This window comes from Candidatus Pelagibacter communis, assembly GCF_001179965.1.
Lineage (GTDB): Bacteria > Pseudomonadota > Alphaproteobacteria > Pelagibacterales > Pelagibacteraceae > Pelagibacter.
This window is the reverse complement of the sequence record NZ_CVSH01000038.1, coordinates 1-57671: the sequence shown is the minus strand read 5'-3', so window position 1 is coordinate 57671 and position 57671 is coordinate 1. Positions and strand designations below refer to the sequence as shown.

Annotated in this window: 56 protein-coding genes, 1 tRNA gene and 1 pseudogene; 10 read left to right on the top strand and 48 right to left on the bottom strand. The window is 27.7% G+C overall.

All coding sequences use genetic code 11. The features are described from left to right. Nucleotides 1-145: 145 nt before the first annotated feature. From AMN73_RS01755 to AMN73_RS01715, 9 genes are all read right to left on the bottom strand, one after another. Nucleotides 146-880 carry an amino acid ABC transporter ATP-binding protein gene (locus AMN73_RS01755; protein WP_075534579.1) on the bottom strand — a complete coding sequence of 245 codons (735 nt, stop codon included), beginning with the start codon at nucleotides 878-880 and terminating at the stop codon, nucleotides 146-148. A gap of 1 nt (nucleotide 881) precedes the next feature. Next, on the bottom strand, nucleotides 882-2102 hold the full coding sequence (locus tag AMN73_RS01750; protein ID WP_425304119.1) for an amino acid ABC transporter permease: 1221 nt from the start codon (nucleotides 2100-2102) through the stop codon (nucleotides 882-884). Nucleotides 2103-2152: 50 nt separating this feature from the next. Then, a complete protein-coding gene (locus AMN73_RS01745) occupies nucleotides 2153-3304 on the bottom strand; it encodes an amino acid ABC transporter permease (protein WP_075534577.1) in 1152 nt (383 codons plus the stop codon). 64 nt (nucleotides 3305-3368) lie between these two features. Then, entirely contained in the window at nucleotides 3369-4406 is a 1038-nt protein-coding gene (locus AMN73_RS01740) for an amino acid ABC transporter substrate-binding protein (protein ID WP_075534576.1), read from the bottom strand. A gap of 153 nt (nucleotides 4407-4559) precedes the next feature. Next, nucleotides 4560-4636: transfer RNA gene (locus AMN73_RS01735), tRNA-Arg, on the bottom strand. 29 nt (nucleotides 4637-4665) lie between these two features. Next, on the bottom strand, nucleotides 4666-5913 hold the full coding sequence (locus tag AMN73_RS01730) for a TrkH family potassium uptake protein (RefSeq protein ID WP_306452619.1): 1248 nt from the start codon (nucleotides 5911-5913) through the stop codon (nucleotides 4666-4668). Nucleotides 5914-6078: 165 nt separating this feature from the next. Beyond that, a complete protein-coding gene (gene trkA, locus AMN73_RS01725) occupies nucleotides 6079-7452 on the bottom strand; it encodes a Trk system potassium transporter TrkA (protein ID WP_075534574.1) in 1374 nt (457 codons plus the stop codon). Further along, the gene (locus AMN73_RS01720; protein WP_075534573.1) at nucleotides 7452-8807 is read right to left on the bottom strand and encodes a sigma-54-dependent transcriptional regulator; all 1356 of its coding nucleotides are present in this window, start codon (nucleotides 8805-8807) and stop codon (nucleotides 7452-7454) included. The genes trkA and AMN73_RS01720 overlap by 1 nt, the downstream gene beginning before the upstream one ends. Further along, entirely contained in the window at nucleotides 8797-10584 is a 1788-nt protein-coding gene (locus tag AMN73_RS01715) for a sensor histidine kinase NtrY-like (protein WP_075534572.1), read from the bottom strand. Before AMN73_RS01715 ends, AMN73_RS01720 begins: the two co-directional genes overlap by 11 nt. 26 nt (nucleotides 10585-10610) lie before the next feature. Between AMN73_RS01715 and ispF the strand changes: the two genes are divergently transcribed. The 3 genes from ispF to AMN73_RS01700 are packed head-to-tail and all read left to right on the top strand — an operon-like array spanning nucleotide 10611 to nucleotide 12677. Beyond that, on the top strand, nucleotides 10611-11714 hold the full coding sequence (ispF, locus tag AMN73_RS01710; RefSeq protein WP_075534571.1) for a 2-C-methyl-D-erythritol 2,4-cyclodiphosphate synthase: 1104 nt from the start codon (nucleotides 10611-10613) through the stop codon (nucleotides 11712-11714). After that, on the top strand, nucleotides 11707-12213 hold the full coding sequence (locus tag AMN73_RS01705; protein WP_075534570.1) for a phosphatidylglycerophosphatase A family protein: 507 nt from the start codon (nucleotides 11707-11709) through the stop codon (nucleotides 12211-12213). The genes ispF and AMN73_RS01705 overlap by 8 nt, the downstream gene beginning before the upstream one ends. Then, nucleotides 12210-12677 carry a CinA family protein gene (locus AMN73_RS01700; RefSeq protein WP_179850069.1) on the top strand — a complete coding sequence of 156 codons (468 nt, stop codon included), beginning with the start codon at nucleotides 12210-12212 and terminating at the stop codon, nucleotides 12675-12677. Before AMN73_RS01705 ends, AMN73_RS01700 begins: the two co-directional genes overlap by 4 nt. Here the strand turns inward: AMN73_RS01700 and AMN73_RS01695 are convergent. From AMN73_RS01695 to tpiA, 8 genes are read right to left on the bottom strand one after another with little or no spacing between them, the layout of a single operon-like run. Then, nucleotides 12663-13112, bottom strand: a complete 450-nt coding sequence (locus tag AMN73_RS01695; RefSeq protein WP_075534568.1) for a type II toxin-antitoxin system RatA family toxin — start codon at nucleotides 13110-13112, stop codon at nucleotides 12663-12665. The genes AMN73_RS01700 and AMN73_RS01695 overlap by 15 nt on opposite strands. Continuing rightward, entirely contained in the window at nucleotides 13093-14028 is a 936-nt protein-coding gene (gene lipA / locus AMN73_RS01690; RefSeq protein WP_075534567.1) for a lipoyl synthase, read from the bottom strand. Before lipA ends, AMN73_RS01695 begins: the two co-directional genes overlap by 20 nt. Further along, nucleotides 14018-14320: an FtsB family cell division protein gene (locus tag AMN73_RS01685; protein ID WP_075534566.1), complete on the bottom strand. Its 303-nt coding sequence runs from the start codon at nucleotides 14318-14320 to the stop codon at nucleotides 14018-14020. The genes lipA and AMN73_RS01685 overlap by 11 nt, the downstream gene beginning before the upstream one ends. Next, nucleotides 14320-15576 carry a phosphopyruvate hydratase gene (gene eno, locus AMN73_RS01680; RefSeq protein WP_075534565.1) on the bottom strand — a complete coding sequence of 419 codons (1257 nt, stop codon included), beginning with the start codon at nucleotides 15574-15576 and terminating at the stop codon, nucleotides 14320-14322. The genes AMN73_RS01685 and eno overlap by 1 nt, the downstream gene beginning before the upstream one ends. Beyond that, a complete protein-coding gene (gene kdsA, locus AMN73_RS01675) occupies nucleotides 15576-16400 on the bottom strand; it encodes a 3-deoxy-8-phosphooctulonate synthase (RefSeq protein ID WP_075534564.1) in 825 nt (274 codons plus the stop codon). Before kdsA ends, eno begins: the two co-directional genes overlap by 1 nt. Then, nucleotides 16387-18012 (bottom strand): CTP synthase, encoded by a 1626-nt coding sequence (locus tag AMN73_RS01670; RefSeq protein WP_075534563.1) that lies wholly within the window; start codon nucleotides 18010-18012, stop codon nucleotides 16387-16389. The genes kdsA and AMN73_RS01670 overlap by 14 nt, the downstream gene beginning before the upstream one ends. Nucleotides 18013-18052: 40 nt before the next feature. Then, a complete protein-coding gene (gene secG, locus AMN73_RS01665; protein ID WP_075534562.1) occupies nucleotides 18053-18352 on the bottom strand; it encodes a preprotein translocase subunit SecG in 300 nt (99 codons plus the stop codon). A gap of 25 nt (nucleotides 18353-18377) precedes the next feature. Continuing rightward, entirely contained in the window at nucleotides 18378-19103 is a 726-nt protein-coding gene (gene tpiA / locus AMN73_RS01660) for a triose-phosphate isomerase (protein WP_082254570.1), read from the bottom strand. Between the two features lie 56 nt (nucleotides 19104-19159). On the opposite strand from tpiA, the gene AMN73_RS01655 reads away from it, so the two are divergent. The 7 genes from AMN73_RS01655 (at nucleotide 19160) to gltX (ending at nucleotide 26580) form a co-directional block, all read left to right on the top strand. Continuing rightward, a complete protein-coding gene (locus tag AMN73_RS01655; RefSeq protein WP_075534561.1) occupies nucleotides 19160-20590 on the top strand; it encodes a SurA N-terminal domain-containing protein in 1431 nt (476 codons plus the stop codon). Nucleotides 20591-20594: 4 nt separating this feature from the next. After that, entirely contained in the window at nucleotides 20595-22046 is a 1452-nt protein-coding gene (trpE, locus tag AMN73_RS01650; RefSeq protein WP_075534560.1) for an anthranilate synthase component I, read from the top strand. Further along, nucleotides 22046-22618, top strand: a complete 573-nt coding sequence (locus AMN73_RS01645) for an anthranilate synthase component II (protein ID WP_075534559.1) — start codon at nucleotides 22046-22048, stop codon at nucleotides 22616-22618. Before trpE ends, AMN73_RS01645 begins: the two co-directional genes overlap by 1 nt. Further along, entirely contained in the window at nucleotides 22618-23610 is a 993-nt protein-coding gene (gene trpD / locus AMN73_RS01640; protein ID WP_075534558.1) for an anthranilate phosphoribosyltransferase, read from the top strand. The genes AMN73_RS01645 and trpD overlap by 1 nt, the downstream gene beginning before the upstream one ends. Then, complete coding sequence (locus AMN73_RS01635) at nucleotides 23603-24394, top strand: indole-3-glycerol phosphate synthase TrpC (protein ID WP_075534557.1); 792 nt, start codon at nucleotides 23603-23605, stop codon at nucleotides 24392-24394. The genes trpD and AMN73_RS01635 overlap by 8 nt, the downstream gene beginning before the upstream one ends. A gap of 88 nt (nucleotides 24395-24482) precedes the next feature. After that, on the top strand, nucleotides 24483-25157 hold the full coding sequence (lexA, locus tag AMN73_RS01630; RefSeq protein WP_075534556.1) for a transcriptional repressor LexA: 675 nt from the start codon (nucleotides 24483-24485) through the stop codon (nucleotides 25155-25157). A gap of 22 nt (nucleotides 25158-25179) precedes the next feature. Beyond that, a complete protein-coding gene (gltX, locus tag AMN73_RS01625) occupies nucleotides 25180-26580 on the top strand; it encodes a glutamate--tRNA ligase (protein WP_075534555.1) in 1401 nt (466 codons plus the stop codon). On the opposite strand, the gene lpxB is transcribed toward gltX, so the two are convergent. From lpxB to AMN73_RS01475, 31 genes and pseudogenes are all read right to left on the bottom strand, one after another. After that, the gene (gene lpxB / locus AMN73_RS01620) at nucleotides 26557-27693 is read right to left on the bottom strand and encodes a lipid-A-disaccharide synthase (protein WP_075534554.1); all 1137 of its coding nucleotides are present in this window, start codon (nucleotides 27691-27693) and stop codon (nucleotides 26557-26559) included. The genes gltX and lpxB overlap by 24 nt on opposite strands. Further along, on the bottom strand, nucleotides 27690-28028 hold the full coding sequence (locus AMN73_RS04560) for an LpxI family protein (protein ID WP_256997826.1): 339 nt from the start codon (nucleotides 28026-28028) through the stop codon (nucleotides 27690-27692). The genes lpxB and AMN73_RS04560 overlap by 4 nt, the downstream gene beginning before the upstream one ends. A 132-nt stretch (nucleotides 28029-28160) precedes the next feature. Next, a pseudogene (locus tag AMN73_RS04555) lies at nucleotides 28161-28483 on the bottom strand (UDP-2,3-diacylglucosamine diphosphatase LpxI domain-containing protein); the annotation flags it as partial. A gap of 1 nt (nucleotide 28484) precedes the next feature. Further along, on the bottom strand, nucleotides 28485-29261 hold the full coding sequence (gene lpxA, locus AMN73_RS01610) for an acyl-ACP--UDP-N-acetylglucosamine O-acyltransferase (protein WP_075534553.1): 777 nt from the start codon (nucleotides 29259-29261) through the stop codon (nucleotides 28485-28487). Beyond that, entirely contained in the window at nucleotides 29258-30238 is a 981-nt protein-coding gene (lpxD, locus tag AMN73_RS01605) for a UDP-3-O-(3-hydroxymyristoyl)glucosamine N-acyltransferase (RefSeq protein WP_075534552.1), read from the bottom strand. Before lpxD ends, lpxA begins: the two co-directional genes overlap by 4 nt. 53 nt (nucleotides 30239-30291) lie before the next feature. Further along, nucleotides 30292-30741 carry a 3-hydroxyacyl-ACP dehydratase FabZ gene (gene fabZ, locus AMN73_RS01600; RefSeq protein WP_075534551.1) on the bottom strand — a complete coding sequence of 150 codons (450 nt, stop codon included), beginning with the start codon at nucleotides 30739-30741 and terminating at the stop codon, nucleotides 30292-30294. Then, nucleotides 30742-31272, bottom strand: a complete 531-nt coding sequence (locus tag AMN73_RS01595) for an OmpH/Skp family outer membrane protein (RefSeq protein WP_075534550.1) — start codon at nucleotides 31270-31272, stop codon at nucleotides 30742-30744. It lies immediately after the preceding gene. 3 nt (nucleotides 31273-31275) lie between these two features. Further along, the gene (gene bamA, locus AMN73_RS01590) at nucleotides 31276-33504 is read right to left on the bottom strand and encodes an outer membrane protein assembly factor BamA (RefSeq protein ID WP_075534549.1); all 2229 of its coding nucleotides are present in this window, start codon (nucleotides 33502-33504) and stop codon (nucleotides 31276-31278) included. Then, nucleotides 33497-34672, bottom strand: coding sequence for a 1-deoxy-D-xylulose-5-phosphate reductoisomerase (dxr, locus tag AMN73_RS01585; protein WP_075534588.1), 1176 nt, complete (start codon nucleotides 34670-34672; stop codon nucleotides 33497-33499). The genes bamA and dxr overlap by 8 nt, the downstream gene beginning before the upstream one ends. Next, on the bottom strand, nucleotides 34669-35301 hold the full coding sequence (locus AMN73_RS01580; RefSeq protein ID WP_075534548.1) for a phosphatidate cytidylyltransferase: 633 nt from the start codon (nucleotides 35299-35301) through the stop codon (nucleotides 34669-34671). The genes dxr and AMN73_RS01580 overlap by 4 nt, the downstream gene beginning before the upstream one ends. Next, nucleotides 35301-35975, bottom strand: a complete 675-nt coding sequence (gene uppS / locus AMN73_RS01575) for a polyprenyl diphosphate synthase (RefSeq protein ID WP_075534547.1) — start codon at nucleotides 35973-35975, stop codon at nucleotides 35301-35303. Before uppS ends, AMN73_RS01580 begins: the two co-directional genes overlap by 1 nt. Continuing rightward, nucleotides 35972-36523: a ribosome recycling factor gene (gene frr / locus AMN73_RS01570; protein WP_075534546.1), complete on the bottom strand. Its 552-nt coding sequence runs from the start codon at nucleotides 36521-36523 to the stop codon at nucleotides 35972-35974. Before frr ends, uppS begins: the two co-directional genes overlap by 4 nt. After that, nucleotides 36524-37375, bottom strand: a complete 852-nt coding sequence (gene tsf, locus AMN73_RS01565) for a translation elongation factor Ts (RefSeq protein WP_075534545.1) — start codon at nucleotides 37373-37375, stop codon at nucleotides 36524-36526. Nucleotide 37376: 1 nt separating this feature from the next. Then, complete coding sequence (rpsB, locus tag AMN73_RS01560) at nucleotides 37377-38153, bottom strand: 30S ribosomal protein S2 (protein WP_075534544.1); 777 nt, start codon at nucleotides 38151-38153, stop codon at nucleotides 37377-37379. Nucleotides 38154-38278: 125 nt separating this feature from the next. Continuing rightward, on the bottom strand, nucleotides 38279-41686 hold the full coding sequence (gene dnaE / locus AMN73_RS01555) for a DNA polymerase III subunit alpha (protein ID WP_075534543.1): 3408 nt from the start codon (nucleotides 41684-41686) through the stop codon (nucleotides 38279-38281). After that, nucleotides 41673-42356 carry an ABC transporter ATP-binding protein gene (locus tag AMN73_RS01550; protein ID WP_075534542.1) on the bottom strand — a complete coding sequence of 228 codons (684 nt, stop codon included), beginning with the start codon at nucleotides 42354-42356 and terminating at the stop codon, nucleotides 41673-41675. Before AMN73_RS01550 ends, dnaE begins: the two co-directional genes overlap by 14 nt. Continuing rightward, entirely contained in the window at nucleotides 42349-43581 is a 1233-nt protein-coding gene (locus AMN73_RS01545; protein ID WP_075534541.1) for an FtsX-like permease family protein, read from the bottom strand. Before AMN73_RS01545 ends, AMN73_RS01550 begins: the two co-directional genes overlap by 8 nt. 1 nt (nucleotide 43582) lies before the next feature. Continuing rightward, nucleotides 43583-44908: a proline--tRNA ligase gene (gene proS / locus AMN73_RS01540; protein ID WP_075534540.1), complete on the bottom strand. Its 1326-nt coding sequence runs from the start codon at nucleotides 44906-44908 to the stop codon at nucleotides 43583-43585. Continuing rightward, complete coding sequence (locus AMN73_RS01535) at nucleotides 44908-45153, bottom strand: DUF1467 family protein (protein ID WP_075534539.1); 246 nt, start codon at nucleotides 45151-45153, stop codon at nucleotides 44908-44910. Before AMN73_RS01535 ends, proS begins: the two co-directional genes overlap by 1 nt. After that, nucleotides 45154-46812 (bottom strand): ribonuclease J, encoded by a 1659-nt coding sequence (locus tag AMN73_RS01530; RefSeq protein WP_075534538.1) that lies wholly within the window; start codon nucleotides 46810-46812, stop codon nucleotides 45154-45156. After that, nucleotides 46809-47561 carry a type III pantothenate kinase gene (locus AMN73_RS01525; RefSeq protein WP_075534537.1) on the bottom strand — a complete coding sequence of 251 codons (753 nt, stop codon included), beginning with the start codon at nucleotides 47559-47561 and terminating at the stop codon, nucleotides 46809-46811. Before AMN73_RS01525 ends, AMN73_RS01530 begins: the two co-directional genes overlap by 4 nt. Then, complete coding sequence (locus AMN73_RS01520; protein ID WP_075534536.1) at nucleotides 47552-48079, bottom strand: biotin--[acetyl-CoA-carboxylase] ligase; 528 nt, start codon at nucleotides 48077-48079, stop codon at nucleotides 47552-47554. The genes AMN73_RS01525 and AMN73_RS01520 overlap by 10 nt, the downstream gene beginning before the upstream one ends. Then, nucleotides 48079-49497 (bottom strand): NADH-quinone oxidoreductase subunit NuoN, encoded by a 1419-nt coding sequence (gene nuoN / locus AMN73_RS01515; protein ID WP_075534535.1) that lies wholly within the window; start codon nucleotides 49495-49497, stop codon nucleotides 48079-48081. Before nuoN ends, AMN73_RS01520 begins: the two co-directional genes overlap by 1 nt. Further along, nucleotides 49494-50990, bottom strand: coding sequence for an NADH-quinone oxidoreductase subunit M (locus tag AMN73_RS01510; RefSeq protein ID WP_075534534.1), 1497 nt, complete (start codon nucleotides 50988-50990; stop codon nucleotides 49494-49496). The genes nuoN and AMN73_RS01510 overlap by 4 nt, the downstream gene beginning before the upstream one ends. Beyond that, the gene (nuoL, locus tag AMN73_RS01505) at nucleotides 50990-52903 is read right to left on the bottom strand and encodes an NADH-quinone oxidoreductase subunit L (protein ID WP_075534533.1); all 1914 of its coding nucleotides are present in this window, start codon (nucleotides 52901-52903) and stop codon (nucleotides 50990-50992) included. The genes AMN73_RS01510 and nuoL overlap by 1 nt, the downstream gene beginning before the upstream one ends. 1 nt (nucleotide 52904) lies before the next feature. Further along, nucleotides 52905-53216, bottom strand: a complete 312-nt coding sequence (nuoK, locus tag AMN73_RS01500) for an NADH-quinone oxidoreductase subunit NuoK (protein WP_075534532.1) — start codon at nucleotides 53214-53216, stop codon at nucleotides 52905-52907. Continuing rightward, complete coding sequence (locus AMN73_RS01495; protein WP_075534531.1) at nucleotides 53209-53838, bottom strand: NADH-quinone oxidoreductase subunit J; 630 nt, start codon at nucleotides 53836-53838, stop codon at nucleotides 53209-53211. The genes nuoK and AMN73_RS01495 overlap by 8 nt, the downstream gene beginning before the upstream one ends. After that, nucleotides 53838-54323, bottom strand: a complete 486-nt coding sequence (gene nuoI / locus AMN73_RS01490) for an NADH-quinone oxidoreductase subunit NuoI (protein ID WP_075534530.1) — start codon at nucleotides 54321-54323, stop codon at nucleotides 53838-53840. The genes AMN73_RS01495 and nuoI overlap by 1 nt, the downstream gene beginning before the upstream one ends. Nucleotides 54324-54325: 2 nt before the next feature. Further along, the gene (gene nuoH / locus AMN73_RS01485; protein WP_075534529.1) at nucleotides 54326-55327 is read right to left on the bottom strand and encodes an NADH-quinone oxidoreductase subunit NuoH; all 1002 of its coding nucleotides are present in this window, start codon (nucleotides 55325-55327) and stop codon (nucleotides 54326-54328) included. Then, the gene (gene nuoG / locus AMN73_RS01480) at nucleotides 55328-57355 is read right to left on the bottom strand and encodes an NADH-quinone oxidoreductase subunit NuoG (protein WP_075534587.1); all 2028 of its coding nucleotides are present in this window, start codon (nucleotides 57353-57355) and stop codon (nucleotides 55328-55330) included. Next, on the bottom strand, nucleotides 57336-57671 hold a 336-nt coding region (locus AMN73_RS01475), incomplete at its 5' end, for an NADH-ubiquinone oxidoreductase-F iron-sulfur binding region domain-containing protein (RefSeq protein ID WP_306452618.1). The genes AMN73_RS01475 and nuoG, both read right to left, overlap by 20 nt.

The window sequence follows — 57671 nt, the reverse complement described above, 5'->3', positions numbered from 1 at the left end:
CCCTCTTAAAAAGGCTAATTGAACTCTATCCTGAAACTTATTGCAAGTATAAAAAAAATTATTTTTTAGCTCTTTTTGCTATTGACTCTGGGCCTAAAACCCTGATCAAAATTTATAAATTATGGGTTTTTCTAATTTAGAAAGGTTATAAAATCTGACTTAAAAATAATTTGGTTCTATCGTTTTTTGGATTTGCAAAAAATTCTTTGGTCTCAGCTTTTTCAACAATCATTCCTTCATCCATAAAAATTACTTCATCTGCAACTTCTTTAGCAAATCCCATTTCATGAGTAACTACAATCATGGTCATACCAGCTTTTGCAAGGTTTACCATTGCATCTAAGACTTCTTTTATCATTTCTGGATCCAAAGCTGATGTAGGTTCATCAAATAGCATTATTTTTGGCTCCATGCATAATGCTCTAGCAATTGCAGCACGTTGTTGTTGGCCTCCAGATAATTGTCCAGGAAACTTTTGTGCCTGATCGCTAATTTGTACTCTATTTAAATGCTCTAGTGCTAGTTCTTCTGCTTTAGCTTTAGGCATTTTTTTAACCCAAATAGGCGCAAGTGTGCAATTATCTAATATGGATAAGTGTGGAAATAAATTAAATTGCTGAAAAACCATTCCAACTTCTGCTCTTATTGCTTCAATATTTTTTGTATTTTCTGAAAGTTCAGTTCCATCGACAGTAATTGTTCCTTCTTGATGCTCCTCTAATCTATTAATGCATCTTATCAAAGTAGATTTTCCAGACCCTGATGGACCGCATACAACAATTTTTTTATTTTTCTCAACTGATAAATCAATATTTTTTAAAACTTGAAAATCACCAAACCATTTGTTCATATTTTCAATTTTTATGATTGGATCAGACATATTATCTTTCAGTTTTATATTTATTTTCTAAATTGTAACTATATTTACTCATAGCATAACAGATAATCCAGAAAATTATAGCAGCAAATATATAACCCTCCATTGCAAATCCAAGCCATTTTGGATTTGTTTTAGCGAGTGCGAGCATACCTGCAATTTCTGCTAAACCAACTACGAAAATTAATGGTGTATCTTTTACCAAAGCTAAAAAGGTGTTCGCTATTCCTGGAATAACTAATTTTAAAGCTTGTGGTAATATTACAAAAATATGCATTTTCCAATATCCCATTCCTAAGGATTTTGCTGCATCATACTGGCCTCTTGGCAATGCTTGTAAACCACCTCTAATAACTTCAGCACAATATGCAGCCTCGAATAAAGTAATTGCGATAATTACTCTAACAAGTTTATCCATAAAGAAATCTTCTGGTAAAAACATTGGGAACATTACTGAGGACATAAATAGAACTGTAATTAAAGGAACTCCTCTCCAAAATTCGATATAACCAACGGAGATATATCTAACAGCTGGCAAATTGGATCTTCTACCAAGAGCTAAGATCATTCCAAGAGGAAAACAAAAAATTAAGCAGAAGAAAGAAACTATAAATGTTAGTGATAAGCCTCCCCAAGCCCCAGTTTCAACCCAAACTAAACCGAAAGAACCTCCTGAAATCAAATAATAAATAATTAAAAAAGCGATTATTGGATAAATTATAACGTAATATAGAGCTAAGTATTTTTTCATGTTTTCTTTGAAAAAATACCCGACAAAGCCTAGAGCAATAACTAATATAAAGGCACTATTAATTCTCCAATGAAGGTCGTTGGGATACATTCCATACATAAATCTTTTGAACCATACTTTAATGTATGTCCAGCATGCTCCAGTCCCGGTACAAGCTTCTTTAGTATCACCAGATATGTTTGCATCAAATATCATCCAACTTAAAGATGGTGGTGTAGCTTTAATGAATGCAAAAATTATTAAAAGAGTGAGTAATGCATTAAAATTATTTGTATTTATGTTTTTATTTAATTTATCTAATATAGCTATACCGCTATATTCCATTCTAATAATGCCTAATCCAATAAAACCTAAAACTAACGGTAAAAAAGTACTAAGTTTTGAAGGTAAGAAAGATAAAATATTTGTGTTAAAGAATGCATATATTAATACATCAAAAATACTTATCGCTAATAGAAAAGATCCTAAATACATATTTGTAAGAGGATTTTTGCTTTGAATTTGATTGAAACTAATACTTCTCATTATTTTTCCTTAATCTCAATTTTTTTGTTATACCAGTTCATTAGTGCGGCTATTGCAAGACTAATGGAAAGATAAGTAAGCATTGTAATTCCAACAATTTCAATTGCTTTACCTGTTTGCATTAATGCAGTTCCAGCAAATACTAGTACTAAGTCTGGATATGCGATTGCAGCTGCTAATGATGAATTTTTAGTTAAATTTAAATACTGATTGGTTGTTGGCGGAATTATAATTCTTAATGCTTGAGGCATTATAATTAGTTTTAATATTTGATTAGGTGTTAATCCTACTGAGGCCGCTGCTTCTTTTTGACCTTTGCTTATACCCTGAATTCCTGCTCTTACACACTCAGCAACAAATGTTGAAGTGTATAATGAAAGAGCTAAGACCAAAGCGATAAGTTCTGGTGGCAATCTAACACCACCTTCATAAATATAAGATGTTGTTGCAAGTTGTTTTAAAACAGGTATTTCAAAATTTAAAGTCACTCCTCCAACTAAAAAAGATAAGCCAGGTAAAATAATTAAAATTGCTAAACTTATATATATAAGAGGTAATTGTTTTCCCTCTTTTTCTTGTAGTTTTTTTGCATATATTCTTATGAATACTATTGATACGACTGCAGCAATTAGACAATACATAAATATATTTAAATTTTGCCATATCATTGCAGGAATGTAGTATCCTTTTATTGTCATATAAGTGACACCAAACCAAGGTTCAGCACCTTCTGGTAAAGGTAATGCTCTTAAAGCAGCGTAATACCAAAAAAAGATTTGTAATAATAAAGGTATATTTCTAAAAAATTCTACATACCATGCAGCAGAGTTTCTTATTAGATAATTACTAGATAGCCTTGCAACACCTATGATCACACCCAAAATTGTACAAAAAATTATTCCTAAAAATGAAACTAATAAAGTATTTAATAAAGCAACAACGTAAGCCCAAAGATAAGAGTCCTGCCCATCATAATCAAGCAGCGTAAATTGCATATCAAATGAGGCTTCTTGTTTCAAAAAACCAAAGCCAAAATCAATGCCTCGATTATCCATGTTAACTTGTGCATTAAATGTGAAAAAACCAAATACAAAGACAACAAAAAGGATTGTGAGTAATTGAGGTATAATACGTTTAATTTTATTATTCATTTTGGGGAATATAAAAAAAAGGGCTAGATAAATCTAGCCCTTTTTAAATCATATAAGATAACGATTATCTTGATGGTGGTACGTAAAGTATTCCGCCTTTAGTCCATAATTGGTTTGGACCTCTGTCAGGTAAAATACCAGTATCAGCTATATTTCTTTTATAGCTTTCACCATAGTTACCAACTTGCTTGATAATTCTTAGGTTCCACTCATTATCTAAGCCAAATGCAGCACCCATTTCACCTTCTGCGCCAACAAGTCTCTTAATTGCTGGGTTATCAGAAGTTTTCATAGAATCAGCATTTGCAGAAGTAATTCCATACTCCTCTGCTTCTATCATAGTGTTCAAAGACCATCTTACAATGTCTTCCCAAACAGAATCACCTTGTCTTACAACTGGTCCTAAAGGTTCTTTAGAAATAGTTTCTGGTAATACAATGTGTTCATCTGGGTTTTTCATCTTAGTTCTTTGAGCTGCTAAACCTGATTTATCAGTTGTATAAGTATCACATCTTCCTGCATCATAAGCTGCAACAACCTCGTCAGCTTTTTCAAAAGCTACTGGCTCGTAAGAAATTCCTCTTGAATTAAAGAAGTCTCTCATATTAAGCTCTGTTGTTGTACCAATGTTTGTACAAGCTGAGATACCGTTTTTGAATTGGCTCGTAGAAGTTATTCCTGAGCTTTTTCTAACCATGAAACCTTGACCATCGTAAAAGTTTACACCTACGAAAGTAAGACCAATGTCAGCATCTCTAGAAAGTGTCCAAGTAGTATTTCTTGATAAGATATCAATCTCACCAGATGTTAAAGCTGTAAATCTTTCTTTAGCACTTAATGGTGTAAACTTAACTTTGTTTGCATCACCTAGTACTGCAGCAGCTACCGCTCTACATACATCAACGTCAATACCAGTCCAGTTTCCAGATGCATCAGCATTTGAAAATCCTGGAAGACCTTGAGAAACACCACATCTAACAAAACCTTTCTTCTGTGTGTTTTTAAGTGTTTTTGATTTCTTTGCCATAGCTTCTGTTGTAAATGCAAAAAGCACTGCAACCATTGCTACGAAAGAAGTCAATTTTTTTATTACTTTAAACATATTCTTCCTTTTGTTTTAAGTTTATTTGTTAACAAATAATTCAAAATTACTTTTGAATAAGTAATATTTAAGCACGATCTAGAAATCTCATCAATAAAAAACTTAGATTAAAATCTCAAATTTTATAATATTTTTGATGAATATGGCTCAATATGGCGCGCCCTGAAGGATTCGAACCTCCGACCCACGGTTTAGAAAACCGTTGCTCTATCCAGCTGAGCTAAGGGCGCATTTTTATATGTTTACTTATATTATTAAATTAGTTTTTAAAGAAGAATTTTTTGCAAAGAATTAGTATTGTAATTAATTCAACCCTGCCGATAATCATAAATAAAATAAGACTATATTTTGAAATATGGTTTATTTCTTGAAAATTAAAATTTGGCAAGCCTGTCATAGTAGAATTGACTGTATTCATGAGGGTTAAAATTGATAATTTAAATGCCTCGTCAATAGAAAGGCCCATAATTGAAAGTATGCTAGAAAGAATAATAAGCGAGATTATAAAAATTATAATTGTTAAAAAGTATTTATAAAAGTCATCTAAATTCATATTTTTATCACTAAAAGCTAATTTATTTAGAAATATATTTTTAGGTTTTGAATGAGAAATAAGCTCGTTAATGGAAAATTTTATAAGAGAATATATTTTAACAAATCTTAATCCAGAGCTAGTTGAAAAAAAGGATCCTCCAACTATTATTAATAACAAAAATATAAATGCAAATTTTTGTGGAGTTTTTTCAAGAGAAATACCTACATTTGAAACACTACTTGATATGGCTAAAAAAAGATAATTAAAGTCAATATTTTTATCTGAAAAAATAAAGAAAATTGAGTAAACAAATAATAAATAAAATAACAGGTAAAGATCTTCTTGTATCGATTTTAAGCCCTTATTTTTTATTAAAAAAACATTATACAAAAAAAACAATCCAAAAAAAGATATTAACAAAGTTAAAGAAAATAAATTAATTTTTAGTTCATTATTTAGAATTGAAGAGAGATTATTAGTTGGTAAAAAACCGCCTGAAGAAATTACTGATAATGCAAGATTTAGTGAAATGAAGGACCTAAATTCAAAAATATTATATATAAAAAAAATAATTAAAGTCAGTAAAATATAGAATATAAGTATTTTAGAAAATTGTTTAAAAATTTCAGATGAGTTAAAAGATAAAAAATTTGTAATAGTTTTTTTTAAATTATCATCAAATATATCAATTAACAAAAGTATGGAAAAAAGAAAATATAACCCACCAATCCATTGTGAAGATGATCTCCATATTATAATACTTTCATCAAGATGTTTTATATTTTCAAAAATTGTAAATCCAGTAGAAGTAAAACCTGAGATTGACTCAAAATATGCGTCTATAAAAGATATGTTGTAAATACTTAGGTAGTATGGAAGTGCAATTATAACTGGTAATGTAAAATAACCCAAAATTACTGTTTGTATTTTATAATATATAGATACTTTTTTTACATCAGAGGATTTTATCAAAAAGCTCAGTAATGGTATTAAAGAGATTAAAAAAGTATAAAAATATGCATCTATATTAAGATATAAATTAAAATAATAAGAATATAAAATATTAAAAAAACATAATATAGAAATTATTGTTGTAAAAAATCTTAAGTAATAAATATTGAATTGATACATCAGTATTTAAATTGCACTGATACGAAACATGTTTTCTACTGTTTGTATTTGATCATTTTTTGCTAAAAAAACTACTGTATCATCCTTTTGAAAAATAAAGTTTGATCTTGGTATAATAATATCTTTACCTCTTAGTATAGCTCCTATTCTAATTTCTTCTGGAAGATTTGCATTTTTAAGTTCTTTATTTATTAACTCTGAAGTTTCAATAATCTCAGCTTCTATAACTTCATATTCACCATTTAGAATACTGTATGCTGTCTCTATGGTACCTTTATGAACATGTTTTAAAATACTTGAAACCGTACTCATCCTTGGATCTACAAGGTCATTTATTTTTAAAGACGATTGTAATAACGTATAATTAGGTTTATTTATTAAAGCCATTGTTCTTTTTTCTTTAGCAAATTTCTCAACAAGAACACTTACCATTAAATTATCCTCATCGTCATTTGTAAGAGCTAAAACAGTTTCGACTTCTTCAAGATTAGCTTCTGATAAAACATCTTCATCCAAACCATTACCATTAATTATAATTGTGTTGTTTAATTCATTTGCTATAAATTCAGCTCGAGTTTTATCTTTTTCTATAATTTTTATTCGAGCAGACTCAAACGATTTTTCTATATTTTTGGCTAGATTAAATCCTATATTACCTCCACCGATTATTAATATTTTATTTGAAATTTTTTCGTTATGACCAAAAGCAATTAATGTTTTTGCCATTTGAGACGAGTTTATTATTACATAAGCCTTGTCATTTATTTGCATAACATCATTTTTTTTTAAAATAACAAACTTGTTATTTCTAATGACACCTAAGATATTTGCCTCTAAATCGGGAAATTTTTTAGTCAATTCGTTGAGTTTAATACCTTGAATTGGGCAATCTGTATTTATTAATATTTCTAAAAGTCTTATCTTATTTTCTGCAAATGGAATATTATCTAGTGCGCCTGGTGCCTCTAGTTTTCTTTGCAGGGATTTTGCAATTTCAAGTTCTGGGGAAATGATCACATCGATTGGCAAATTTTCTTTACTATATATTTTCGAAAATTTGGGGTCTAAATAGTATTGTGATCTAATTCTTGCGATTTTTTTATTTATTTTAAATACTGTATAAGCAATTTGACATATTAACATATTGATTTCGTCATTTCTTGTTACTGCAATTATCATATCTGCATCTGAAGCATTTGCTTTTTCTAGAATTGATGGATAAGTAGCTTTTCCAACTATGGCGTTTACATCAAGACTATCCTTGATTTTTTCTATATCCTCGCTCGATTGATCAATAACAGTTATTGAATGTTTTTGCTCACTCAATAATTTAGCAATAGTAAAACCCACTCTTCCAGCGCCACAAATTATTATATTCATTAATTAAGGTCTTTGATATTTAGGCCTTTAAGTTTTCTATGGAGTGCTGACCTTTCCATACCAATAAACTTAGCCATTTTTGATACATTTCCACCAAATTTTTTTAACTGTGTTGTTAAATACTCTTTTTCAAAATTTTCCCTCGCCTCTTTTAATGGTATCGACAAAGTCTTTTCAGGTTTAGCTATTTCGTATGACTGAACCTTTAGCGACTCTTTTATAATGTTTGAAACCTTCTCTGATGTATCTGGAGCCAATATAGCAATTCTCTCAATCAAATTTCTTAATTCTCGCACATTGCCTGGCCATGAATAATCAATTAAGTAATGATTATCAGGATTGATATGAAATTCTTTCAAATTATAAATATTTGATATTTTTTTTGAAAAATACTCAACTAATAATGGAATATCTTGTACCCTTTTGTTTAACGGCTCTATGTCAATTTGAAAAACATTTAATCTGTGAAATAAATCTTCTCTAAAATTACCGTTGTTAATCTCCATTTTGATATCTTTGGCCGAGGAACAAATTATTCTAACATCTACCTTAATATCATGATTACCATTGATCCTTTTAAATTTTTGGTCGGTAAGAACCCTTAAAATTTTTGATTGAGTTTCCAATGGTATTTCCGATACCTCATCTATAAGTAATAAACCACCGGTAGCTTTTTCTAATGCTCCATACAAAATAGAACCATCGTTTCTTTCTTCACCAAATAATTCCTGCTCATATTTTTTTACATCTAATAAAGCACCATTCAGAATTATAAAAGGACCATTGCGTCTTTTGGATTGTTTATGAATTTTTCTAGCGATAAGTTCTTTTCCGGATCCAGTAGGACCATTTATAAATATTCTACTATCGGTAAGAGCAAGTTTTTTAATTTGTTCATTAATTTTTGTTATATTCTGGCTAGATCCAACTAAGTCAAAGGAGTGAAATAATTTTGTCTGCAATTCTTGATTTTCTTTTTTAAGATCATAATTTTCTACAGCTCTTTTGACAAAATTTAATAATCTCTCCTGATCAAAAGGTTTTTGAATAAATTCAAAAGCGCCAGATTTAAGAGATTTTATTGCCATCTCAATATTAGCATGTCCCGAGATAATTATAACTGGTATATCTTTATTCTTTTTTTTAATATGTGATAAAAGTTCAATTCCATCATTGTCACCCTTATCAAGTTTTACGTCTATAATAGCAACATCTGGTAATTTTTTATCAATCTCAATTAGTGCCTGATTATAATTAGCAGCAACTCTTGTTTTATAACCAGCATCTTTAATTAAATCGTTTAATATATTTCTTATATCAGGATTATCGTCTATAATTAAAATTTCAGTTGACATTTTTGGGTATATTTAAATTTATTTTTGCTCCATTTTTATTTGATTGAATATTAAATATTCCGTTATGATCATTTATAATTTTATTAACTATTGGTAGTCCAAGCCCAGTTCCATTTTTTTTTGTAGTAAAATATGGTTTTAAAATATCTTTTAAGTTTTTATTATCAAACCCAACGCCATTATCTGTTATTGTAATTTCTATATAATCATCTTTTTCATAAATTTCTATATCAATTTTTTTAATAATATCTGGGTTTTTTAACCTTTTTTCATTAATGCTTTCAATTGAATTTTTTAGAAGATTAATAAAGACTCTATTTATTTGCTCAGCATCACACATGATGTTAGCTTTTTGATTTGCTGGGTTAAAATTAATTTTTAACGTTTCATCAAGCTCTTTCATTAGATTGATATTTTCATTAATTATTAAAATTAGATCTGTTTTTTTAAATATAGGTTTTGGCATTCTGGCAAAATCTGAGAATTCATTAACTAAATTTTCAATTTGTTTAATCTGTTTATTTATAGTTAAAAGGTTATTATCAAATTCATTTTTATCGGTCTTACTATCTAAAAATTTTGTAAATTTAGAATTCAATCTATCAATTATTAATTGAATAGGTGTCAAAGGATTTTTGATTTCATGAGCTAATTTTCGAGCTACATTTTCCCATGCTTCGTGTCTCTCATTGAGAAGTAGTTTGTCTTGTTGGTTTTTTAGCCTTTCTGTCATAAGGTTAAAGTTTTTATTTAACTGCTCAAGATCTTTATCAGTTTTAACTTCAGGAACTTTTACGTCAAAATTTCCACCTCCAATACTTTGAGATGCTGTAATCAGGTTATTAATTGATCTAAAAAATCTTGATGAAAACTTAATTGCAATACTAACAGATAAAAACAGTAACAGTGAAACTATTATGATGTAAATTATTATAAATGAAATTTGAATTCCAGATCTCTTTTCCTCAACTGTGTAATAAAAATTTATTGCTTCTTGAGACTCAGTCAAATATTTTGATATCTCACCATCAAGAAATTTAACAACATATAAAAAAGTATCCTCAAAATTAGTAAGTCTCATTATTGCAGCAGATTTATTTTCAAAAGCATTAATAATTTTTAAAGGCCGATCATCTTCCAAAACTAGCTTAAGTGCTTGATTTGCTGGTGGCTTATATCTATTTAAATCTTCTAAAGTTGATAAAATTATTTTTCTTTCGTTATTAATAATATGTATTTCATCAACACCTCTTATCATTTTTTGTGTTGCTAAAAATCTTTTGAATTCTTTTGGGTTGGTAGAAAGATATTTAGCACTCTTATTCACATCAAATGCTATTAAAACTGCTTCAGATTGAATTTTATCTCTAACTTCATCAACATAATTTTTTGCAAGTTCATATGAATTATCAACAACAGTTGTAATTTTTTTATCAAAATATTTCTCCAATGCAAAAGAAAAGAGAAATAGGGAAAAAACTGAAATTAATATTGAGGGAATAATTGTAAACAATGAAAAAAAAGTTATATACTTTTTATTTGATTTGGATCCCTCAGCATCGATATCATTTTTTATTGATTTTTTAATTTCAGAATAAATAGAAAAAAAGAAGAATATTAAAAGAAATATGTTGGTTAATAATAAATATTGAAGATTTTGGTTGTTAAGTTGTATAAAACTTTTATCAATAAATGTTAGAAATGTTAAAAAACCAACAAATAAAGTCACTGTGAAAATAGCAATCACAAAAATATTTTTTTTGATAAAATTAATCATTATGCAATAAGTTTACTTTATATATTATGAATAACTGTTTTATATTACTAGCAGCTGGACAAAGCAAAAGGTTTAAATCCTCAAAACATAAGCAATTTATTTCTTATAAAAACAAACCATTATACGAACATTCAATTATTAAAGCTATAGAATCAAAATTGTTTAAAAAAATTATATTAGTAACAAATAAGAAGATGATTGACGTCAAAAAATTCAAAAATAAGGTAAAAATTATAAAGGGTGGAAAAGAAAGAAGTGACTCGTCATTTTTAGGAATTAAGTACGCTAAAAAATTAGGTGCCAAAAACGTATTTATTCACGATGCTGCAAGACCAAATTTTTCTATCAATTTGTTAAAAAATATTTCTAAAAGCTTAAAAAAAAATCAGGCAGTTGTACCTTTTATTAATTCTTCCGACTCTATTAAATACAAAAATAAATTAGGTTATTTTAATTTAAAAAGAAAAAATATTTTAAAAACTCAAACACCTCAAGCATTTAGGTTAAAAAATATTTTAAAATTATCAGAAAATAATAAAAGTAAAGTTAACGATGAAGCTACTTTGTTTATAAATCAAAATTATAAAGTAAAATTTATTCCTGGTGAAAATAAGAATAATAAAATTACGTATGTTGACGATTTAAATGAGCAAAAAATATTTTATGGTTTAGGTTTTGATATACATAGACTAGTTAGAAAAAAAAAACTTTATTTGGGAGGTATCAAAATTCCACATCATTCAGGTCTTGCAGGTCATTCAGATGGCGATGTTATTTTACACTCAATTATAGATGCAATTTTAGGTTCTATTAGAAAAAAAGATATAGGTGCTTATTTTCCAAATACAAAGAAATATAAAAATATAAGATCTACAAAGTTGTTAAAACCAATTTTAGAAATGCTCGATCAAGCAAATTTTTACATAAATAATTTGGATATTAATTTAATATGTCAAAAACCGAGAGTTTCAAAATATAGGAACAGAATTGTTGAGTCTATATCTAGACTAATGAATTTAAATAGAGATTTAATTAATCTAAAAGGTAAAACTGTTGAAAAATTAGGTTTAATTGGAAAAGAACAAGCAATAGCTTGTGAGGTAATAGTTTCGATAGCAAAATATGATTGAAAAAATAAATAAATACTTCGTTACGATGTTTGGATTGGGCAAGTTTAAAAAAATTCCTGGTACTATTGCATCTTTTACAACAACAGTAATACTTTTTCTTTACTTCCATATATTTAATTTTCCTAAAGACTTTTTCCTATTTTTTTTGATAATTGTTACAATTTATGCGTTTATTGCTGTTGCAAATTATATAAAATCAAAAAACAATAAAGATCCAAAAGAAGTTGTTATTGATGAATTCATTGGTCAATCTATACCAATATATCTTTATGAAATTTCGCATGGAACAGAAAAAAATTTCGAAGATTCCTTTTATTTTTATTTAATTATGTTCATGACATTTAGAGTTTTTGATATAATTAAACCCTTTCCTGTTAGTTATTTTGATAAAAATTTTAAAAATAGTTTTGGAGTGATTATGGATGACATTGTTGCAGGTTTATATGTTGTGTTATTTTTAATATTTTTTATGACAATAAAAATATATTTTACTATATGAATAATATTAATAATTTAATTCGCACCTTAAAAAGAAAGAAAATTAAAATTTCGTGTGCTGAATCATGTACTGGTGGACTTTTAGCTAGTTCAATTACTTCAGTTAGTGGTGCATCAAAAATATTCAATTTAGGTATTGTGACATACTCCAATCAAGCAAAAATTAAAATTTTAAAAGTTAATAAAAATATAATTAAAAAATATGGTGCAGTGAGTCATCAGTGTTGTATCTCAATGGTGAACAATTTATCAAAAATTTCTAATGCTAATATTAATATTTCAGTAACTGGAGTTGCAGGACCAAACGGTGGAACTAAGCAAAAACCTGTAGGGTTAGTATATATAGGTATCAAAAAAGGTAATAAAATTAAGATTAATAGGTATGTTTTTAAGAATAAAAATCGGAAATCTTTTCAAAGAGCTACGGTAAAAAAAGCTTTTGAGTTAATATTAGGAATTATCTAAGATTTTATTTGCTTGTTTTTCAAATGCGTCTGCAATTTTATTTAATCCATATTGAAAAGATTTTGTCATAATAATATTTAAAAAACGATTTTTTAACTCAAAATCTACATCAAATGAAACTTCAGTTTGTCCTTTAAATTCTTTAAAATTCCATTTATTTTCGAGATGTTTAAGAGGACCATCAATATTAGTTACAAAAATTAAATCTTTATCTTTATAATACTTTACATCACTTTTATATGTATCTTTAAAAGGACCTTTTCCAATAGTTAAATCAGCTACGATTAATATTTCGTTACTCTTATCCTCTTTACTATATACTTTTGAACCTAAACAATAAGGAATAAAATTAGGATATTTTTCAATATCCAAAACAAGTTCGATCAAATCTTTCTTATTACAGTTAATAATTCTTTTAACTGAGGCTTGAGGCATTTGTTCTGAGTCTATTTTTTTGCAAAACTTTAAAATCCTCATCTGCGTGGTATGAAGATCTAGTCATTGGTGAAGAAGATACCAATAAAAATCCTTTTGCTTTAGCCTGTTGATCTAACTCATTAAATTCATCTGGATGATAATATCTAACTAAAGGAAAATGTTTTGGTGATGGTTGTAAATATTGACCTATGGTTAAAAAATCTACATCAGCTGAAATTAAATCATCCATGACTTGTAAAATTTCATCTTTTGTTTCTCCTAAGCCAACCATTAAACCAGATTTGGTGAAAACATTTTTGTTTATTTGTTTTGAATTTTTTAAAAGTTCAAGTGAGCCAAAATATCTTGCTCCAGGTCTAACTTTTCTATAGAGACTAGGAACTGTTTCAATATTATGATTAAAAACATCAGGGTTTGCCTCAAGAACCTTTTTATAGGCCTCTCCTTTTCTAAGAAAGTCTGGTGTTAAAACTTCTATAGAGGTATTTGGATTATTTTTTTGAGTTGTTTTAATCACTTCAAAAAAGTGTTGTGAGCCTCCGTCAGGTAAATCATCCCTATCAACTGATGTAATCACAACATGTTTGAGATTTAATTTTTTAACAGCATTGGATATTTTATAGGGCTCAAAAGGATCTAGTTTATCTGGCTTGCCTGTTTTAACATCACAAAATCCACAAGCCCTCGTGCAAGTGTCACCCATAATCATAAATGTTGCATGTCTTTTACTCCAGCACTCGGTAATATTTGGACAATTAGCCTCTTGGCATACAGTTACTAGATTATTTTGATTTATAACGCTTTTAGTAATAAAAAATTCTTTACTATTTAATAACTTAGACCTTATCCAATTTGGTTTTTTTTTAATAGGATTTATAGGTTTATTTACTTTTTCTGGATGTCTAATTGTCATTGTTAACTATTATATAGGTACTCTCGCCTTTTTTACCAAGCATTAATTTGTCTCGTATTAATTGATCGACAAAATCCTTGTCGATATTATCAGTTAATAGGGAGTTTTCTAATTCTAATCTTTTTATTTTTGATAATTTAACAGTTTCTTCATTTGTAAGCTTTTTTAAAGTTTCCTTTTTTTCGAAATATGAGAATAGACCCCTCTGACCACCTAACAAGTTAATTAAAAAATAAATTATTAAAAAAAAAGAAATTATTTCAAAGTAATTTTTTTTTATTTTTGTTAGCATTAATGAATTTTATTCATTTTTGCCTTTTTTCCTAGATTTTCTTCTATTCGAATTAATTGATTATATTTAGCAACTCTTTCTGACCGGGACAAAGACCCTGTCTTTATCTGATTTGAGTCGGTGCCAACTGCTAGATCTGCAATAAATGTGTCTTCACTATCGCCAGATCGATGAGAAATAATTGTGCTAAATCCTATTATTTTTGCAAATTTTATAACTTCTAAAGTTTCAGTTACTGTTCCAATTTGATTAAGTTTAACAAGTATCGAATTTGAAGAATTATTTAAAAATCCCATTTTTAATCTTTCTAGATTAGTTACGTATAAATCATCGCCAACTATTTGAGTTTTTTTTGATGCTTTAATCATTTTATTCCATGAAGACCAATCATTCTCAGAAAATGGATCTTCTATAGATTTGATTTTAAACCTTTTGATTAATTGTAGATATTTTTTGATAGATTCATTAGTAGAAATGAATTTTGTCGAGTGAATAGAATACTTACCTTTTTTATATAATTCATTTGCAGCAACATCCAAACAAATTGAAATATGCTTACCATTGATAAAACCAGATTTTTTTATAGCATTAACTATTAAAGTTAAAGCATTTTCGTTTTTATTTATCATTGGAGCAAATCCACCCTCGTCTCCAACAGATGTAGATAAACCTTTTGAATTAATTATTTTTTTTAGATTTTGTATAACCAAATAGCACATTCTTACTGCATCAGAAAAATTTTTTGCTCCATCTGGTCTAATCATAAATTCTTGAATCCTTAAACCATTATTCGAATGAGCCCCGCCATTAATAATATTCATTAAAGGATATGGAAGTCTAAAATTTTTATTTTTTAAAAAACACTCGTAAAGTGGTTTATTTTTAATTTTTGCTGACAATTTTTTGTTAGCCATTGATACTGCTAGAATTGCATTTGCTCCAATTTTAATTTTTTGTTTAGTACCATCTAAATTGATCATTATGCTATCAATTCTTTCTTGATTATGAACATTTTGACCTTTGAGTTTTTTTGAAATTTTTTTATTTATTAAATCTATCGCCTTAAAAACACTTTTGCCTAAATACTTTTTGTTGGACTTATCTCTTTTTTCAAAAGCTTCGTATGTTCCAGTAGATGCGCCAGAGGGGCAAATTGCTGATGCGCTACTTTTACCAGAAAATATCTCTGCCTCTATTGTTGGATTTCCTCTGCTATCAAAAACCTGTCTTGCAACAATTTTTGAAATCTTACTCATTATTTTTTAATTAAATTATCAATTTCACAAAGTTGAGAAATAAGATTTTCTAATTTGTTAAGTGGAAGCATATTGGGACCATCAGATGGTGCATTGTCAGGATCTTGGTGTGTTTCTATAAAAACACCTGCTACACCAACTGCAATTGCCGCTCGGGATAGATGTTCTACAAACTCTCTTTGTCCACCACTTTTTTCTCCCATTCCACCTGGTTGTTGAACAGAATGTGTTGCATCAAATATCACCGGGTAACCATTTTTTGCCATTATAGGTATTGATCTCATATCAGAAACCAAAGTATTGTATCCAAAACTTGCTCCTCTTTCGGTTACTAAAATATTATTATTACCTGAATCTGATATTTTTTTTGTTACATTGACCATATCCCAAGGTGCTAGAAATTGTCCTTTTTTAACATTAATAATTTTATTTGTTTTTGCAGCTGCAATGAGCAAGTCAGTCTGCCTACACAAAAAAGCTGGAATTTGCAAAACATCGATGTGATTTGAAACTATTTTACATTGTTCTTCGTTATGAATATCAGTGAGAACAGGCACGTTTATTTCTTTTTTTATTTTATCAAATACGGGCAATGATTTTTCTAAACCAGCTCCCCTTTTTCCTTTTAGGCTGGTTCTGTTGGCTTTATCAAAGGATGTTTTATAAATGAATCCTAAGTTAAATTTTTTTGTGATTTCCTGTATTTTACCTGCCATGTCTAATGCATGTTGTTCTGTTTCCAGCTGACATGGTCCTGCTATTAAACAAAATCTATTAGAATTTGAAATTTCTATTTGATTACATTTAACTTTAATATTTTGCATTTTTGATTTTTACTGCCTTGATAAATGATGAGAATAATGGATGTGGGTTTAAAGGTCTAGATTTAAATTCTGGATGAAATTGAACACCAATAAACCAAGGATGATTTTTTAGCTCTATAATCTCAGGTAATTTGTGATCCGGTGACATTCCAGAAAAAATTAGACCTTTATCTTCAAATTTGTCTTTATAATCAATATTTACCTCATATCTATGTCTATGTCTCTCATTTATACTATTAGATCTATAAATTTTTTGAATAAGAGAATTTTTTTTTAATTTAGCCTCATAAAGACCAAGTCGCATTGTACCACCAAGCTCTTTTTTAGAACCTTTGAAAATTTTACCATCTCTATTCCATTCATGTATTAATCCTATTACATTCACTCCTGTCTTGCTAAATTCACTAGATGTAGCTTTCTTTATTTTCAATACATTTCTTGCATATTCGATGACGGCCATCTGCATTCCATAACAGATACCTAAAAATGGTATTTTATTTTGTCTTGCATATTTTATAGCCTCAATTTTACCCTCAGTGCCTCTTTTCCCAAAACCACCTGGTATAAGTATACCTGATATATTTTTTAATTTTTCTTTTATTTCATTAGGTTTTAATTTATCAGATTCAATTCGTATTAAATTCACCTTCACGTTATTATCTATTCCACCATGTATCAAAGCCTCATCAAGTGATTTATAAGCATCCTTAAGATTTACATATTTACCTATTAAACCAATATTTACTTTAGGTTTTGTTTTCAAAACAACATTAGTAATTTTTTTCCATGGATTGAGGTTTACATTTTTCTTTGATTTTAATTTAAAGTATTTAAGAACAATTTTATCAAGTTTCTCTTTATTAAAACTTATGGGAGCTTCATAAATCGTTTTAACATCGACTGTCTCAATAACATTTTCAAAAGGAACATTACAAAATAATGATATTTTTTTTCTTTGATCAAATGGTAAAGGCTGTTCTGATCTACAAATAATTATATCAGGCTGAATACCAATTGTTCTTAGTTCTTTGACAGAATGTTGCGTTGGTTTTGTTTTAATTTCATCTGAAGCTCTCATATATGGTACTAAAGTTAAGTGGATGAACAGTGTATTTTTTTTTCCATGGTCATTTGAAAATTGTCTTATTGCTTCCAAAAATGGTAAGCTTTCAATGTCACCTACTGTACCTCCTATCTCGCAGATTATAAAATCTTCAGAGCTAACATCTTTCTTTATAAATTCTTTTATTCTATCAGTGACATGTGGTATTACTTGTACAGTCTTACCTAAATAACCACCTTTTCTTTCTCTTTGAATAATATCACTATAAATTCTTCCAGTGGTTATATTATCAGATTGTTTTGCCGATATACCTGTGAATCTTTCGTAATGACCCAAATCAAGATCTGTTTCTGCACCATCATCAGTTACAAAAACTTCCCCATGTTGAAACGGACTCATTGTGCCAGGATCTACATTTAGATAGGGGTCTAACTTTCGTAATCTTACTTTATAACCTCTTGACTGAAGTAAATAAGCTAGCGAAGCTGATGATAATCCTTTACCAAGTGATGAGACCACGCCGCCAGTGACAAATATATATCGCGCCATGGAAGTATCTTATAGCGACTAAATCAATAAATGAAAAGGATTAATTGTTATTATCTGGAATTTTAGGGGTATCTTCAGTTTCTTCTACAGCATCAATTACTGAAGTTTCTGATATCAAATCCCCTCTTGATACTATGGTCAAACTTAAGCTGCATATAATAAATAACGTTGCAACGATTCCTGTAGCTTTTGTTAGAAAATCCCCTGCGGTTCTTGAAAACATAAAATTATCTTGAGAAACTCCAATACCAAGAGCACCACCTTCTGATTTTTGAAACAAAACTAAGATTACTAATATAATTGCTAAGATTATATTTAGTATTAACAAAATATTTTCCATGATGACTAATTAAAGGTTTTTTTTATTATATCAATAAGTTTTTTGAGCTTTGGGATGCACCACCAATTAAATATCCATCTAATAAATCAATCATATTTAATTTTTTAATATTATTTGGACTCACCGATCCACCATATAAAATTTTATAATTATTAAATTTTTTACTTATTATTGATTTAATAAATTTAATATTTTTTTCTAGTTCAAGGTTATTTGGTACAACACCTGTCCCTATTGACCATACTGGTTCATAAGCAACTATAATCTTACATTTTTTACCAATACCTTTTAAGCCATTCATAATTTGCTTTTTTAAGATTATATTTGTTTTTTTATTTTTTCTTTGAAAGGATGTTTCACCAATACAGAATATTACGTTCAATTTACTTTTAATTGCTGATAAGATTTTTTTATTTATTTGCTTATGGTCCTCGCCTAATGTTCTATTTTCTGAATGTCCTATAATTACATATTTTACACCTAAATTTTTTAACATTTTTGAATTAATAAAGCCTGTATGAGCTCCAAAATCATAATTCTCATGAATATTTTGAGCTCCAGTTTCTATTGAGGATTTTTTTAAAGTATCAACAAAATCACTCAAGAGTGTGTATGGAGGACAATAAATAATCTTAAATTTTTTACTTTTACTAAGCCTTGAAAATTTTATAACGTTTTTAATACTTTTTAATGAACCTAAATCGCCATACATTTTCCAGTTTGCTATAAAATATCTTATTTTATTTGTCATATTGATACTTATAATCTATAGCTTTGTCTTTTATAGTTCAATAAATTAAAAAAATTATGCTTAACAGTATTAGAAATTTTTCAAAAACAATATTTGCAAAAATATTATTATTTATAGTTATAATCCCTTTTGTTTTTTGGGGCATGGGAGGTGTATTTAGCAGTGGAAATACGAATTCTTTAGCTAAAATTGATAACATCAATATATCTACTCAAGAATTTATCGAACACATTAATAATTTAAATATAAATCAAGAGGCAATTAGAGAAAATTTAGATAATGAAATAGTTGAGGAGTTATTGTCAGAATTAATATCTAAAAAAATTTTGGAAATTCAAATCAATGAGTTAGATATAAATATTACTGAAAAAAATTTAGCTAATATAATAAAAAAAAATCCTAACTTTTTTGATGAAAATAATAATTTTTCTAGACTAAAATATGAAAAATTTCTTTTAACAAATCAAATTGATGCTCCTACTTTTGAAAGAAGACTTAAAGAGAGAGAATTACAAAATAATTTATTTAATTTTATTTCTGGTGGTATTTACTCACCATTATTTTTAACAAAGAAACTTTACGAAAATGAAACAAAAAAAATTGAGATTGAATATATTGACCTAAAAGAAATATATGGATCAAAAGATAGTATAAAAAATAATGATGTAAATAAATATATTGATAAAAATGAAAATAATTTAAAGCAAGAATTTATTAATTATTCTTATGTAAAATTAACACCTGCAGATTTAATAGGCTCTGAAGAATACAACCAAATATTTTTTGATAAAATTGATGAAATAGAGAATAAAATATTAACTGGAAATTCATTAAATCAGATTGTTTTAGAATATAAACTAGAAAAAAAGAGTAAAGAAAATGTAAATATTAGTAGTGAATTAACAAATATTGATAATAAAATATTAGATTTATCAAGTAAGAGCCAAATTGATATTATTGATATGAATGAGTTCTATTTGCTTTATGAGATAGAAAATATAGTCAAAAAATTACCAGATAGAAATAATGATAGTTTTATTAAGACCGTTAAGGATAAAATATATCAAGAAAAAAGAATTAATCACAATATTGAATTACTACAAAAAATTAATGAAAAAAAATTCACAGATGCTGACTTTAATAAAATTGTAAATTCAGATAAATCAAAAATCAAAAAATTATTATTGAATTCATCGAGAGATAATAAAACATTCCAAATTGACTCAATTAAAATCATTTATAACATGCCAATCAAAAGTTTTACTATGGCATCGGATGAAGATAAAAATATATATTTAGTTAAAATTTTAAGAGAGATAATTGATAACTCATCATTTTCAGGTGATAAAATTAACGATTATCAAAAATTATCTGCTAGCAACATAAATAAGGAAATTCTAACTGCTTATGATTTTTATTTAAATGAAAAGTACAAAATTAAAATAAATGAGCAAACATTAGAAAGAGTAAAAAATTATTTTAGATAAAATAATGCAAAGCTATTCAAAATTTAAGCGGGATTATAGTGCTAAAAAAAATCAAGTATTATATAAAATTAAAAAAGTAAAAAATGATCATGAGATTATTAAATTAATTGACGATTTTTTGGTAGAAAAAAATAGTTTTATATTTGAGTCAGTTGAAAAAGGAAGAATAAAAGGCAGATATACAATATTTGGTAGGAACCCTGATAAAATTTGGGAGTTCAATAATAATGCTAGTTATTTGATAAAGGATAAAAAAAAAATTAAAATTAAAGGAAATCCTGAAAAAATAATAGAGAAAATAATAGAAGATTTTAAATTTAAAACTCCCTCAAATTTGCCACCAATATCATCTTTAATTTCAGGATATTTTTCTTATGATTCAATTAGATATATTGAAAAAATACCTAATACTTGTAAAGACGATTTAAAATTGCCAGACGTTAGACTGATAAGACCAAGAACTTTGATTATTTATGATAATTTAAAAAAAAAAATATTTTATATTATTAATGTTTTTAATGACGAAAAAATAACAAATTTTTCAAAAAAATATACTCAAGTTCAAAATGAATTAAATAGTCTATACAATAATAATTTTAATATTAAAAAGAAAAATAATATAAAAAAAAGTAGCTCAATAATAAATATAAAATCGAATACTTCAAAAAGCAGTTTTCTAAATATGGTGAAGAAAGCTAAAAACTTTATAAAAATAGGTGATATTTTTCAGGTTGTTTTAAGTCAAAGATTTGAAGCCAAATTATCAAAAGATCCCATAGATATATATAAAAAATTAAGGGTCACAAACCCTTCGCCTTTCATGTTTTTTTTTAATTTTCCTGACTTTCAAATTATCGGTGCGAGCCCTGAAATTCTAGTCAGACTAAGAGACAATAAAATAACTGTAAGGCCCATAGCTGGAACTAGACCAAGGGGAAAAAATTATATTCAGGACAAATTTTATGAAAAAGATTTACTAAATGATAAAAAGGAACTTTCAGAACATTTAATGTTATTAGATTTAGGAAGAAATGATGCAGGTAAAGTTTCAAAAATTAACACTGTAAAGGTCACAGAGAGCTTTACTATTGAGAGATATTCACATGTTATGCATATAGTTTCTAATGTAACGGGCGTATATAATAACAAATATTCTAAGTTTAAATCATTATTGGCTGGATTTCCTGCTGGAACAGTTTCGGGTGCACCAAAAATAAGAGCCATGGAAATTATTGATCAGCTAGAAAAAACAAAACGAAAAGTTTATGCTGGAGGTATAGGTTATTTTTCTGCTAATGGAGAATTTGATACTTGTATAGCACTTAGGACTGCAATGGTAAAAAATAAAAAGTTTTACGTTCAAGCTGGCGCTGGGATAGTAGCAGACAGTGTGCCTTTAAAAGAATATGAGGAAACTGTAAATAAAGCTAAAGCCCTAATTAATGCTTTAAGATAATGAAAATTGTATTAATAGATAATTACGATAGTTTTACTTTTAATTTGTTTCATTATTTATCATCTTTTAAAATAAACGTTGATGTAATTAGAAATGACAAGATTACCTCAAAGCAAATTTTAAATAAAAAATACAATAAAATTGTAATATCACCAGGACCAGGAAACCCCAATCAATCTGGAAATTGTCTAAATATTGTTAAATCACTTCATAAAAAAGTTCCTATTTTAGGCGTTTGTTTAGGTCATCAAATAATTGGACAAGTGTTCGGTTCAAAAGTAGTTCAAGCAAAAAAATTAATGCATGGTAAAACAAGTAAAATTATTTCAAAAAAAACAGGAATATTAAAAAACTTACCAAAAAATTTTGAGGCAACAAGATATCATAGTTTAATAATTGATAAAAAAACACTTTCAAAAGACCTTGAAATTACTGCTCAAACCACGGATGGATTAATTATGGGAATTCAGCATAAAAAATATAACGTTCATGGAGTGCAATTTCACCCTGAAAGTATTAAAACTAAATTAGGATTAAAAATTTTAAAAAACTTTATAAAATATAAAAATTAGTGAAAAAATATATCGATAAAATTAAAAAGAAACAAAGTCTGACCTTTGATGAAAGTAAAGCTGCTTTTGAGATATTAATGGAAGGAAAAGCAAATGATCAGGAAATATTTGATTTTTTAACATCATTATCTGAGAAAGGTGAGTCTTCAGACGAAATAGCCGGTGGAGTTTTTGTGCTTAGAAATAAGTCCAAAAGGGTAACTGTAGAAGGTTGTGTTGATACATGTGGAACTGGTGGAGATGGTATGAACACGCTAAATATATCCACTGCCTCTGCTTTGTTACTAGCAAGCATGGGTATAAAAGTTGCAAAACACGGCAATAAAGCTGTCTCATCAAAATGTGGATCTGGTGATGTGTTAGAGGCTTTGAATATCAAAATAAATTTAGAACCGAATGATATTGAAGATCAAATAAAAAAAAATAATTTTGGTTTTATGTTTGCGCCTAACTATCATAGTGCTATGAGATTTGTTGGTCCAATCAGAAAAAAAATTGGAAAAAGAACTATATTTAATATGATTGGGCCTTTAAGTAGTCCTGCCCTAGTGAAAAGGCAGGTTGTTGGTGTTTTTGATAAAAAACTTTTAAAGATATTTGCAAATGCTTTAAATAATTTAGATATTAAATTTGCATGGATTGTTAATAGTGAAGATGGTTTAGATGAAATTTCACCATATGCTAAAACAAATGTAATTCAACTTAAAAACAGTGAAATTTCTGAAATTATTATTGATCCAAAAGAACTAGGTATAAATGCACATAAGTTTGAAAATCTTATTGGTGATGATGCTAAATTTAATGCAGATAAAATGATTAATATATTTAAAGGAGAGGATAATGATTTTTCTAAAGCTGTATGTTTAAATGCTGCTGCGGGTGCAATTGTAAATGAGACCTATCAAAGTTTTGCTGATGCATATAATCATTCACGAGAACATATTTTATCAAAAAAAGTTATTAAACATTTAGAAAAAATTCAAAATGCCTGATAACGTTCTTGAAAAAATAATTAAAAAAAAAAAAGAAAAAATAGAAAGTTTAAAAGAAACTATTTCTTTAGAATCGTTGAAGGAATTAATATCATCAAATAAAACTTTTATTAATTTTAAAGAAAAAATTGAAAATAATATTAAAAACAATAAAATTTCTATTATTGCTGAAATCAAAAAAGCCAGCCCCTCAGCTGGTATACTTATAAAAGACTATGATCCTGTTAAAATAGCCAATATATATAATGAAAATAAAGCTACATGTTTATCAGTTTTAACTGAAGAAGATTTTTTTTTAGGAAACCTGACTCACATAAAAAAAATCAAAGAAAAAATAAACCTACCAATTCTTTGTAAGGATTTTTTTGTGGATAAATTTCAAGTGCCATTATCCAAAAGTTTTGGTGCAGATGCAATATTAATTATATTAGCTGGAGTAAGTGAAAACCTTGCAAATGAATTGTATGAAGAGGCATCTAAATTAAATATGTCAGTTATAGTTGAGGTTCATACTGTCGATGAAGCTAAAGAGGCTCTAAAATTTAAAAATGCTTTAATAGGAATCAATAATAGAAATCTAAAAACTTTAAAAACTGACATAAATACAACTTTTGATATTCATAATGTTCTCAAAGGTCACCCAGGCCCACTAATTTCTGAAAGTGGAATTAAAACAAAAGATGAGCTTTTGGATTTGTCGAAAAAGACCTCTATCAAAACTTTTTTAATCGGTGAATCACTTTTAAAAAATTTAAATAATAATTCTATTTTTTCAGTTCTTTAGTCAATTAATCCCCATTTTTGTTACTTTTTTTACTATTGTTAATTATAGAGAACTTTTGTAGAACAGATTCTGTACGATATTTGTTCTTATGCTAACGAAAAAACAAAAAAACTTGCTTTTATTTATCAACAAGAAGTTGAGAAGCTCTGGTGTATCTCCTTCTTATGAAGAAATGAAAGCTTCACTTAATCTTAAATCCAAATCTGGAATTCATAGACTAATTAGTGCTTTAGAGGAAAGAGGATTTATCAAAAGACTGGCCCATAAAGCAAGAGCTTTAGAAGTAATAAAATTACCTGAAACAGCTTCTGCTAATGATATTTATAATAGCTTCTCACCAAGTGTAATAAAAGGTGGCTTAGACAGTGAGCAGGAAATTGATGGAGTAGAAATACCTGTATTAGGTAAAATTGCTGCTGGAACTCCTGTAGAAGCGATACAAAATGAGGTTTCTAGAATTCCACTTCCTGAAAATATTGAAAAAAAAGGTGAATATTTTGGATTAAAAGTTCAAGGTGACTCTATGATTGAAGCAGGTATTAATGATGGAGATACGGTTGTTATTAAAAAGACCGATACAGCTGATAATGGAAAAATAGTTGTTGCTCTTATTGATGATCATGAGGCAATGTTAAAAAGAATTCGAAAAAAAGGTAAAACTGTAGCGCTTGAAAGTGCTAATAAAAATTACGAAACTAAAATTTTCGGACCTGATAGAGTAAAAGTTCAAGGTGTTCTAGTATCTTTATATAGAAGTTTCTAATTAAATATAATAAACAATTATAATGAAAAAAGTAGCAACTAGATTTGCTCCCTCTCCTACTGGGCCTTTGCATATAGGTGGGGTTAGAACTGCGCTATTTAATTGGTTATATTCCAAAAATCAAAATGGTAAATTCTATTTAAGAGTTGAGGATACAGATAAAGAAAGATCAAAAGAAGAGTATAAAAACCAAATAATAAAATCGCTCAAATGGATTGGCATCAACTATGATGAAAAAGAATATATACAATCAAATAAAATTAAGGACCACGTAAAAATTGCAAATGAATTACTTAAGAATGGTCAAGCGTATAAATGTTATTGTTCAAGCGAAGAAATAGAGGAGCAAAAAAAAAGAGCTAAGCAAAAAAAAATCCCTTATATCTATGATAGAAAATGGAGAGATAAGAGTGAAGCAAATGCTCCAAAGAATATTCAACCAGTTATAAGATTTAAAAGTAAGATAGATGGTACGTCTTTATTAAAAGATTTAGTTCAAGGCGATGTTGAGATTGATAACAATACTATAGAAGATTTTATCATTTTAAGAAATGATGGGACTCCAACATATAACTTATCTGCATCTGTAGATGACCATCATATGAATGTGACACATATAATTAGAGGTGATGACCATAAAATAAATACCTTTAAACAAATACAAATTTATCAAGCAATGAAATGGGAGATGCCTTCATTTGCACATATACCTTTAATTCATACAATTGAAGGAAAGAAACTCTCAAAAAGAGATAAGGCCTCAACATTAGATGATTATTCTAAAATTGGTATCATGCCAGATGCTTTAAGAAATTATCTTTTGAGATTAGGATGGTCTTATAAAGACAAGGAAATATTTACTCTAGACGAAAGTATTAAACTTTTCAATCTAGAAGGAATTGGTAAATCTCCTTCAAAACTAGATATGAACAGAATTTTATCAATGAATGAACATTATATTAAGAATATTGACGAAAATGATTTGTTTGATCAACTTACCGAGTATTGCAAATTATATAAAAGTGAAATTCAATCTGATAAAAAAGACAAGATTAAAGAGTCCCTGATCTTCCTTAAAAATAAAGCTAAAACCTTGGAAGATATATTTAATAATGGTCAATATATAATGGTAGATGAGGTTAATTTTAATCAAGATGATATTAAGTTAATTGATGACAAGGCCAAAAAAGTCATTTCTGATTTCAATGCACAATTAGGTAGTGTTGATAAACTTAACAAAGAAACATTAGAACCAATAGTAAATGAATTGATTAAATCAAATGATACGAATTTTAAAGGTGTTGGGCAGCCTTTAAGAATAGCTTTAACAGGTTCTAAATTTGGCCCTGGCATATATGACATAATTATTTCTCTTGGAAAAGATGAAGTAAGAAAAAGATTAACTAGTAAGAAAATTAGTTAATACTGAAGAAGCTTCATCAGTAGATGAAGTTTTTGATCTGATTTTAGCTAAAGTTTCCTCACAATCATTAATTTGTTTTTTCATTAATTCTGGATTTTTTAAAAAATAGATAACTGAATTATAAATTTCTTTAGAATTACACTCTTTCTGGATTAATTCGGGAATGATTTCTTTATTATTGATAATGTTAATGATGTTAGCAAATTTTATTTTTACCAACATTTTAACAATTAAAAAGTTTAAAAAATTCATTTTATAGATAATTATAGAGGGAACTTTTGCATTACAAATTTCAAGTGAAACAGTTCCGGATTTAGAAACCGCAAATATAGATTTATTAAGTATATGATCTTTTATTTTTTCATCAGAAATAACTGATACATTTTCTAAATTTGAGTTATTAATTTTTTCATTTATTAAACTTTTATTCTCATCAGTGGCATGAAAAACAAACGAGAAATTGTCAAATTTTTTATTCATCATATTAATGAAATCAATTAAAATAGGCAAAAGTAAATTTACTTCGGATGATCTACTACCAGAAAAAAGAGAGATAATTTTTTTATCATTTGATATAATATTAGACAGGTCTATTTTGTATTTTGATACTTTTTCTAATAATGGATGACCTACAAAAGTATTAGGAATATCTTCCTTATCAAAATATTTTTTTTCAAAATCAAATAATAATAAAATATGATCTAAAAATTTTTTAAACTTTTTTACTCTACCCTCTCTCCATACCCATACTTGCGGAGCTACATAATGAACGGTCTTGATCTTACTGTTTATTTTTTTAACGTTTTCAGCAACTCTTAATGTGAAATCGGGGCTATCTACACTAAATAAAATATCTGGATCAAATTTTATTATCTCCTCGACAGTTTTATTTATTTTGTTCCTAATTTTAAAAATATTAAATAAAACGCTTGTGAAACCAATGTAGGTAATTTCTTTAAGATCAAAAATAGATTTTATTCCTAATGAATTTAAGTGTGTTCCGCCAACACATGAATATTTAATATTAGGATTATCTTTTTTAAGTTTGGATATAACTTTAGAGGCAAGTTTATCTCCTGAAAGTTCGCCAGTTAATATAAAAATCTTTTTCATTTAACAGAGATGAACATCTTATTTTTATCAACAAATTTAATACATTTGCTTTTATCTAAAAAGACATGGTGTTTGTTTTTAATTACAATTCCTTTCAATCCAGCAGCTTTACTTTGTTTAATCGTTTTCAACCCAATTGTTGGAAGATCTACTCTTAAATCTTGTTTCTTTTTTGGAAACTTAACTAAAACACCATTATTTCTAAATTTTTTACTTCTGCTTTTTTCAAGCATTTTTTTAGTCCCACCCTTACCTTCTATAGAAATTATTTTTTTATTTCTAACAACAACCCCTTGGCTAAAATTATATTGTCTTAAATTATTTAGTGTTTTAATTGCTTTAATAATATCTAATTGGTCTTGTTTATTCGGTTTTATCTTTGAATATGTACCTTTTTTTAATGATAGTTCAGGATTAAATTTTAATGAATTTTCGGTTTTAATTTTGTTTTGTGCTAATATTTTAATAATTTCTTTAAGTATAGCTGCATCTCCAAGCTTAGATGCTTTGATTATTCTTGGAATATAATAAATACCTTTAAAATCTAATTTTAGTTTAGAAAAGTTTGGTTTATTTACTTTTCCAGCGAACAAAACCTTTTACAGTTATTCTCTTTAAGAATATTTAAAATTTTACCAAATTGGCCTATGGATACTGAGTGAGATTTGTCATCTTTATTAAATTTTTTTGATTTTGATAAATCTATTATCAAATATCTTATTTTCCTTTTTTTGATAGTTTTAAGAATTTCCTTTGGAAAGTCTGTATCACCAAAAATTAATCCTATCATTTTACGAAAACGGTGTACAAATAGATCTTTTTTTATCTTTTGTTATAAAGTCAATTACATTTTTGACTAATGGATTTTCTTTAAAAGAGCCGTTTAATTTACTTATATTTTCATTAAGATTCTTTGAAGCAAAAATCTTTTTATAAGCTTCGCTTAAACCTAGAATGTCCTTATTTTCGAACTTAGCCCTTCTTAAACCTATTAAGTTCAATCCTTGCAATGAATTTCTATTTCCTGTTGACAATCCATAGGGAATTACATCATGTAGTACTCCTGTCATTCCACCGATCATTGCCATTTTTCCAATTCTTGTAAATTGTTGAACTGCAGAATTACCACCTATAACGACATTATCTTCAATAATCGCATGACCTCCTAATGGCACATTGTTAGCAATTATTACATTATTTCCTACCTGGCAATCGTGAGCGATATGAGAGGAAATCATAAATAAACAATTATTTCCAATAATTGTTTTACCACCACCACCAACTGTCCCCGGATTAATAGTTACATATTCTCTTATTTTATTATTATCTCCAATCACTAAATTTGTTGGCTCACCATTATATTTTAGATCTTGTGGATCGTTAATTGATACAAAAGGATATATTTTATTGCTTTTACCAATTTTGGTATTTCCAGAAATATTAACATGAGAATGAATTATAGTGTTCTCTCCAATTTCTACGTTTGGACCAATTACACAATAAGGGCCTACTTTAACATTTGTGCTTAATTTTGCTTTTGAATCTATTATTGCAGTTTTATCTATCATCTGTTGTTTTTTATAAATTCCCTTAAATTTTTTGCGGGATACCCCATAACTTTAGTATTATCAGAAATATCGTTAATAACACCACTACCACCACCGATATGAACATTGTTTCCTATCTTTAAATGTCCTGAAATACCAGCCTGTCCACCAATCATAACATTATTTCCTAAGGAGGAACTACCAGCAAAACCAACTTGACCTGCAATTATACAGTTATTACCAATTTTATTATTGTGAGCAACATGTACTTGATTGTCCAAATAAGTATTTTTGCCAATTACAGTATTTGATAAAGAACCTCTGTCAATTGTTGAACCACAACCTATTTCACAGTTATCATTTATTATGACTATGCCAATATGAGGGTATCTTATATTACTCTTTTGGTTGGGAAAAAAACCAAAACCTTTTTTTCCAATAACACATCCATCTAAAATGCTCACATTATCTTTAATAATTGTATTTCTAATAATGACATTGGAGCCAATAGAACAATTTGAACCAATAATTACATTTTTTTCAATAATTGTATTGTGGCCAATTAGACAATTTTTTCCAATTATTACATTTTTACCAATTAAAATATTTCTGCCATGTTTTACTTTTTTATTAAAAGGTGTTTTTAAAATATCTTTGGCTGTTTCATCAAAATCATCAACAATAGATTTAGGATAAAATACCTCTGTAATTTTTGCCATCGTTAATAGGACATTTTTTACAATAATTTTTTTACATGAATTAGGTAGGAATTGAGATAGTCTGTCAGTTGTAACGCAATAAAAAGCTTTTGTATTTGATGCCAGAGAAGAATAATTCTTTGAGTGGAAAAATGTTAAATCTCTTTTACTAGCTGATGAGAGATCTTTAACATCATAGATTTTATCTTTTTTAAAATTTTCTTTATTTTGTATGTCAATTTTATTTAATAGTTTTTCTATACTATGTGGTCCAGTATTTTTAAAAAATGGATTTAACATAATAGAATATCTATCAAAAATTTGATATTCTTTTAATCAACAAATATTACTGATTATTTTCTATCAACAATAGTAGCAGACCATTGGGCATCAGCCATTTTTTTTGAGTCTACAAAAGCTTCCCCTTTATATTTCCAAACTCTACCGTGGGATCTAATTGCTTCAATATTTAATTCAAGTTTGCAATCAGGTATAACTGGATTTCTAAATCTGGCTTTCTCAACACTCATCAAAAAAACTAATTTATTTTCATATGTCGATTTGTCTATGCCATGAGCTGTTAAAGCAGCAGCAGCTTGTCCAAATGCCTCAACTATAAGTACTCCAGGCATTACAGGTTGATCTGGAAAATGACCTTGTACATAAAAACTATTTTTTTTTACATTAACTATTGCGGTTGCTGAATGAAGTTTTTTTATATTTTTTAATTCATCGATTAAAAGCATTGGTTCCCTATGTGGAAGTAATTTTATTATATCTTCTTTTGTAAGACTATTAGACACTTAATTAACTTTTAGTTTATTAATTTTTTTATCAACAATTTTTAAAATCACATCAGTAATATCAAGATCTCTTTTTCCCATTATTATATTTTTTTTTTGTATAATCATATCTATGTTATTTTCTGATGCATAATCCGCTAATATAGGTTTTATTTTTTCAGCAAAATCAGCGCTAGCATTTAAACGTGACTTTGTAGATAAATCAATTGCCTCCTGGCGAAGTATTCTGTAATTATTTATTTCTTTTGTCAAAGTTTCTAATTTTTTATTAAATTCTTCGGCGCTGATAACATTTTTTTTTGTAATTAAGTCCTGTTCTCTTGACTTTAATTCTTTCTCAATTTTTTGAAATTTACTCACATCTTTTTTCTTTTGATCATTAATTTTGGAAATTGCATTTTTTCCAGCTTTTGAAATCTGCATTATTTTTTCCATGTCAATATAAACAATCTTTTCTGCAAACGCTAAAGAGATATTCACTGAAAAAAAAAGAATTAGAACAAATGATAATAAATATTTTGTTTTTTTCATCAATTAAAAAGTAGTTCCAATATTAAATCTAAAACTCTCAGTTTTATCAGTATCAGCTTTTGTAATTGGTTGGGCTATAGAAAAGTTTAATGGTCCTATTACAGTGAACCAGTCAACACCAAAACCTACAGAGGATCTTAATTTTGAACTATCTAAAGAACTATCATAATCTACACCAAATACATTTGCAGCATCTAAAAATAATTGAAAATCAATATTTTCAAGATTCGCACCAAATTCGGGCAGTGTTGTTGCAGCATTTAATACTGTTGTATAATTTCCACCAATAAAATCTCCTCCATCTACTGGTCCTATTTTTCCTGGCTCAAAGCCTCTTAATCTTTTACTCGCGACGTATAATCTTTTTGAAACTCTAACATCTTCATCTGTTATAGAATTAATTGCCCGTGCTTGAATGGAAAGTTTTGTAACAATTTCCTTAATTTGATTAAATGTTGTAAATTCATAACTATTAAATAATGAATAATCCTCTGAAATAAATGGAATTCTTTGGTTAAATCTACTTAAGTAACCATCGGTTGTTTGATATCTTCTATCTCTCTTATCTAAAACTAAACCATAAGCAAAATCTGCATCAGTGTATTCTCCTTCTTGCTTTTTTAATTTATCAGATGCTGTTTGATTTGTATCTAATTTTTCATGAAACAAGGAAATTTTAGGACTAAAAAAAAGATCATCATATTGTTCCCAATTAGATCCAAATGAAAATCCGGTTTGCGAGGTTTCATATCCATAATCTCCCATTCTATCCGTAACACTACTCTCAATTGAGGCAATTAACGCTCTGTCTGAATAGTTCCAATTAGGGTTTACAACTGAAAATTTTCCTCTAACGGTTTCCTCATCTACTCTTAAATTAGAGTCTAAAGATATATTTTTACCTAAAAAGTTATTTTCTTTAATTCCAAAACCAAATGTACCTCCGGAAGTACCTGTACCTGCTGCTGCACTTATTTCACCAGTTGGTTTTTCCTCAATTGTAATATTTAATATTTTCTTATTATTATCTGTGGGAACTAAATCGTATTCAACTTTACCAAATATATTTAAAGCTTTAAGATTGTTAATAGACTTGGCGAGCAAAATTTTATTAAAAGGATCACCTTCATCTACTTCTAAGTTATCTCTTATTACCTTTTCCTCTGTTATATTGTTACCAAATACGTTCACTTTAGATAAATATTCTTTTTCAAATTCTTTTATTACAAATTCAAGATCAATTTTATTTGTGTCTACAATCGTCTCTTTAAAGGAAGCATCTATAAATTCATAATCATTTGTGAGGGTTAAATATTCTACTTCTCTGGCAATTTTGTTCAATTTATTAATAGAATATGTCTTACCCTCAAGTTTAGATAAAAGTTTTTTAATTTTTTTAAAATCATTTTCTTCGTAATCTATAGGAAGTTTAAGCTTGGTCGAATTAACAAGAAATTTGGGTCCAGCATTAATATTATAAGTTAATTTAAATCCATTATCTTCAGTAAATTCAACAAAATTTCCTCTTATGTCAATTTGATAATGACCTCTATCTAAATAATATTTTTCCAGCAACCTTTGATCGAGTTTTATAAGTTCAGCATTTATATATTTTTTTTTTGTTAAAAACTTCCAAAATCTTTTTTCCTCACTTGCAATGATATTTCTAAGTAATCTATCTTTGTAAAATTTTTCACCTATAAATTCTATTTTTTGTATAAATGCTTTTTCACCAAGATCGAGATCAAAAATAATATCAATTGTATTATTATTATTTTCAATAATTTTTGTTTTAACCTCAGAAAAATAATAACCTGAAGATTTTAAAAGTTTTTTAATTAATAATACATCGTTCTTTATATTATTTTCTACAAACGGATTTTTATCTTTTGAGGATATTCTAGATTTTAAATCTTCAACTAACTCTTTACGCTTAATCCCTTCTACGGTGATGTTTTGGATTATTTTATTCTCTTCAACATCTATTATTAACACACCATCTTTTATCTCTAATGATACGTTGGAAAAGAAATTAGTATCATAGATCTCTTTCAGGATTCTGTTAAGATCGTTTTGGTCGTAATTTTCACCTACTTTAATACTAGAAAATATTTGAATAGTTTCTTTTGAAATTCTATCATTATTAATTACTTTAATCTCTTTAATTACCTCAGAATTTACAGGTAATATTAAAAAAAAAAGTACGATTATTGATGATATTAATTTAACCATTTCGACTGGATCTTACACATAAAGAATATGTTTTCAATCTCACATATTTATTAAGTTTGGATATTTCATCAAAGTTTTTAGGCTTTCTAAGCTTCATTTTTTTAAATTCTTTTAAATTCATAATCATTATGAGTTTTTTTGTAATTTCTAAAAATCCTATTTTATTTTGTAAAAAAAGATTCACTAACTCATCATTTGCACTAACTAGAACGGTTTCATAAAGTGAATTTTTAACATTTTTAAATAGCTTTAATATTCTAACAGACTGAAACTGATTCATTTTTACTGCTTCAAACTTTAAATTATTTAGTTTTGAGATATCTAAAGAATTTGATTTGAGTTTTTTTTTTTCATTTTGATAAATTGAGTTAAATATAGGTATTTTCATATCTGTATCATGAATTAAAAGTTTTGTTATACCATTTTGAAATTTTACAATAGCGTGAACATAAGAGTCAGGGTGTATTAAAATTTTAAGATTTCTTAAATCAATATTGAATATATTTTTTGCTTCAATTAATTCAAAAACTTTATTAATCAGTGTAGCAGAATCTATCGAAATTTTTTTCCCCATATTCCATTTTGGATGTTTGATAGCTTGATGTGGTTTTATATTTTTCATGTGTTTAATTTTTTTTTTGAAAAAAGGACCACCTGAAGCCGTTATATAAATTGTTTCAATTTTTGAGGAAGTCCCCTTTAATAAAGACCAAATAGAGAAGTGTTCTGAGTCTATGGGTATAAAATTTATTTTGTGTTTTATTATTTCTTTTTTTATCAAATTCCATCCACATATTAAAGACTCCTTATTCGCTATTGCTACTGTTTTTGAAAAGGGTAGTATTTTAAGCGTTGGTTCAAGACCATCAAAACCACTTACTGCGCTAATTGTATAATCAATTTTTTTTTTTAATCTTGAAATACCTTTGTAAGAATTAAAAACTTGAAAGTTATACTTTTTATTTCTAACAAATTTTTCGTAACTGTCGCTATCGTTTATTATAATAAATTTTGGTTTAAATTTTTTACATTGTTTGTCAATTTCTTTAATATTTTTATTTGTTGATAAAAGTATTATCTCAAAATCTTTTATATTTTTTGAAATGATAGAAAGGGTAGATTTTCCAATAGAGCCTGTAGATCCAAGAATAGCAATTTTTTTTTTCATGATATTGTGATTAAATAACATATTGGAAATACAAAAATCATTCCATCAATTCTATCAAGCAATCCACCATGGCCTGGTAAAATTTTTCCTGTATCTTTTATTTTTGCTTTTCTTTTAAAATAAGAAATTATCAAATCTCCTATTTGGCTTATTAAAGAGATGAATAAAATTATTATAAAAAAATAGAAACCATTATAAAGAAAAAGATCAATATACTTATACTCGTAAACAAACAAACCTGCTATTAGAGAAAATAGGAAACCACCAAAAACCCCTGCATATGTTTTCTTTGGACTAATTTTAGTTAATTTAGGTCCCTTAAATAATTTTCCAAAAATATAACCACCTACATCTGTGAGGACGCAGATTATTATGATAAATAAAAAATCTTTAAAATTATTATCTTCTCTAAATTTGAATGCCGCATAAAAAGAAAACATTAAAAAAGTTATTCCTAAAATTTTAAGCAAGTTATTTTTTTTGATCATTTTAAACCATTCATAACTTGTTAATAAAAAAATTGAGCTTAAAAAAATAATAAATAAAAAGGAACCTTGTATTATAAAAAAAAATGTTGTCGGGATCAATATTGCTGAACTAAATAATCTTTTTTCAAATTCATTAAACATTAAATGTTACCGTAATTTCTTTTAATTTTTTTAAATTTATTAATAATTTTATTATAGTCTTTCTCATTAAAATCTGGCCATAATTTCTTTTCAAAAAATATCTCTGAATAGGCCAACTGCCACAAAAGGAAATTACTCAGCCTTTTTGTATTACCTGTTCTAATAAGTATGTCTGGATCTGGTATGTTTTTCGTAAGTAAATATTTGCATATATTTTTTTCACTTATTTGTTTATTATTTTTTTGGAGAGACTTAAAAGCGTTTATTAATTCATATTTTGAGCCATAATTTAAAGCCAAATTAATTTGTAATCTTTTATTTCTTGATGTTTTTTTTTCCGATTCAATTAATAGATTGTTTAATTTTTTGGTAAATCTTTTTAAACCTATAATTTTTAATCTAATATTTTTTTTATGTAAATCATCAATTTTATTAACTAAAAAGTTTTCAAGAAGACTAAATAAAAAATTAATCTCTTTTTTTGGTCTTTTCCAATTTTCTGTGGAAAAAGCGTAAAGTGTTAAATATTTAATTTTATTTTTTATGGTCTCCCTTATTATTTTTTCGACTGTATTTAGTCCTGCTTTATGACCTGCATTTCTAGATTTTTTATACTTTAATCCCCATCTACCATTACCATCCATAATAATGGCCACATGATTTATTGGGTTCATATTGTCATTATTTCTTTTTCTTTAGCTATAACTTTATCGTCAATAATTTTTATATGATTATCTGTTAATACTTGTATATCTTTTTCATATTTTTTCTCCTCATCTTCAGAAATATCTTTTTTTTTTAGCAAATTTTTTAAATCATCATTTGCTTCTCTTCTAATATTTCTAATTGATATCTTACATTTTTCACCCATTGATTTAATTATTTTTTTCATTTCGCTACGTCTCTCCTCACTTAGATCTGGAACAGGTAGTCTAATTAGCTGTCCATCAATTTGAGGATTTAATCCTAGCTCAGATTTTTTTATTGCTGAGTCAATTAAATTTACATTATTTAGATCCCAAACCTGAATATTTATTGTCCTTGGTTCTGGTGTTGTTATTGTAGCTAGTTGATTAATAGGCATCTTTTGTCCATAGACATCAACTTTGATAAGATCCAACATATTTGCATTAGCACGTCCTGTTCTTAAAGCACCAAGTTCTTTATTAAAGACATCTAGTGTCTTTTGCATTTTTTGATTATAAATTTCTTTTTTAAACATCTATTCTCCAATTTTAAGTCTGAAGAAGTCATTAATTTTTAGATCTGATATATTCAACTCTTTTAAAATATCTTTTACTTTTTTCTTTGGTTCCATAACCCAAGGTTGGCTTAATAAACTATTATCTTCTTTAAATTTATTTATTTTACCTAAACTAATTTTTTTTACAATCTCATCAGGTTTCCCAGAATTTTTTAGTTCTTCAGTTACTAGTTCTTGTTCTTTTTCAATAATTGATTGAGGAATATCTTTAGACTCAAGTGCTATAGGACTAGAGGCTGCAATATGCATTGCAAGCTGTTTTCCAAAAATATTAATTTTTTCATTTTTTTCTTTAGTGTTTAAGGAAACTACAACCGCAAGTTTTGATAAATTATCTTTAACCACTGAATGCAAGTAACTAAAATTTAATGAATTTTCATTCGATATTGTTTTAGCCCGACCTATAGTTATTTTTTCACCGATTTTAGCAATAATTGATACAAGATTATTTTCTACCGTATCTGTATTTTTCATTTTAACTTTTTTGATTTTTTCTACATCTGAGTTGTTCAATAAATTTATCTCACTTAATTCTTTTACAAAATTTATGAAATCTTCATTTTTTGCTACAAAGTCTGTTTCACAATTTACCTCTATTATCGAGAACTTTTTTTCATTACCACTCAAAGCAACTACTCCTTCTTTAGCCTCTCTGGACATTTTTTTTGATGCTTTTGAAACGCCTTTAACTCTCAATATTTCTATTGCTTTATCAATATCTCCGCCCGACTCTTGTATTGCGGCATTACAATCTTTAAAACCTGCACCTGTAGATTGTCTTAATTGCTTTATCTTCTCAATGTCACTCATTTTAATTAGATTTTGGTTTTAGTGACGCTTTATTTTCTGGTTGTTTAAGGGTTTCTAGATCTTTTAATTTTTTTTCTTCGGCTGGTGATGGGGCTTCAAGTTTAGCACTTTCAATTGTTTCTTTTATTAGTTTACAATATAGATCAATTGATCTTCTTGCATCATCATTACCAGGAATAGGGAAATTTATACCGTCTGGATCTGAATTTGTGTCTAATATAGCAATTATAGGTATATTTAATTTAATAGACTCTTTAATTGCCAATGACTCATAATTGGTATCAATAATAAATACTAAATCTGGAACTTTTTTCATGTCAGATATACCACCAAGTGATCTTTGTAACTTATCACGCTGTATACTCATCTTTAAGAGCTCTTTTTTTGTAAATCCTCTATTTTCTGCAACTAAATCTGTATTTAATTTTTGTAATTTTTTAATTGAATTTGATATTGTGCCCCAATTTGTAAGCATTCCACCAAGCCATCTGTAATTAACATAATATTGGTTCGTTTCTTTTGCCAAATCTGCAATTGCTTCAGATGCCTGTTTTTTTGTTGAGATAAAAAGTATTTTTCCATTATTTTTAATTACTTCAAAGATTTTTTCCAAAGCAACTTTAGTAAGTTCTAAAGTTTGTGTTAAATCAATAATATGAATTGAGTCTCTTTTTCCAAAGATATATCTCTTCATTTTTGGGTTCCATCTCAAGGTTTTATGACCAAGATGAACACCAGCGTCTAATAATTGTTGTATACTTAGTTCAGGTAATTTCATAGTTTTTCCCGGTTATGCCTCCACAGTTATTTCCATTTAAGGACCGGAGGTTTTACAACCACTAACTGTGTGCGTGTTAATTTGGCTTTGTTTACAATCTTATTTAAAATTTAACAAGTATTTTTTTAAAAAATATTGGTGGAAATACCTTGGTTTTTAAGCAGGTTTAGGTTTTTTCTATCAACTAACCTCCTATTTTTTAAATTAAATACTAACTTATTATCCTGATCTAATATTTTAATGATGACTTGGGTTTGGCCATTTTTTTCTAATATTTTTTGAACATCATTTAAGTATTTCTGGTCTTTAATAAGAATTTCTATGTTGTTTATTGGTTTTTCATAGAGATTTTTTAAAGATGCAACTTTTCTTACATTAATACGTTTAAAACGATTATCATCTTCTAAGTTGTTTTTCGTAAGAGTTAAAATGATTGAATTACCCTCAATTAGTATATCTCTATTAGATTCTAAAACATCAGAAAAAAGGAAAAGCTCAAAAACTGATCCAAGATCTGTTAATTTAACTATTGCATAAGAATTCCCCTTTTGAGTTTTTTTTTCTTGAATCTTCAATATAGTAGCTGCAATATTAGCCTCTTTAATTTCATTATTATTAAAATCTATGTAACTAATTATATTGTAGTCCTCAAAACTATCTCTAAATTGATTTAATGGGTGATCAGATATAAAAAATCCTACAGCTTCAAATTCTTTAGATAATCTATCCTCGAATTTCCAGTCTTCAATTTTTTTTAATAAATCTTCCTCAATAATTCCTTCTTCTTCGAATAAATTAGATTGATTTACCGATTTATTTTCAAAAATATTTTTTGACTTTAGGATTAAACTCGGTATCGAGTCATATAAAGACTGTCTGTTATCTACAAGATTATCAAAAGCTCCTGCTTTTACTAACCCTTCCAATTGAAGTTTATTAAGATTTTTAGGATTAATTCTTTCAATAAAATTGTTTATTGATTTAAATTTACCATTTTTTTTTCTTTCCTCGACTATACTAGAGATTGCCTCAAAACCTACATTTTTTATAGCTCCTAATGCATAATAAAAATTCTCATTATCAGATCTAAAATCTGCGTAACATTTATTAATATTTGGTCTTACAACATTTATATCCAACCTATTCAACTCTTCATAAAACTCTCCTAATTTTGATTGACTTGAAATGTCCATTGTCATTGATGCAGAGAAAAATTCATTTGGATAATAACATTTTAAAAAAGCTGTCTGATAAGCAATTATTGCATAAGCTGCGGCATGACTTTTATTAAAACCATATTCGGCGAAAGGTTCTATTTTTAGAAAAATACCCGCAGCAACATCTTTTTTAATACCATTTTTAACAGCTCCATCAATAAATCTCATTTTTTGTTTTTCTAATTCAGCTCTCTTTTTTTTTCCCATGGCTCTTCTTAATATATCTGCCTCACCAGCAGTAAACCCTGAAAGCTTTTGTGCTATTTGCATAACTTGCTCTTGGTATATTATTACACCGTAAGTGGGTTTTAATATTTCTTCCAATAGTGGATGCAGATAATCGGGCTGTTGTTTGCCATGTTTACAATCATTGTAGGTTGGAATATTACTCATTGGTCCAGGTCTATATAGTGCAACAAGAGCGATGATATCCTCTAAATGGTTAGGTTTCATTTTTATTAAAGCCTCCCTCATCCCTGCACTTTCAAGCTGAAATAATCCAACGGTATTGCCTGTTGATAACATTTCAAAAACTTTTTGATCCTCGAAGTCAATATTCTCAATTGTAAAATCTTTTAATTTTTTATTTATTAATTTTTGAGTTCTATTGATTACTGTTAATGTTTTAAGACCTAAAAAATCAAATTTAATTAGACCAGAATTTTCTGCTGAATACATATCAAATTGTGTAGATGGTAAAAGTAAATTGGTAGACATATCTTTGTATAAAGGAACAGTGTTAGTAAGTTTTTTATCTGCTATTACAACACCTGCTGCATGAGTAGCAAAGTTTCTATTCAAACCCTCTAGCTTCAAAGATAGATCGATCAACTTTTTAACTCTTGTGTCTTCTTTAATAAGTTTAATTAGTCTTGGTTCATTGTTAATGCACTCCGTTAAGGTTTGGGGTCGTGAGGGATCAAATGGTATCATTTTAGATATACTATCTACAAAACCATAAGAAAGACCTAAAACTCTGCCAACGTCTCTTATTACCATTCTTGCTTTTAATTTTCCAAAAGTAACAATATGTGCAACGCTATCTTTATATTTTGAGTTTAAGTACTTAAAAACTAAATCTCTTTTTTCTTCACAAAAGTCTATATCAAAATCAGGCATGGATATTCTATCAGGGTTTAAAAATCTCTCAAATATCAAATTAAATTTTATTGGATCAACATCAGTTATAGAAAGACACCATGCAACTAAAGAACCAGCACCAGACCCTCTGCCCGGACCAACTGGAATTTCATTATTTTTAGCCCATTTAATGTAATCTGCAACGATAAGAAAATAACTAGAGTATTTCATTTCTATGATAATTTTAATTTCATGATCAAGTCTTTGTTTATATTTTTTAAATTCTTGATTTTGAAAAAGATTATTTTCATCAATTTTAAATATTTTTAAAAATTTTTCTTTTAATCCCAAATTTGAATCCTCGATAAGATTTTCATCTGCATTTCCACCTTTATCGGAACTTATATTTGGTAATACCGGCTTTGAAAAACTTGGCTTAAAATTACATTTGTATATTAAGTTATAATTATTTTCTAAAGCTTCGGGAAGGTCAGAAAAAATTTTTTCCATTTCATTATCTGATTTTAAATAATGATTGTTGGAATATTTAACTCTATTTTTTTCGTTCAGATAAGTTTTATTTCCTATACAAATTAAAGCATCATGAGCATCATGCATATCCTTGCTTATGTAAAAAACCTCATTTGTAGCAATAATCGGTATATCTAATTTTTTTGAAAGATTTAAATTAAATTGTTCAAAAGTTTTCTCATTTTCATCACCATGTCTTTGAATTTCTATATAAAAATTATTTTTGAATTTTTTTTTTAAGTTTGAGTAAATTTCCTCAATTTCTTCAATTCTACCCTTAACGAACAATTTTCCAATTAAACCATTTATAGTACCAGATAAGATTATAATATCATTAACAGTAGATAGAACATCATTGAAATTACAATGAGGTTCGTCTTTATCATTATTTTTCAAATATGAATTGGATGAAAATTCTATAATATTTTGATAACCTTTCTCTGAAGTTGCTATAAGAGGCAATAAACCTATAATATCTTTAAATTTAAAATTTATTTGGGTTCCAATGATTGGTTGGGTACCTGATTTGGACAAGTTTTCTGAAAATTCTAGCGCTCCACACAAATTTGATGTGTCTGAAAGACCTGCACCCTTAATTTTATTTTTTTTACAAAATTCAGCTAATTCATTTATTTTTAATGCTCCTTCACAAATTGAATATTGGGTATGAATTTTTATGTGATTGAAATTTTTATAATTGTCCATTGATTGATTTTATATTACCATCAATCATTTCTATTTTACAATCAGACATGTTTGCAAATTCTCTATTATGGGTTGCAAATATAATTATTCTATTTGATTTTTTTAAATTAATTAATACTTTGAAAACATTTTTAGCCGATGCAATATCTAAATTTCCGGTTGGTTCATCTGCTAATATTATTTTTGGTTTATTTATCAATGCTCTTGCAATAGCAACTCTTTGATTCTCTCCACCAGAAAGTTCTGATGGAAAATGATCAAATCTTTTTGATAGTCCTAAATTGCTCATAATTTTTTTTGCGTCTAAAAGTACCTGTCTTCTATTTTTGTTTAAAGCGAGTCCTGCTAGTGTAACATTTTCAATGGCAGTAAAATCGTTTAGAAGATTATAATTTTGGTAAATTATTCCAATTAAGCTCGCTCTTAAATTATCATTTTCATTGTTATTTCCTATAATAATATTTTGATTATTAATTTTTATATGTCCTGAGGTTGGGCTATCGATTAAAGATAACATATTTAATAAAGTTGATTTACCTGATCCTGATGGTCCAACGATTGAATAAATTCTTCCAAGATTAAATTCAAGATTTATATTTTTAAGTGCTCTAACTTTATTTCTTAAATCAAAAATTTTGTTTATTTTTTTTAATCTTATAAAACTACTCATACTTTAATGCCTTGATTGGATCTAGTTTTGAAGCTTTCTTTGCAGGAAATATTGATACAATAGTAGTTGCTAAAATCGAGCAAAAGGAAATTAATATTATGGATTGAATATTTATTTCGGAGGGCATTTTACTTAAAAAATAAATTTCCTCTGGAAATAGAGAAATATTAAATATCTGGCTTAGAAAAGTTCTTATATTCTCTATGTATATTGAAAATAATACTCCGATTATAACTCCGAATATTGTAGCGGTTAAACCAATATAAAAACCAATTAAAAAAAAAATTTTATATATTGATTTATTTAAAACACCGATAGATTTTAATATAGCGATATCCTTAGTTTTATTTTTTACTAAAATTGTAAGACCGGATATTATATTAAATGCCGCAACAATTATTATTAAAGAAAGTATAATAAACATGACATTTCTTTCAACTTTGAGAGCTGAAAAAAGTGACCTATTTAGGTCTGCCCAAGTATAAATAAAGTTTTTAGTAAATACTTTTTGAAATTCTATTTTTGCATTTTCAATTTCTAGAGGTGATTTAAGATAAACTTCTATATTACGATTTGTTGTATCCTGATTAAGTAAATTTGCTAAGGAGTTAATATTTACAAAAGCAACATTTTGATCAAATTCAAGTAAGCCACTCTCAAATATATATGAAATTTTATAAACTTCTTGCTTTGGTAAATTACCTATAATTGTATCCTCACCAATTGGTGACATCAAAAGAACATTGTCTCCAACATTAAGTCCCAAATCAAAACTGAGTTCTTTACCAATTGATATATTATTTTTATCAAAAATTTTATTATTTTTACTAAAATCAATATTCTTAAAAATCTCTAACTTTTTAAAATCGTTTACTTTATAGCCCCTTAAGGAGAGACCTTTTGTAAAATTTTTATTAATTAAAACAACCTCACCCATAGACGATTCCAAAGTACTTGATGAAATATTTTTAATATTATTTGAATTTGTAAGTTTTAAATCATTTTCTATATCATTACTTTGAATAATTATATGTGAGTTAAATCCAACTATTTTATCAACAAGTTCTGCCCTAAACCCATTCATAACAGACATTACAATAATTAATACTGCTACACCCAAGGATATACCAATAAATGAAAAAATAGATATTATATTTAAAAAACCGTCTTTTTTTTTGGTTTTTAAATATCTAAAAACAATCTGTCTTTCGAGTTGTGATATCAATTTACTTCTTATTAATTTTAATTTGTTCTATTATTTTATCAATTGGTAAGCTTTTAGGCTCTTGACCAACTTCTCTAAATTCAAAGTTTGTGCCATCATTTTTATTTCCAATCATAATTTGAAATGGAATTCCAATTAAATTGAATTTTTTTATTTTAGATGAAAAATTATCATCTGTATCATCTATAATGAATTCAATATTATTTTTGCTTAATTCATTTGAAAGATTAATTGCTTTTTCCAAATTACTTTTATCATTTTTATTAATTAAAGGTAAGATTGCACACTCATATGGCGCAACAGAAATTGGCCATTTCATAATTTCATTTTTGTCGTCAAATTTAGCTTCTATAATTGCGCCAACCAATCTTGATACACCTACACCATATGACCCCATTTTAACAAATTCTTTCTTGCCTTGTAAGTCAACAGATGCATTCATAGGTTTTGAATACTTGTCACCAAAATAAAATATATGACCAACTTCGATTCCTTTGGTATTTAACCTATGTTCTTCTGGAACCTTGTCATCAAATTCTTTTTTGTTATATTTTTCATCTGTAACAGCATAAAACTTTTCAAATTTTTCTCTTAATTCAGATAGTGATTTTTTATTTATTTTTGTATTATCACTTTGAACATCAAAGATTCTTTTGTCTGTATAAATTTTACTTTCACCTGTTTCGGCAAGGATAATAAATTCGTGGGAAAGATTTCCACCTATTGGTCCAGTATCGGCAGCCATTGGTATAGCTGATAATTCTAATCTTTTGAAGGTTCTTAAATAAGACAAAAAAAATTTATTATACGAAAATAATGCTTCCTCGTCACTTATATCAAATGAGTATGCATCTTTCATATAAAATTCTCTACATCTCATAATTCCAAATCGTGGCCTTAATTCATCTCTAAATTTCCATTGTATATGGTACAAAAGTTGAGGCAAAGATTTATACGACTTTATTGAGTTTCTAAAAATATCTGTAATGAGTTCTTCGTTTGTTGGCCCATATAACATTTCTCTATTTTGTCTATCTGTAATTCTTAACATTTCTTCGCCGTAATCCTCATACCTTCCACTTTCTTTCCAAATTTCACTTGATTGTATTGTTGGCATTAGCATTTCTTGTACACCAATATTATCCTGTTCTTCTCTTACAATTTGCTCAATTTTTTTCATCACTTTAAATCCTAATGGTAGCCAAGAATATATTCCTGAAGCTGATTGCTTAATCATACCAATACGTAACATTAGTTGATGCGATTTAATTTTAGCCTCTGTTGGATTATTTTTTAAAATTGGTATCAGTGATTTTGAAAAATACATTAGCTTATTAGGTTTCTTATATTTAAATATTCATATTTTACTAACAAAAATATAATTATAAAAATTATAGAGGTAATTAAAGTAGAATAAACAAACTTTTTTATTATTTTGGGGTTTTCTGGAGCTCCAGCGTCAATTCCTATGATATTTTGTTTTTTTTCTCTATTTACATCTATTGGTAGTAAAGCAAAAAATACTATCCACCATATTAATACATATATTATTAGGGAACCTGTTAAACTCAATTATATTCTCACTAAATTAATATTTGTTAAAGGTTTTTTTCCTGTTTTATCTCTTGAGTATTTTTTACAAATACTTTTGAGTGTATCTATTAAATTTGCCTCTTGTTTGGTATTATTTAAGGAAAAAGTTTTAGTAACTTTTTCAATTTCTTCCTCTAAACCATATGTAAATCCACTATCTTCATTAAGTGGTAGACCTTTATATGAAAGAATTGGCTTTTGATGAATATTTCCCTTTGGTGTAATGAGAATTGTTACCTCTAAAAAACCGTTAATAGATAAATTTTTTCTCTCTTTAATTGATTGCGAATCTTCCTCTACACTCATTTTTCCATCTAAAAAAAGTTTTCCACTTGGCGCCTTATCGTAAACTTCTGGAGCTGTACCCGGAGAAAGTTTGACTATATCTCCATTCTCTACTTGTACCGGATAAGCAACCTGCATTTCTTTAGCAAAATTAATATGTTCTATCATATGACGATGTTCTCCATGAACTGGGATTACACATTTTGGTTTTACCCAACTATACATTTCTTTTAAATCTTCTCTATTAGGATGACCTGATACATGAACAAATTCATTATCTTCTGAGATTACCTCAATGCCTTCTTTCACTAGCTGATTATGTAATTTATAAAGCTTTTTTTCATTTCCGGGTATAATTTTTGATGAAAATATTACTGTATCTCCTTTTTCAATAAATACATCTGGATGAGTATAATTTGATATTCTTGTCATGGCTCCCATTGGCTCTCCTTGACTTCCTGTGCACAAATAAACAATTTTGTCTCTAGATATATTTTTTGCATCTCTGGAGTCTATGGGTTCAATGGTATTTTCTAAATATCCACACTTTCTTGCAGCTTTATAAATTCTATGCATGGATCTTCCGACTAATGAAATTTGCCTACCCGTTTTTTCAGCACAAAAGAATATTGTCTCCATACGAGCTACATTTGAAGCAAATGATGTTACTATTATTCTTTTTTTTAATCTTTGCATAATGTTAAGAATGCTTTTTCTAACATCCATTTCTGATCCTGACTTTCCAACGCTAAAAACATTTGTTGAGTCGCAAATCATTGCTAAAACTCCATCATCACCAATTTCTTTTAACCTTTTTGAATTTATATCTCCTCCAATCAACGGATTAGGATCTACCTTCCAATCTCCTGTGTGTAAGATGTTACCTGCGGGAGTTTCAATTCTTAAACCATTTGGTTCTAAAATTGAGTGCGTTAGTGTTATAAACTCTATTTTAAATGGATTTAACTCTAATGTACTATTAAGCTCTTTTATTTTTAAAAATGGACTTATATCTATTTTTTTTTCTTTAAATTTTTCTGAAATTAAAACACTTGTAAATGGGGTTGCATATATATTACATTTTAGCTTTGGCCAAATATGTGCGATTGCACCAATATGATCTTCATGTGCATGTGTTAAGACAATTCCTAACAAATCATCCTTTTTATCTACAATAAAACCTGGATCAGGATAAATTAAATCTATACCTGGGACACTATCATCAGCAAATGTAACTCCAATATCAACAATTATCCATTTTCGATTATCTGGTTTTCCGTAAGCAAAAAGGTTCATATTCATACCAATTTCCCCAGATCCTCCTAATGGACAAAATAATAGCTCTTCTTTCATATTTTTAATTTTAAAATTACTTTTTTTAAACCATTTATAGTCAAATCTTTTTTAATTAATGGTTTGCCTTTTAAAGAATTTTTAAAAAGATGTGATAAACCACCTGTAAGAATTACTCTAAATTGTTTTTGTGTGTTTTTTTTAATCAATTTAATTATATTGTCAATTAGACCTGAGTATCCCCAAAAAAAACCTGATTTAACAGCATCAGACGTATTTTTCCCAATGATATTAGAGGTTTTATTTAACTTTATTCTAGGGATCAAAGAAGCTTTGTTTATTAAATTTTCTAAAGAAAGATTAACACCTGGGGCTATAATTCCTCCTAAATAAATATTATTAGTTATGACATCAAAAGTGGTAGCAGTTCCAAAATCTATTACTATATAATTTTTATTTTTTTCCATAATACCAATAGCATTTGCTAGTCTATCAGATCCAACTTGTTTTCTGTTTACCCTTAATTTTATTAGATTTTTTAAATTAATCTGTTTTAATTCGATAACTCTTACTTTTTTAATCTCTTTATTTAAAAATTCTTTAATTAAAAAAAATGATTTTGGAACAACACTGCTAAATATAATTTTTTTGACTTTCGATCTTTTACTTATCAAAAATCGCATATTTAAATAGAGATATCTTTTACTTATCTTAATTGATGGAAGATTCCATTTTTTTTTAATTTTAAAATTTTGATCAAACAAAAAGATTTTGGTTTCAGTATTTCCAATATCGCCAATTAAATACATTTATAAAACCTTATATTTTTTTCAAATATTTTTTGTAGATTTTTTATTACAGACATTTTATCTATTTTTTTTATAGTATGCTGATTTAAAAATGTTGTTTTATATTTATTGATTTTTGGAGATTTTTTTATATTTATTCCAATTCCAACTATCATCAGTTTTTTAAGTTTAAAAAAAATAACCTCTTGAAGTATTCCACAAATTTTTTTTTCATTAACAAGTATGTCATTTGGGTACTTAATTGTTAATTTTTTTTTTATATATTTTTGTATTACTCTTTTTATTATTTTTAAGTTCAATTTGGTAAATTCAGAAATTTTTCTTTTTTTGTTGATTTCAAAAAAAATTGTCATAAACAAATTTCCCTTTAATGAAATCCATTTATTCCCATGCTGTCCTCTGCCATCAGTCTGTTCTTCAGTAATTATAATGCCTTTATTATAGCCTCTTTTAATCATTTTAATTGCTTGATCGTTAGTACTTTTAATTTTTTTAAAATAATATTTCTTAATTACCATTAAATGATATTAATTTTTGAGATTATTCCTAAAAGGCTATTTGGATATGTGAAGTAAAAAACTAAAAAAATAGTAGACACAATCAATGATATTCTTAATCCTAAACTATGATTGGAGTCATACTTTTCTTTGCTTGGATCAAAATATATAATTTTAATTATTCTCAAATAATAAAAAGCCGCGACAACTGTTGATAGTAAGCCGATTATTGCTAAAAAAAACATTGATTGCTCTATAACTGCCATAAAAATATAAAATTTTGCAAAAAAACCTGCTAATGGTGGAATTCCAGCTAATGAAAATAATATGATTAATAAAGATAGAGATAAAATTGGATGATTTTTAGAAAGACCAGATAGATCTTCAATATTTTCGAAATATTCATTATTTCTTTTTAACATAAATAAACAGCAAAACAGTGCTAGATTCATGATTACATAAATTGTTATATAAATTATTGTACTTTGTGCACCTTCGCTACTTCCTGTGGCAATCCCTGCAAGTGAATAGCCCATATGCCCTATAGAACTGTAAGCTATAAGTCTTTTCAAATTTTTTTGGCCAATTGCAGCTATGGCTCCAAAAATCATTGAGGCTATTGAAATAAATATTATTATCATTTGCCATTGTTCAATCATATTAACAAAGGGTACATATAAAAATCTTATAAATACACATGTGGCTGCTATTTTTGGCACTAAGGCAAAAAATAATGTTACTGATGTTGGTGAACCTTGATAGACGTCAGGTGCCCACATATGAAATGGCACGGCTGAAATTTTAAATGCTAAACCAACCAATATAAAAACAATTCCAAACGTTAAACCATAAGGAACTTGGTTTGTGTTGTTCGCTATTTCATTAAAATTTGTTGAACCTGTAAAACCATATATTAATGAGCAGCCATAAAGTAATAAGCCAGAGGATAACGCGCTTAATACAAAATATTTTAACCCCGACTCAGAAGATAAAACATTATCTCTATTAAAAGCAGCAAGAACATATAGAGCAAGAGACTGAAGTTCCAGGCCAATATAAAAAACAATCAAATCATTTGAGCTTATCATAACCATCATACCAAGTATCGAGCAGAGAATTAAAATTGGATATTCAATTTGGTAAATTTTTAAACTCTTCAAAAAATCTGTCGAAATAGATAAAACAAAAATTGCAGATATAGCTGTCAATATTTTCATAAAATTGGCAACATCATCTATCACATAACTATTATTGAAAATTAAAATTTTATTGACTGAGGATAAATTTAAAATTAAAGCTGCAAGAATAAATAAAGTTAATATTGATAAATTAAATATAAGATTAGAACTATTTTTTTTAAAAACTCCAATCATTAATAAAGACATTATTGAGAGTGATAAGAATATTTCTGGAAATATGAGATTTAAATCAATATTCATTTACTCATTACAATATTATTTGATAAATTTGAATTATACATATCAATTAAATTATTAATTGAGACCTCCATGGTATTAATTAAAGGTTCAGGATAAAAACCAAAAAAAATAATTGGTACTGCTAAACTCCAAAGAATTAATATCTCATGTTTATTTAAATCTAGCATTTTTGTAACTTCCTGATTTTTTATTTTTCCAAATATAACTCTTTTATATAACCAAAGTATATATGCAGCGCCTAAAATTACACCAACACTTGCAACTGTTGCTACTAAAAAGTTTTTTTTAAAAGCTCCCATAAGGATTAAAAATTCACCAATAAAGCCACTTGTACCAGGAAGGCTTAACGATCCTAAAGCAAATATCATAAAAACAATTGCGTATTTTGGCATTATTGACACTAAGCCACCATAATCTTTTATCAATCTTGTATGCATTCTTTCATAAACTACACCTACACAAAGAAATAAAGCTGCTGACACTAATCCATGACTTATCATTTGAAAAATACTTCCTTCTAAACCTTGTTGAGTAAGAGTGAATATGCCTAATGTGACAAAACCCATATGTGCTACTGAAGAATAAGCTATCAATTTTTTCATATCTTCCTGCATTAGAGCTACCAATGATGTATAAATTATAGCTATCAAACTTAAGATATATACTAATGGTACAAAATATTCTGAGCCAATTGGAAATAGTCCAATTGAAAATCTTAAAAATCCATAGCCTGCCATTTTAAGTAGAATTGCAGCTAATATAACGGACCCAGCTGTTGGTGCTTCAACATGGGCATCGGGTAACCATGTGTGCACAGGCCACATAGGAGTTTTAACGGCAAATGAACTAAAAAAAGCAAGCCATAATAAATTTTGGTATTTTGCATCAATACCAATTTCATAAAGTTTCACAACATCTGTTGTGCCTGTTAGCCAATAAATAGATATTATTGCGACTAACATCAAAACAGATCCTAAAAGTGTAAACAAAAAAAACTTAAAAGCAGAATACACTCTTCTCTCACCACCCCAAATACCTATTATGAGAAACATTGGTATTAAGCCACCTTCAAAGAATAAATAAAAAATTACTAAGTCAAGAGAACAAAAAACTCCAATCATTAAAGTTTCAAGAAGTAAAATCGATATTAAAAAATCTTTTAGACGTGACTTAATGGTTTTATTGACTGATACAACGCATATAGGTGTTATAAATGTAGTTAAAATAATAAATAAAATAGAAATACCATCAACACCTACTTTGTAATTTATAAAACCAGGGATCCATTCTCTAGTTTCTACAAATTGAAAATCTGATGTTGATTGATCAAAAATTAACCATAGATATATAGATAGAAAAAAATTTGCTATAGTTATAAATAATGCAACATATTTGCTACTATTATATTTTTCATTTTTAGATCTAGAAAAAAAGATAAATATTGCTCCAATTGTAGGTAGAAATATTAAAGACGATAAAATCGGTATATTCATTATTTTACAATTAAAATTGTTAATAAAATTGAAAAACCTATTAGCATAACAAAAGCATATTGATATACATAACCGGTTTGAAATTTGACAGCTTTATTTGATAAAAATTTTATTATATTTGAAATACCATCAGGTCCAAATTTATCTATTACAGCTCCATCAATTTTTTTCCAAAAGAATTTTCCGATAAATTTAAAAAATCTTACAAATAAAAAATCGTATAGCTCATCAAAGTACCATTTATTTTTTAGAAATTGATAAAGTGGTCGGTTCGTTGAAACAAAATTTATAAGAAAATCTTTATTTTTAACAAATAAAATATATGAAAACGGAATTGTTAAAACAACTAATATTGGTGTAAGCAAAATGAACCATTTGGGTGGATGATTTTGACTTAAGGGCTCTAAAAAAAATATAGAGTTTCCCCAAAAATTAGCCGAACTATTATAGCCTATAAAAAGCTCTTTGAATAAGTAACCTGAACCAATTGCACCTAAAGCTAAAATAAATAAAGGCACAATCATCACTAAAGGCGACTCATGCATCTCATCTATTTTTATATCTTTATTTTCATAAGTTCCGTGAAATGTTTTAAATATCAATCGCCAAGAGTAAATAGATGTTAATAAAGCTGTGAATATTCCAATTGATGCTGCATAATATCCAACATTACTCCCACTTAGATAAGCAAACTCAATAATTGCATCTTTTGAATAAAATCCAGATAAAAAAGGAAATCCTGTTAATGCTAATGTACCAACGATCATTAAAGAATATGTTGCAGGTAGCTTTTTCCAGACTCCTCCCATTAAGTTTATATTTTGTTCGTCTTTAAAAGAATGAATAACTGAACCTGATCCTAGAAATAATAAAGCTTTAAAAAAAGCATGTGTAAACAGGTGAAACATAGCAACATTATATGCACCAACACCAGCAGCAAAGAACATATAACCTAATTGACTACAGGTCGAATAGGCAATTATTTTTTTAATATCATCTTGAACTAAAGCAATGCTTGCAGCAAAAATTGCAGTTGTCATACCGATTATAGTTATGAATGCCAAAATTAATTCTGAATATTCATAAATTGGTGAACATCTAACAACTAAAAATACACCAGCTGTTACCATTGTAGCTGCATGTATAAGTGCAGATACGGGTGTCGGCCCCTCCATGGCATCGGGTAACCAAGTATGTAAAAAAATTTGGGCAGATTTACCCATTGCTCCAATGAAAAGTAACAAACATATTAAATCTACTGCATTAAAATTTACTCCTAAAAAATTAATACTCTTTTTGTCAATTTGTGGAATTTGTTCAAATACAACATCAAAGTTTACAGTTCCAAAATAATAAAAGATTAAGAAAACACCTAAAGCTAGACCAAAATCACCTACTCTATTTACTAAAAAAGCTTTTATTGCTGCATTATTCGCAGTTTCTTTTTTAAACCAAAATCCAATCAGTAAATAAGAACATAAACCTACTCCTTCCCAACCAAAAAATAATTGTAAAAAATTGTCAGCAGTAACAAGGGCTAGCATTGAAAATGTAAATAAGGATAAATAACACATAAACCTTGGTTTATTTGGGTCATGAGACATGTAACCAACGGAATAAATATGAACTAATGATGATACAAACGTAACAACCACCAACATTACTGATGACAAAGCATCAATTTTTATGGACCAGTTTACATTTAGAGTACCAGAGTAAATCCATTTAAATAATACTATATTATTTTCATACCCCTCAAAGATAACATTATAAAAAATAATTATAGATAAAATCGCCGCTGTTGTTGTAAATAAGCTTGTTAGTATTTCTGAAGATCTATCTCCAATTTTATTTCCAAAAAAACCAGATATGATTGCACCTATCAATGGTAAAAATAATATTAGGTATTCCATTTTAACCTTTTAATTTGTCTATTTCCTCTACACGTATACTTCCAGCATTTCTGTAATATACAACTATTATTGCAAGACCTATTGCTGCTTCTGCTGCTGCAACGGTTAGGATAAATAATGTAAATATCTGACCACTCAAATCATTAATAAAAATTGAGAATGAAACTAGATTTATATTTACTGATAACAAAATTAGTTCAATACTCATTAAAATCACAATAATATTTTTTCTATTTAAAAAAATTCCAACTACTCCAATGGTAAATATAACTGCCCCGAGTGTTAAATAATGACCAAGACCAATTTCAAACATCAATTTTTACTCCTTTATTTTTCTCAACATCTACTAAATCTACGCCATCACCTTTTTCTCTTGAAATTTGACTAAAATAACTTTGCCTTTTTAACCCTTCTCTTTTTCTATAAGTTAAAATAATTGCTCCAATCATAGCAACTAAAAGAATCATGCCAGAGAGCTGAAATAAATGTATATAATCTGTATATAGAACATATCCTATTGAGTGAGTGTTTGAGACCTCGCTTATTTCTAAAGAAATACTATTTATTAAATCAGGTTTATATTTCCAGCCACCAACTACTATTACTAATTCAAAAAAAATAATTAGACTTACTAGTAGTCCAATAGGTATGTGTCTTGATCCATGAGTTGATTTAAAAAATGTATTTTTTTGATGTGCTACATTTAACATCATAACAACAAATAAAAATAGTACTGCAACAGCGCCAACATATACAATTAGCATAATCATTCCCAAAAACTCTGCACCGATCATAATAAATAAACATGAAATGCTAATAAAATCTAAAATTAAAAAAAAAACTGAGTGAACTGTATTTTTTGAAACAGTTACCATTACTGCTGAGATAACGGCTATAAAAGAAAATATATAAAAAAAAATTGCGTGAGCTATCATTATCTATAGGGATTATCAGCTTTAATGTTTGCCGCTAATACACTCTCCCAACGATCTCCGTTTTCTAACAATTTTTCCTTATTATAATATAATTCCTCTCTTGTTTCTGTAGCAAATTCAAAATTTGGTCCTTGAACAATTGCATCCACAGGGCACGACTCTTCACATAAACCACAATAAATACATTTTAACATGTCAATATCATACCTTGTTGTTTTTCTACTGCCGTCAGCTCTTTCGTTTGACTCGATAGTTATGGCTTGAGCTGGACAAACTGCTTCGCATAATTTGCAAGCAATACATCTTTCCTCACCATTAGGATATCTTCTTAAGGCATGCTCCCCCCGGAACCTTGGGCTGATCTTTCCTTTTTCAAAAGGATAATTAATTGTTTTTTTCTCTTTAAATAGTTCTTTAATAGCCATTGATAGACCAGTGATGAAGTCTACCATAAATACTGTTTTAAATATTCTTCGTAATTTCATAATTAAACCATCGGTAATAAATCAAAATACATTAAATACCCTGCAGTTAAAACCACCCAAATTAAAGAAAATGGAAGGAATATTTTCCAACCTAGCTTCATTAATTGATCATATCTATATCTTGGTACGATGGCTTTAACTAGTGCAAATAATATAAATAAAAAGAGAATTTTGAGAATTAACCATAAAGGACTGGGCACTATATCAAATGGGTACATATTTATTGGAGATAACCATCCACCCAAAAATAATATAGAACCTAATGCACACATTAAAAGTATATTTGCATATTCCCCTAACCAAAACATTGCATACATCATTCCGGAGTATTCTGTTTGATAACCTGCTACAAGTTCCGCCTCAGCCTCAGGTAAATCAAATGGTGGTCTATTTGTTTCTGCAAGTGCTGATATAAAAAAAATCACAAACATTGGAAATAAAGGTATGACAAACCAAATTTTTTCTTGAGCTAAAACAATGTCGCTTAAATTTAGGGACCCAACACATAACAATACATTAATTATTATAACACCAATCGATACCTCATAAGATACCATCTGGGCTGCTGATCTTATTGAGCCTAAAAAAGGATACTTTGAATTTGAGGCCCAACCTCCCATAATTATTCCATAAACACCAAGTGAGGAAACAGCAAAGATATATAATATTCCGACATTAATATCGGCTAAAACAAATTCATCACTAAAAGGTATTACTGCCCAAGCTATAAGTGCCAACGTCATTGTAACAATTGGTGCTAATATGAAGATTACTTTATTTGAGCTTGCAGGTATTATTATTTCCTTAAATATATATTTAAGAGCATCTGCTAGTGATTGTAGTAGTCCAAACGGACCAACTACATTAGGACCTCTTCTTTTTTGAACAAATGCCCACACTCTTCTGTCTAGCCAAACAATCATTGCTACGGTAACTAGAACTGGAATCAATAAAAATAAAATTTTGTAAATCTCAGAGGCTAAAATTATAAAATAATGTTGCATCTATCCTTCTGTGCCTGTTTTTTTTAGATCAGTTTTAATACTTCTACACTCTGACATTGTTTTTGACGCTCTAGCTATAACATTTGAATAATAGTAATCTATTGGATTAATTATTATTTTTTCATCTATATAATCTACAGGAGAAAAAATTTTTGATTGTATTTTCTTTTGATTTAAATCTAAATAGTTAAGAAGATTATCAATAAGATCGTCCTTGTTTTGAAATAGTTTTTTTCTCTTCAAAAGTTCAGACAATTCATTTAAAATTTTATAATCCTCTTTTGCTTCCCCTGGCGGAAATGATGCTCTATAGGCTTTCTGTAATTTCCCCTCTAAATTTGTAAAAAATCCGTCTTGTTCTGTATAAGTAGCACCTGGAAGAATTACATCTGCAATTTCAGCACCATTATCCCCATGACTTCCAATGTAAACTATAAATTCAGCTTTTTTTTTAAATTTAAGGTTATCTTGACCTATCAAAAATACTATTTCAAAATCATTTTCTTGTAATTTTTTTAATGTTAGATTTTCTTCATTGTTAACCAAATTTAGATCGTAACTACCTACAGATGATGCATTAACTGGAAGTATATTAAGTGGATTCCATTCATCTCTGATTTTTTTATTATCAACCAAAAATTTTTTAATATTTTCAAATATAAATTTTCCAGATTTTAAATTTAAAGCTGAGTTTCCAATTATTACCAAGGGTTTTTTAGAGTCTAAAATTTTCTTACTTATTTCTGATTTATTTTCATATATTTCTTTAATAATTTTTGTTTCTGCTGAAAGTTTTTTATATGGATATGTTTGATCTCCTACATCACCAATTGAAAAAATTTCTGTTTTGTTTGCTACATAATTTTTTCTAATTCTTGCGTTTAACATTGTTGCTTCAAGTCTTGGATTAACTCCAATCAATAGAATAAAATCTGCTTCTTCAATGCCATTAATTTTACTATTAAATAAATAATTAGTCCTATCTTCAGTATTAATATAAGTATTATCATCTCTTGCTTCTAAGTTTTTTGATTTAATTGTTTTTTCAAAAAACTCTTTTGTCACAAACATTGTTTCCATATTGGTTAGATCTCCAATAAATCCTGCTATTTTATCAGATGAAGTAATTTTAATTTTTTCTGCGATAGTTTCATAAGCTTCTTTCCAAGAAATTTTTTTAAATTCGTTATTAATTTTTTTTAAAGGGTGATCTAATCTTTGACTTTTTAAACCATCGCATGCATAACGTGTTTTGTCAGAAATCCATTCTTCATTTATTTCTTCATTTATTCTAGGTAAAACCCTTTTTACTTCCCATCCATAAGTGTCTACTCTGATGTTCGATCCTACTGCATCCATCACATCTATTGTTTCAGTTTTTTTTAACTCCCAAGGTCTAGCTTCAAATACGTAAGGTTTAGATGTTAGTGCTCCAACTGGACAAAGATCAATTACATTTCCAGATAATTCAGATTCCATCGCTTTTTCAAGATAAGTGGTAATTTGCATATCTTCACCTCTTCCTATTGCTCCAAGTTCAGGAATACCAGCAACTTCTGTAGCAAACCTTACACATCTTGTGCAATGAATACACCTAGTCATTTGTGTCTTAATAAGAGGACCCATATATTTCTCTGGTACAAATCTTTTATTTTCTTTAAATCTTGACTTGTCAATTCCATAATACATTGACTGATCTTGTAGATCACACTCCCCGCCCTGATCACACACTGGACAGTCTAATGGATGATTTGCTAACAAAAACTCCATTACACCTTTTCTTGCTTTTTCCACTTGAGGTGTATTTGTTCTAATATTCATTCCCTCTGCGGCGGGCATCGCACAAGAAGCAATCGGTTTAGGTGATTTTTCCATCTCTACTAAACACATCCGACAATTACCTGCTATTGATAGTTTTTCATGATAACAGAATCTTGGTATTTCAACACCAGCTTGTTCACATGCCTGTAAGACGGTTAAACCTTCCTCTATCTCGATATCTTTGTCATTAACTTTTAATTTCAGCATTGTCATTCTCTAATAAATGTTGATCTACAAGGTACGGAATTTTATTATCTTTATTTACAAGTGGATTAAAATTATTTCTTTTTACTATTTCTTTTTTGAAATGTCTTAATAATCCTTGAACAGGCCATGATGAACCCTCTCCAAAAGCACAAATTGTATGTCCTTCAATTTGTTTTGTGACGTCCATAAGCATGTCAACTTCCTCTCTTGAGGCTTCACCTTTTGCCATTCTCTCAAGCATTCTCCACATCCAGCCAGACCCCTCTCTGCATGGAGTACACTGCCCACAACTTTCATGTTTATAAAATCTTGCGAT

Excerpts from the sequence above, each read along its gene's own strand:
- AMN73_RS01525 (WP_075534537.1), bottom strand. The coding sequence starts at position 47,561 with ATGTATTTAATTGGCGATATTGGAAATACTGAAACCAAAATCTTTTTG.
- nuoH (WP_075534529.1), bottom strand. The coding sequence starts at position 55,327 with ATGCAACATTATTTTATAATTTTAGCCTCTGAGATTTACAAAATTTTA.
- trpE (WP_075534560.1), top strand. The coding sequence starts at position 20,595 with ATGCAAAGCTATTCAAAATTTAAGCGGGATTATAGTGCTAAAAAAAAT.
- AMN73_RS01695 (WP_075534568.1), bottom strand. The coding sequence starts at position 13,112 with ATGCCTCAAGCCTCAGTTAAAAGAATTATTAACTGTAATAAGAAAGAT.
- lipA (WP_075534567.1), bottom strand. The coding sequence starts at position 14,028 with ATGACAATTAGACATCCAGAAAAAGTAAATAAACCTATAAATCCTATT.
- AMN73_RS01520 (WP_075534536.1), bottom strand. The coding sequence starts at position 48,079 with ATGGTAATTAAGAAATATTATTTTAAAAAAATTAAAAGTACTAACGAT.
- AMN73_RS01705 (WP_075534570.1), top strand. The coding sequence starts at position 11,707 with ATGATTGAAAAAATAAATAAATACTTCGTTACGATGTTTGGATTGGGC.
- uppS (WP_075534547.1), bottom strand. The coding sequence starts at position 35,975 with ATGAACCCAATAAATCATGTGGCCATTATTATGGATGGTAATGGTAGA.
- AMN73_RS01755 (WP_075534579.1), bottom strand. The coding sequence starts at position 880 with ATGTCTGATCCAATCATAAAAATTGAAAATATGAACAAATGGTTTGGT.
- dnaE (WP_075534543.1), bottom strand. The coding sequence starts at position 41,686 with ATGGACAATTATAAAAATTTCAATCACATAAAAATTCATACCCAATAT.
- tpiA (WP_082254570.1), bottom strand. The coding sequence starts at position 19,103 with ATGACAAATAAAATAAGATATTTTATAGCAAACTGGAAAATGTATGGC.
- AMN73_RS01580 (WP_075534548.1), bottom strand. The coding sequence starts at position 35,301 with ATGTTTAATGAATTTGAAAAAAGATTATTTAGTTCAGCAATATTGATC.
- AMN73_RS01700 (WP_179850069.1), top strand. The coding sequence starts at position 12,210 with ATGAATAATATTAATAATTTAATTCGCACCTTAAAAAGAAAGAAAATT.
- secG (WP_075534562.1), bottom strand. The coding sequence starts at position 18,352 with ATGGAAAATATTTTGTTAATACTAAATATAATCTTAGCAATTATATTA.
- lpxB (WP_075534554.1), bottom strand. The coding sequence starts at position 27,693 with ATGAAAAAGATTTTTATATTAACTGGCGAACTTTCAGGAGATAAACTT.
- AMN73_RS01595 (WP_075534550.1), bottom strand. The coding sequence starts at position 31,272 with ATGAAAAAAACAAAATATTTATTATCATTTGTTCTAATTCTTTTTTTT.
- AMN73_RS01550 (WP_075534542.1), bottom strand. The coding sequence starts at position 42,356 with ATGAGTAGTTTTATAAGATTAAAAAAAATAAACAAAATTTTTGATTTA.
- tsf (WP_075534545.1), bottom strand. The coding sequence starts at position 37,375 with ATGAGTGACATTGAGAAGATAAAGCAATTAAGACAATCTACAGGTGCA.
- nuoI (WP_075534530.1), bottom strand. The coding sequence starts at position 54,323 with ATGAAATTACGAAGAATATTTAAAACAGTATTTATGGTAGACTTCATC.
- trkA (WP_075534574.1), bottom strand. The coding sequence starts at position 7,452 with ATGAATATAATAATTTGTGGCGCTGGAAGAGTGGGTTTTACTATTGCT.
- AMN73_RS01635 (WP_075534557.1), top strand. The coding sequence starts at position 23,603 with ATGCCTGATAACGTTCTTGAAAAAATAATTAAAAAAAAAAAAGAAAAA.
- lpxA (WP_075534553.1), bottom strand. The coding sequence starts at position 29,261 with ATGATAGATAAAACTGCAATAATAGATTCAAAAGCAAAATTAAGCACA.
- proS (WP_075534540.1), bottom strand. The coding sequence starts at position 44,908 with ATGTATTTTTCAAAATCACTGATACCAATTTTAAAAAATAATCCAACA.
- rpsB (WP_075534544.1), bottom strand. The coding sequence starts at position 38,153 with ATGAAATTACCTGAACTAAGTATACAACAATTATTAGACGCTGGTGTT.
- AMN73_RS01510 (WP_075534534.1), bottom strand. The coding sequence starts at position 50,990 with ATGAATATACCGATTTTATCGTCTTTAATATTTCTACCTACAATTGGA.
- ispF (WP_075534571.1), top strand. The coding sequence starts at position 10,611 with ATGAATAACTGTTTTATATTACTAGCAGCTGGACAAAGCAAAAGGTTT.
- kdsA (WP_075534564.1), bottom strand. The coding sequence starts at position 16,400 with ATGCAAAATATTAAAGTTAAATGTAATCAAATAGAAATTTCAAATTCT.
- AMN73_RS01745 (WP_075534577.1), bottom strand. The coding sequence starts at position 3,304 with ATGAATAATAAAATTAAACGTATTATACCTCAATTACTCACAATCCTT.
- dxr (WP_075534588.1), bottom strand. The coding sequence starts at position 34,672 with ATGAAAAAAAAAATTGCTATTCTTGGATCTACAGGCTCTATTGGAAAA.
- AMN73_RS01740 (WP_075534576.1), bottom strand. The coding sequence starts at position 4,406 with ATGTTTAAAGTAATAAAAAAATTGACTTCTTTCGTAGCAATGGTTGCA.
- lpxD (WP_075534552.1), bottom strand. The coding sequence starts at position 30,238 with ATGTTAAATCCATTTTTTAAAAATACTGGACCACATAGTATAGAAAAA.
- nuoL (WP_075534533.1), bottom strand. The coding sequence starts at position 52,903 with ATGGAATACCTAATATTATTTTTACCATTGATAGGTGCAATCATATCT.
- nuoG (WP_075534587.1), bottom strand. The coding sequence starts at position 57,355 with ATGCTGAAATTAAAAGTTAATGACAAAGATATCGAGATAGAGGAAGGT.
- AMN73_RS01750 (WP_425304119.1), bottom strand. The coding sequence starts at position 2,102 with ATGTATTTAGGATCTTTTCTATTAGCGATAAGTATTTTTGATGTATTA.
- AMN73_RS01685 (WP_075534566.1), bottom strand. The coding sequence starts at position 14,320 with ATGCTAACAAAAATAAAAAAAAATTACTTTGAAATAATTTCTTTTTTT.
- AMN73_RS01720 (WP_075534573.1), bottom strand. The coding sequence starts at position 8,807 with ATGTCAACTGAAATTTTAATTATAGACGATAATCCTGATATAAGAAAT.
- AMN73_RS01670 (WP_075534563.1), bottom strand. The coding sequence starts at position 18,012 with ATGGCGCGATATATATTTGTCACTGGCGGCGTGGTCTCATCACTTGGT.
- nuoN (WP_075534535.1), bottom strand. The coding sequence starts at position 49,497 with ATGAATATTGATTTAAATCTCATATTTCCAGAAATATTCTTATCACTC.
- gltX (WP_075534555.1), top strand. The coding sequence starts at position 25,180 with ATGAAAAAAGTAGCAACTAGATTTGCTCCCTCTCCTACTGGGCCTTTG.
- bamA (WP_075534549.1), bottom strand. The coding sequence starts at position 33,504 with ATGGTTAAATTAATATCATCAATAATCGTACTTTTTTTTTTAATATTA.
- AMN73_RS01645 (WP_075534559.1), top strand. The coding sequence starts at position 22,046 with ATGAAAATTGTATTAATAGATAATTACGATAGTTTTACTTTTAATTTG.
- frr (WP_075534546.1), bottom strand. The coding sequence starts at position 36,523 with ATGTTTAAAAAAGAAATTTATAATCAAAAAATGCAAAAGACACTAGAT.
- eno (WP_075534565.1), bottom strand. The coding sequence starts at position 15,576 with ATGAGTAAGATTTCAAAAATTGTTGCAAGACAGGTTTTTGATAGCAGA.
- AMN73_RS01495 (WP_075534531.1), bottom strand. The coding sequence starts at position 53,838 with ATGATAGCTCACGCAATTTTTTTTTATATATTTTCTTTTATAGCCGTT.
- AMN73_RS01530 (WP_075534538.1), bottom strand. The coding sequence starts at position 46,812 with ATGAAAGAAGAGCTATTATTTTGTCCATTAGGAGGATCTGGGGAAATT.
- AMN73_RS01715 (WP_075534572.1), bottom strand. The coding sequence starts at position 10,584 with ATGATTAATTTTATCAAAAAAAATATTTTTGTGATTGCTATTTTCACA.
- nuoK (WP_075534532.1), bottom strand. The coding sequence starts at position 53,216 with ATGTTTGAAATTGGTCTTGGTCATTATTTAACACTCGGGGCAGTTATA.
- lexA (WP_075534556.1), top strand. The coding sequence starts at position 24,483 with ATGCTAACGAAAAAACAAAAAAACTTGCTTTTATTTATCAACAAGAAG.
- AMN73_RS01655 (WP_075534561.1), top strand. The coding sequence starts at position 19,160 with ATGCTTAACAGTATTAGAAATTTTTCAAAAACAATATTTGCAAAAATA.